Source organism: Mesorhizobium sp. B2-3-6, from assembly GCF_006442305.1.
Taxonomy (GTDB): domain Bacteria; phylum Pseudomonadota; class Alphaproteobacteria; order Rhizobiales; family Rhizobiaceae; genus Mesorhizobium.
Genome location: NZ_VFVW01000005.1, coordinates 57672 through 114704 on the forward strand (window position 1 = coordinate 57672; position 57033 = coordinate 114704).

Below are 57033 nucleotides of genomic sequence, written 5' to 3' on the forward strand. Positions count from 1 at the left end.
GTACTGGGCTCGCTGTCACGCGCCGCGGTGCCGCTGGAGCGCATCCAGGCGTCGATCTTCGTGCCGCGCGAAGCCGGGCCGATGCCCAGCCTGCGCCGTTTCCGTACCGCCGTCACCGTCAACGACCTGAAGGACACCATCGCGCGCTATCTCGGCGTCCAGCGCACCGAGCGGTCGTTCCAGTCCTTCGAAAAGACCACCAACGTCATCCTGCATGGCAATGAGCAGGCCAGCATGGACGTCATCCGCTTTTCCGAGCAGCTTTTGGCCAGCGCCGTCGGCTCTTCGTCGGCGCGGCTGATCCTGTCGCTGCTGTTTCGCCGCCACGACCGCGAATCCAGGGATGCCTTCCGGCTGCTCGACGACGCCACGGAAGCATTGCAACACAATCGCGACCTGTTGCAGATCGCGCTCGACCAGATGGAACAGGGCATCACCGTCTTCGACCGGGATTTCAGGCTGATCTGCTGGAACCGCCAGTACCGGGAGCTGTTCGACCTGCCCGACGACATGGGCCAGGTCGGCGTCTCGCTCGACCAGATCCTGCGCCATCTGGCGGAGCGCGGCGATATCCCGACCGACCAGCGGGTGACGATGCTCAACCGGCTGACCAGCTTCGTCAGCCCCTGGCAGATGGAACTGAAGACCAGCGGCCGGATCCTGGAGCTGCGCTCCAACCCGATGCCGGACGGCGGCATCGTCGCCACCTATGCCGACATTTCCGGCCGCGTCGAGCAGGACCTGGCGCTGAAGCGGGCGAACGAGTCGCTGGAACAGCGGGTGAAGACCCGCACCATCGAACTGACCAGGGTCAACGAGGAGTTGACCCGGGTCAACGAGGAACTGGCGCAGGCGCAGATGCTTGCCGAGGAGGCCAATCTGGGCAAGACGCGCTTCCTCGCCGCGGCCGGCCACGACATCCTTCAACCGCTCAACGCCGCCAGGCTCTACTGCTCGTCGCTGATCGAAAAGGCCGGCAAGGGCCCGGCCGGCAAGGCCGCGGTCAACATCGACTCCTCGCTGGAATCGGTCGAGACCATTCTGGGCGCCGTGCTCGACATTTCCCGCCTCGATGCCGGTGCCATGAAACCGGACGACACGGCCTTCAACCTAGACGCATTGCTGCGCCAGATCGGCAATGATTTCCGGCCGCTTGCCGCGGAAAAGCAACTCAAGCTGACGATCATGCCCTCGTCGCTGACAGTGATGACGGATCGCAACCTGTTGCGCCGCCTGATCCAGAACCTCGTTTCCAATGCCATCAAATACACACGTCACGGCCGCATCCTGGTTGGCGTGCGGCGGCGCGGCGAACTGGCGGAAATCCAGGTGATCGACACTGGCATCGGCATTGCCGGCGACAAGCTGAACACGGTGTTTCGCGAATTCACCCGGCTGGACGAAGGCGCGCGCGAGGCCGAAGGCCTCGGCCTCGGCCTTTCGATCGTCGATCGCATCGCGCGGGTGCTGAGGCTTGAGATCCGTATTTTCTCCAATCCGGGCAAGGGCACGCGCTTTTCCGTCATCCTGCCGGTGGCGGCCGTGCAGGAACCGAAACGCGAGGTCGAAACCAGGGCGCCGGCCCGCGCGGCGGCTTCGCTGGCCGGACTGAGCGTGCTGTGTATCGACAACGACGCCCGCATCCTCGAAGGCATGCGGCTGCTGCTCGAAGGCTGGGGCTGCGCCGTCGAGACCGTGTCCGGCACAACGAACCTGGATATCGCGATCCGCCGCCCGGACATTGTCCTTGCCGACTATCATCTCGATGGCGAAACCGGCCTCGACGCCATCGTCGGGCTGCGAGCGATCCACGGCGACGACCTGCCCGCCGTGCTGGTCACCGCCGACCGTTCCAACGAGGTACGCACGGCGGCGGCCGGGCTCGACGTCCCGGTGATCAACAAGCCGCTCAAACCGGCCGTGCTGCGCTCGATGATGGCCAGGGTCAGGCCGCTGGCGCCGGCGGCGGAGTAACTGTCAGATCTGCTTCATTTCGGCCCCGCCGACGGCGCCCAGGCTTCGAGATAGGCGCAAAACATGTCGGCCATCGCATCGGCATGGCTTCTATCTCTGCCGACGGGCGAGGCGTTTCCGAAAAACTGGTCGCCGGGCCGACATCCGCATAACCATCCGCCAGGTTCGGGCGCTCAGCTCACCGGCTGCAGCGGATCGCTGCCGATCTTGGACAGCAGGATCACCGCCTGGGTGCGGCTGTCGACGCCGAGCTTCTGCAATATCGCCGAGACATGCGCCTTGATCGTCGCCTCTGAGACGCCGAGCTCATAGGCGATCTGCTTGTTGAGAAGGCCTTCCGCCAGCATGCCGAGCACGCGGGTTTGCTGCGGCGTGAGCGCCTGCAAGCGCTTGATCAGGTCCGATATTTCGGGATCGCGCTCGACACCGAGATCGATGCCGGCCGGTGCCGCGATATCGCCCGCAAGGACCGATCGCACGGCGTCGCGGATTTCCTCCATGCTGGCCGATTTGGAGATGAAACCGGACGCGCCGAGGTCGAGCGCGCGCCGGATGGTCGCCGGGTCGTCATGGGCGGAGACCACCACCAGCGGCGCCGCCGGATGGATGCCGCGCAACGAGATCAGGCCGGAAAGGCCGCTCGCGCCCGGCATCGACAGGTCGAGCAGCACCAGATCGACCTCCTCGTTGGCCACGACCAGCGCCTTGGCGCTTTCGAAATCGCCGGCTTCGTGAATAGCGGTGACATTGCCGATGCCGGCAAGCGCTTCGCGCAACGCACCGCGAAACAGCGGGTGATCGTCGGCGATGACGAAAGAATAGCCTGATGGCAAATATCCCTCCCCGGATCCCTTGATGGTCTTCTGTTTTCTCGGGACCTGATGCAACGATTATGAGGCGCTTCGCGCTGTTTTCAAGCAGCAAAGCCGGCGCACCGGATTTCCCCAGACGGCCTGTCTTCAGGTCTTCTGCGAGTTGGGTTTGGCGCCGTCGCCGCTGTCCTTGTCCATATCCTTGACGATGCCCATGAAGCCCTTCAGGAAACGCTCCATGTAGCTCATCGTCTTGTTGAAATCCTCCTCGCTCGGCAATGTCGATTCGAGGCGGGCCGAGAGCGAATTCTCGAGCCTGGTGACGCGCTCGTCCATGGCTTTCATCGAAGTTAGCAGGCGATCGACCTCGTCCTGGAAGGCAGCGCGTTCATCGGCCGCCATCTTGCAGACGAGTTGGCCGGAGCGCTCCTCGCAGATCGACATCGCGCCTGTCTGCGTGTCCATGCGGACATAGCCGTTGGCGGATTTCTCCAGACGATAGCGGTCGGCCTCCTCGGAAAAGGCGGACGCCGCGACCAGCGAAACGAGCGCGGCGGGGATCAAGATGTGCTGCAGACGCATGTTGTCCTCCATGGCCAAAGCCTGAGATATCGCATGTTTGCGCCGGAAATGGGGAAGATCCTTGGCACGGCCTTCCCCGCACGGCTGGTTCGGACTATAGCGCAACCATGTCTCAGATTATCTACAAGATAACCCCGGAAGGGCCTTGGCGCGAGGCCGAAGCGAACGGCCGCTTCACCGGAGCGCCGATCGATGTCGCCGACGGCTTCATCCATTTCTCCACGGCGGCACAGGTCAAAGAGACGGCGGCGAAACATTTTGCCGGCCAGGCGGGGCTTCTGCTGGTCGCCATCGACGGGACCAGCCTGGGCGATGCGCTAAAATACGAGGCCTCCCGCGGCGGCGCGCTGTTTCCGCACCTCTACGGCGTGCTCGACCTGAAAGCCGTGCTGTGGGTTCGGCCGCTGCCGCTCGGCGCCGACGGCACCCACCAGTTCCCGGCGCTGGAGGCCGAATGAGCGTGCTCGACCGGATTGGCCAGAAGCTGCTCTTCACGTTCGACCCGGAAACCGCGCATGGCCTGTCGATCGCGGCGCTGCGCTGCGGCCTGCCGGTCGGCGCACGGACGGCGCGCGACGCACGGCTGAAGGTCAGCCTCTGCGGCCTCGATTTTCCCAATCCGCTCGGCATGGCTGCCGGTTATGACAAGAATGCGGAGGTGCCCGATGCGCTTCTCGGCCTCGGCTTCGGCTTTGCCGAGGTCGGCACGGTGACGCCGCTGCCGCAGCCTGGCAATCCGAAGCCGCGCATCTTCCGGTTGCCGGCGGATGAAGCGGTGATCAACCGGCTCGGCTTCAACAATGAAGGCCATGCGGCCGCCGAGAAACGCCTGGTCGGCCGCGAGGAGCGCTCCGGCATCGTCGGCGTCAACATCGGCGCCAACAAGGACAGCGCCGACCGCGTCAACGACTATGAGCGCGGTGTCATCCGCTTCGCGCCTTACGCCAGCTATCTCACCGTCAATATTTCCTCGCCCAATACGCCCGGCCTGCGCACCATGCAGGCGCGCGAACAGCTTGGCGAGCTCCTGTCGCGCGTCATGGCCGCGCGCGCGGCGGCGGCAAGGCAGCCGCCGGTGTTTCTCAAGATTGCGCCGGACCTGGTCGAAGCCGAGCTGGAAGACATCGCCGCCGAGGTCACCCAGAAGGCCATAGACGGCATCATCGTGTCCAACACCACCATTTCTCGCCCGGCGCTACGCTCCAGCGGCGCGGCAAGCGAGACCGGCGGGCTTTCCGGCCGGCCGCTATTCGAGCGCTCGACCATCGTGCTGGCCCGTATGCGCAGGCTGCTGGGGCCGGACATGGCCATCATCGGCGTGGGTGGGGTCAACTCCGCCGAGACGGCGCTCGAGAAGATCCGCGCAGGCGCGGATCTCGTCCAGCTTTACACCGGCATGATCTATGCCGGGCCGGCGCTGCCGGGACGCATCGTCGCCGGCATGGCGCGTTTCGCCGACACGGAACGGCTCAACTCCATCAGCGATTTGCGCGACCGCCATCTCGACCAATGGGCTTCAAGGCCGCTCAACTGAATGCCGTCCGCAGCCGCAGCCGCAGGATGGCCAGCAGGCTGAGGCCACGCACCAGCAGGAAGACATGCAATGCCGCCCACAGGCCATGATTGCCGAAAGCGGGCGCCAGCGTAATCAGCGCGGCCGCGAAGGCCAGGAAAGACAAAAGCATCATGTTGCGCATGTCGCGCGACCAGGTCGCGCCGATGAAGACGCCGTCCATCTGGAAAGCCAGCACGCCGCTTAGTGCGGTGAAGGCCGCCCAGGGCAGGTAGGTGTCGGCCACCGAGCGGACTTCCTGCGACGTGGTGACGACGGCAACCAGATTGGCACCGGCCAGCAGAAGCACCAGGGTTGCGGCACCCGCCAATCCGAAACCCCAGAACAGGGTCAACCGCACCGCGCGCCGGAACGGGTGCTCAGCCCGCGCACCGACGGCGCGGCCGGCGAGCTGTTCCGCGGCGGTGGCGAAACCGTCGAGGAAATAGCCTGCGACGAGGAAAAAATTCATCAGCACGGCGTTGGCGGCCAGCGTGACCGTGCCGAATTGCGCACCCTGGCGGGTGAACAGCGCAAAGGCGGCAAGCAGCGAGAACGAGCGGATCATGATATCGCGGTTGAGCGACAGCATGCGCAGGAACGCGCTCATGTCGAGCAGGCGTTGGCGTGGCACGGGCGGACTTGCCCTGAACCGCCTGATGACGATGGCGAGGCCAAGTAACATGGCCAGGAATTCGCCGGTGACGGTTGCCCATGCGACGCCGGCGACGCCCCAGCCAAGCTCCAGGCCAAGCAGGATGCAGAGCGCGATGTTGATGCCGTTCAGCACCAGCTGCAGCACCAACCCGAGCCCGCCCTCGCCTCGGCCGAGGACATAGCCGAGAATGGCGTAGTTGATCAGCGAGACAGGTGCCGCGAGCAATCTGATGCCGATATAGACGCCCATCGCCTCGCTGACGCGCGGCCCGGCATCCATGAACCCCCGCCCGCCGGCCGCGATCAGCGGCGAAAGCGCCGCCAGCACGATGCCGGCGACAACAGCGATCAGCACCGCGCGCCAGAACACCGCCTGTTCCTCCAGCGCGTCGTTGCGCCCGAAAGCCTGGGCGACCAGACCGGTGGTGCCGGAGCGCAGGAAATTGAAGGTGGTGAAGACGACGTCAAAGACCAGTGCGCCTGCCGCCAGGCCGCCAAGCAAGGCGGCGTCGCCGAGCTGTCCGACAACAGCCGTATCGACCATGCCGAGCAGCGGCGTCGTCAGGTAGGCGAGCGTCATCGGCACGGCGATGACGAGCACCGTGCGGTTGGTGACGACAAAGGATCCGGGAACGATTGGGGATCCGGCGTCGGCTGGGATTGCACCCTTCTCCAAAGAATTGCTGCCTTGCTGATTGCGGCTTGATCGAACAGCCGGTGTGCCCCATTTTCCGGCCACCGCGCAATCCACCCTTGCCATGGCGGCCAACCGAAATTCCGGTCTGGCGCGAGCCGCCGGATCCGGTCCATGTCCCTCCAGATCGTCCATCATCCCGACTACGACGCCGGCTTCGCCGTCAACCATCGCTTTCCGATGAGCAAATATCCGCTGCTGATGGAGGCCTTGCGCGCACGCGGACTGGCCATGCAGGGGGCGCTCAGCATGCCGGAAGCGGCACCCGCACCATGGCTGAAGCGTGCCCATGCGGCTGACTATGTCGACCAGGTCATCAGCTGTTCGGTGCCGGAAAAGATCGAACGCGAGATCGGCTTTCCGGTCGGCCCGCGCGTCTCGCTGCGCGCCCAACTCGCCACCGGCGGCACCGTGCTGGCGGCCCGGCTGGCCTTGCGCCACGGCATTGCCTGCAACACCGCCGGCGGCAGCCATCATGCGCGGCGCGCGCAAGGCGCGGGCTTCTGCACCTTCAACGACGTCGCCGTCGCTTCGCTGGTGCTGCTTGCCGAAGGCGCGGCGCGGAACATACTCGTGGTCGATCTGGATGTGCATCAGGGCGACGGCACGGCGGATATCCTGGCTGGCGATCAGCGCGTGTTCACCTTCTCCATGCATGGCGAGCGCAACTACCCCGCGCGCAAGATCGCCTCCGACCTCGATGTCGCACTGCCCGACGGCACGGGCGATGCCGCCTATCTCGAAAGGTTGGCCGCCATCTTGCCGGAGCTGTCCGCCCATGCGCGCTGGGACATCGTTTTCTACAATGCCGGCGTCGACGTCCATGCCGAGGACCGGCTCGGCAGGCTGGCGCTTTCAAACGACGGGCTTCGTGCCCGCGACGCCATGGTGATCGGTCACTTCCGCTCGCGCGGCATCGCGCTATGCGGCGTCATCGGCGGCGGCTATTCGACCGACGTAGCCGCGCTCGCGGCGCGCCATGCCATTCTGTTCGAGGCGGCGGCGGACTACGCCTGACCGCTATTTCCTGTAGTTGGCGATTCTGAGCAGGATGAACGCCGGAACCACGATCGCCGCACCCAGCAGAATATAACCCAGGAAGCGGTCGATGGCATGAAAGCCCAGATTCCAGAGATCCAGGAAGAATTTGCGGATGCCGTAGAGCACGTCCATCGGCGACCAGCCGAAGGCGGTCATGACGAGGCCGACGAGGAACGACACCACCAGCAACTTCAGGAGTACCCTGAGCGGGGTGTCGCCGAGAAAGCGCGTCAATGCGGACAAGACCTGTCTCCGGCTCTGATCGCCCGATTCGGCGACAGGATCAGAAATACGCACTTGGCCGCCCCGCTTCAAGCCGGACGGGCCAAGGCGCCGAACCCTGGCCGACAAAGCCTGTGGCGGCCAATCCGGCTGTGCCAGCGGTTCCTTACTAGGAATTTTTTCCTTGACGGGGTGAAGGCAACTATGGTAGATATTTGGCTATGGTGCTGAGTTGCGCCAGGGACCCGCCGCACAGGCGGGTTTATCCGTTCAAGGCTCCGTCAACAGCGCACCGTCGAAGGCTCCGAAGGAACTCGTTAACGCGGATCGTGCCCTGGTACCAAGCCGGCGACCATAGGCGCATGGCAGGCGAGCAGCCGGCGGCGGCTGATCGCGGCCGGCTTATCTGTTTTCTAACCAATTGCCGCTATTGCCATTCCTGGAGCGGGAGCTAGGCTTTGATGGAAGCGGAAAAAATCGGCGCGCGCCGCGCGGTCATGCTTTCGGTTGTCGTGCCGTGCTATAACGAGCGGGACGGCGTGGCTGAGCTTCACCGACGCGTCACCGCCGCTTGCCTGGCGCAAAACCCTTCCTACGAGATCGTGCTCGTCATCGATGGGGCGACCGACGGCACCCGCGAGGCCGTTTTCGAACTGGCGCAAAAGGACGACCATGTCGTCGCCATCGACCTTGCCCGCAACTATGGCCACCAGATCGCGCTGAGCGCGGGGCTGGAGTTCTGCCGGGGCCAGCGCATCCTCATTCTCGATGCCGATCTCCAGGATCCGCCTGAACTGCTCGGCGCGATGATGGCGAAGATGGATGAAGGCTTCGACGTCGTTTACGGTCAAAGGGCCAAGCGTGATGGCGAAGGCTGGTTCAAGCTGGCTTCCGCGTCGATGTTCTACCGGCTGCTGCGCCGGATGGTCGACGTCGAGATCGCGCCGGACACCGGGGATTTCAGGCTGATGAGCCGCCGCGCCCTCGACCATCTGAACGCCATGCCGGAGCGCTACAGGTTCATTCGCGGCATGGTGAGCTGGATCGGGCTGAGACAGGCCGCCTTCTCCTATGAGCGGCAACGGCGTTTCGCCGGCGCCACCCACTATCCGCTGAAGAAAATGGTTCTCCTGGCTGTCGACGCGATGACCAGCTTTTCCATCGCGCCGTTGCGGTTTGCCTCGCTTCTGGGAATGCTTTCCGGCGTGCTGGGGATGGTCGTGCTCGGCTATACGCTGCTCGAGTGGTCGCTGGGAAACGTGCTGCCGGGCTGGACCAGCCTTGCCGCGATCATGCTGATCCTGGGCAGTGTTCAGCTTCTGGTGCTCGGCATATTCGGCGAATATCTCGGCCGGATGTACATGGAGACGAAGCGGCGGCCGCTCTATTTCGTCAACGAGATCGTTTCGCGAAGCGATGTGGCCGTCGAAAACCAGGACCTGCCTGTCCACCGCCTCCAGGAAATGGTGAAGAGAGCCGCGCGTGGCTAAGGCCACGATCGATCGGCCGCGACGGGACCTCTCGACCGGAACGAACGCGAAATGGCCGGGAGCCGCGACATGAACCAAGCCACGGCAATCGCGATGGCTACGCCGTCGCTCGAAGACGCACAGCGCAGCAGGCTGTTGTTCTGTCTTTTCTGCGCCTGCACCATTGCCTACGTGCTGATGAGGCATGCCAACTCCCTCCTTCTGGATCCTGACAGCTGGTGGCAGGTGAAGGTCGGGCTGGATTTCCTGGCGAACCGGACATTTCCGACTGTCGACCCCTATTCCTATACCTTCGCCGGCCAGCCCTGGATCGCCAAGGAATGGCTGGGGCAGGTGCTTCTGGCGCTCGCCTATGGGGCCGGTGGCTGGAATGGCGTCGTCACGCTGATCATCGCCACGATCGGTCTGACAGTCTTCCTGATGGGATGGTTCCTCAGCGCATGGCTGAAGCCGGTGTTAGCGGTGGTGCTGGCTTTCGTCGCGGCTTTCCTTGTCGCCCCGATCTATACGGCGCGCCCCCACGTCTTCACTTTGCCGATCATCGTCATTTGGACGGCAATGCTGTTTCGCGCGGCGCAGGAGGAAAGAGCGCCATCCCCGTGGCTGCTCGCGCTCGTCGTGTTGTGGGCGAACCTGCATGCCACATTCACCTTGAGCTTCGTCATCGCCGGCTTTGCCGGTCTGTATCTCCTGTCGCGCATAGGCCTGTCGAAACCGGTTCTCCTGGCGAAATGGGTCGCGTTCGGCCTGCTCTGCCCAGTGGTCAGCCTGGTCCATCCCTATGGCGTCAAGGCCATCCTGGCGACGCTTACCGTCGCCTATGGCAATGAAGCGGTGCCGCTTATCCTGGAGTGGCGGCCCTTCAACGCCCAGGAAGAGCTCGTCAAGGAAGCCGTGATGCTGCTGGCGCTTTTCGGGCTGTTGGTGTCACGACTGCGGATTGGCTGGGCCAAGGCACTGTTCATCGTCTTCACCTTGCATGCCTATCTCAGTCACCAGCGGTTCATGTATCTGTTCTTCCTTCTGGTTCCGCTAGTGATCATGGCTGAGGTCGCACAGCAATATCCCGCACTTTCAGCCGCGATCTGGCTGGCGCAAAAGCGCGACGGATTGGAAAATTTCTTCGCCAGGCATTACTACGCAATCTCAGGCGCGGTGGCCGTCCTGCTGATCGGCGCGGTCTCGGTCCTCGGCAGCGTCCAACAGATCGCGCCGAGCCCGAAGACGTCCGCCAGCGGAGCACTCGCCTTCGCAAGGGATCAGCACCTGTCCGGCAACGTGCTGAATTCCTACAATTTCGGCGGCACGCTGATCTTCCACGGGATCAAGACCTACATCGACGGCAGGACGGACCAGCTGTTCCTGGACGGGTTCACGAAAACCGACGACGCGACCGGACACAGTGACGGCAAACCACTGCTCGAGGCCCGGCTGAAGAAATACGCCATAGGCTGGGCGCTGCTGGCGGCCGGCGACACCCGCATTCCCTTCTTCGAGGAATTGGGCTGGAAGCGGGCCTACGCGGACGAATACGCCGTGATCTACCTGCCCGGCGCCTGATCCGCGGCGCCAGCCCAAACCGGCTTCGGCCCTCCAGCATTCGCCTTGACACCGATGTTGCGGTGCAGCAAATTGCACCGGAGAGGACGAACAAAGTGGGATCGAGAATCAAGGCTTTCTCGCATCGCGGCAATGCCGCCGCATGGGCCGGTGAACCGGGTGCGCCACGACTGCCGCCGGCCATGGCGCGCGAACCGGCCGCATGAACTACAGACGCGACATCGACGGCCTGCGGGCCATAGCGGTGCTGCCTGTCGTCCTCTTTCATTTCGGCTTGTCCGCCATCCCAGGCGGCTTCACCGGCGTCGACATCTTCTTCGTCATATCGGGCTATCTGATCAGCGGCAGCCTGCTCGACGATCTCGAACGCGGCCAGTTTTCGATCGGCCGCTTCTATTGGCGCCGCGCGCGGCGCATCCTGCCGGCGCTGACCTTCGTCATCGTGCTCGCAGGCACTGCCGCCTGGTTCATCCTTTTGCCATCGGACCTGCACGAATTCAGCCTCAGCGTCATCGCGGCCTCGACCTTCTGGTCGAACATCTATTTCTGGAAGACGACGAACTATTTCTCGATCGACGCCGAGCTGCGGCCGCTGCTGCACACATGGTCGCTCTCGGTCGAAGAGCAATATTACATCTTCGCGCCGATACTGGTGTACCTGATCTATCGCTATGCCTCGAAACGCTGGCTGACGATATTGCTGCCGATCGCGATCGGCAGTTTCGCCTTGGCGGTCATGGCGACCTCGATGGCGCCCACGGCGGGTTTCTACCTGTTGCCGACGCGCATCTGGGAACTGGCGCTGGGGGCCATGCTGATGCTGAGAAAGCCGCCGGCACTTGCCAGCCGGCCGGCAATGGAACTGATCGGCCTCGCCGGCTTTGCCATGGTCGCCTTCGGCTTCGTCACGATTTCGGAGAGCGACCCCTTTCCGGGCTACAATGCCTTGTTCCCCTGCATCGGCACCGCGCTGCTCATCTATGCCGGCCACGAAAGGGCGGGCGAACAGGGGCCGGCAACCATCGCCACGCGGGTGTTGCAGTTTCCGCCGCTGGTCTGGATCGGCCTCATTTCCTATTCGCTCTACCTCGTTCATTGGCCGATCAATTCCTTCGTCCATTACGTTTCGCTGAAAGCCATCGGCGTGCCGACGATCATCGCCATGACCGTGGCAAGCTTCGCCCTGGCGGCGTTCTCGTGGAAATATGTCGAGCAGCCGTTTCGGCGGAAACGGGCCTACACCGCACCGCTGCCTATCTTCGCCTTTTCCGCGACGGCAATCGTCCTGCTCTGCGTCGGCGGCGTGGCCGGGGCGCTCGGCAACGGTTTTCCGGAACGCTTCCCGGACTTTTCAACGGAACGGATCCAGGTTGGCGACTGGCGCAACGGCACCTGCTTCAACGAAGGCTCGAACCGGATCGAGGACTGGAACCTTGCCGCCTGCACCCGAACGAGCGGCTTTGCCACCAATGTGCTGTTGTGGGGCGATTCCTTCGCCGCCCACTATGTCTCGGGACTTGAAGCCAACGCCCAGAAAATCCAGGCTAACGTCATCCAATACACCTATGCCGGCTGCCCCCCGGACCTGACCTATTTTTCCTATGCCCGACCTGCCTGTACCAGCTTCAACGAGCGGGCCATGTCGATCATCCGCGAAGCCAACATTCAGGCCGTGATCCTGAGTGGCCGATGGACCGACTACGAGGTCAGGGGCTTCGGCGGTCTCCAGAAGACGATCGACCGGCTTCGCCAGATGGGCGTCAAGGTCTACGTCATCGGCCAGTCTCCCGAATTCATCGCCGACGTCCAGAAAATCGCCTTCTTCGCAAGACGAGGAGATGCCGCGAACATGTCCTGGCCGATGGCCATGGATCCGGACATCAACAAGCGGGTTCTGCCCTTCGTCAAAGGCGCTGACTTCATAGACCCGCTGACCTATCTGTGCGACGCCGCAGGCTGCTCGTATGCCGATGCCGGCAACAAGCAATTTCTCTATTTCGACTATGGTCACTTCTCTTCGGCGGGCGCAGCACTCGCCATCTCGAGATACTGGCCGAGCTTTGCAGCCGGCACCGAGATCGCGAAAGTGAAATAGCAGGCGTGACCGGCATGCGGCGCGCCGGTCGCTGGGACGGTACCGTGTGGAAAGTGAGCCGCTTTGCGATTGCCCGATGGCCAGCCCTCATGGTAACGAGGCTGCTGCGCGGGTATGATGTAATGGTAGCCTGTCAGCTTCCCAAGCTGAACGCGCGGGTTCGATTCCCGCTACCCGCTCCAGCATATGCCGCAAGGGTTTGCGCCTGATTTGGCGAGTGCCGAAAACCAGCGGTTTTACAGGTAGTTTTACACAGAACGTTCACTTTTTGGCCTGATCGAGTTTTCGGATGCGCTCCTTGATTGCGGCTCCGCGGCTCACATAACGCCTTATGATGCGCGAAACATGGTCCTCTTCCCAGCCCATGATCTCGGCGATCTCGCGCTCGGTCAGGCCGGCGGTGTAAAATTTGGTCGCGGCCGTGCCCCGAAGATCATGGAAGTGCAGGTCATCGCCTTTCGGCCATGCGATCTTCTTGGCGTCGGAGAACGAGCTAGCCAAACCGTTGACAGTCCATGGGCGCTTCTTGCTGCTGGTCAGGATGACAGGTGAGCGCTTCGGTATCCGCCCGAGGGCGTCGCGCAGTTCCCGATAGAGCGGAATGATGCCTTCGCGCTGGTGTCTGCTTTTGCCTGTGGTGATGGTTATGGCATCCTCGTCGACATGGGACCATGACAGGCGGACGAGATCGCCTACCCGAAGACCAGTGCATGCAGCCAGGTCGACGGCATGAGCAATTTCGGCCGAGCACGTCTTCTTCAGATGCCCGACGTCGCTGTCTGTCCAGATGATCTCCGAGCGAGAGCCGCTGTAAAGTTGTTTGACGCCTTCGCAAGGGTTCGAGCCAATCTTGCCGAGTGGATCTACCGCGTATGAGAGCACGCGAGAGAGAACCTGCATGCCGTAGTCGGCAGACCTGGGCGTCTCGGCATATGCCGCGCGCCACCGGCGGATTATTGGTCTGATCTTTCCGGCCGATCGAACTGGGCGATGCGCAGTTCCCCGAAATGGCCGGCAATCCGGTCGAGCCAGGGACCCCAGTTACGTCGCGTCGACTCGGCGAGTTTCTTGTAGTCGGCGCTCGCCTTGTATTGCGTGACCAACGATCGAAAGCGGTTGTTGTCAGGCGACGTGCGGCTGGCAATCGCCTCATTGTAGGACGCGAAGAACTCCGGTGTGCTCGGCATCCCAACAAGGCGCGGACCACCGCGCCAAGCATACCAATAGACATTACCCTTAGCCTTGGGCAATTATCAGTCTAGGGTTGTGCTTCTAGGTTGACGGCGCAACCGCAAACAGTCAACTTGGATCCGAAAACTGTCAACCTACGGCCATCAAACAGGCCATTTCGGTCATCAGGCCGCCATCTGTCAACCAAAACGACAACCAAAACAGCCAAAACCCGCGGCTAAGTTGTCGTAACTTTACATTTGGTTGACACATTTGAGCCGATTCCAGCTTTTTCAGATCAACGTCAACATCTTGATCGGCTAATGGACCGATCAGTAAAGACACATAAAAGGTCCACTAGCGAGCGGGAACAGCTTCGACCGACCAGTGAAGCGTAGCATCTACCGGAACGCGTAGTGACTCGCTGTTTACGAATGATGAGACCCCTTGCACCGCAAGCTCCAAAACATATTCCGCAGACTTGACGGCACAGTTCGTTATCGACTTGGCGCCGGATGCAAAGACATCGGATCGACCATCGTGAAATGATGCAATGTGCATAATCGCGATGTCTTAGGCGTTTTAGAACGAATAGACGGACCAATTAGGGAAGGAGGCGTCCGGGCGCGCCTTCATTATTTCGCCCACAACTCCGGAGTCCCGTTACCTCCTTCGGCCCGATTTTCAGCAATCCGGCGCCAACTCTTGATGGATAGGTCTTGCTCGCCGCTCATTTGCCGAATATCCCTCGGAGAGCAGACTGCGCCTTCGAGGTGAGGCTTGGATTGGTCTGATCGGACGCGCGGCGAATTTCCTCGAGCCATGCCACTTCGTTCTCGGTGACCGGCGTCCCGAAGATCTGCCGGACGGCAAGCTCGGTGGTGTCGCCGCCGAGCTGCTCGATCGCCAGCTGGAATAGCATCACGGGATCGCAGTCGAGGGCAGTCGCCAAAGCCGACACCCTGTCGAGAGGCAGCTTTGCCGTGCCGGCCTTGATCATGGCGAGCATGTTGGGGTTGACGAATCCGGCTTCGGCGGCAATCGCAATCTGGGTCTTCTTCGGCCTCAGCTCGAGGATGCGCTTTTCAAGATACTTTGCGAGCCTGGTGCCTGCGAAGGGCTTGCCGGAGCGGTTACTCATCGTCACTTTCCTCTGAAATCGCATCTTCGATGTGCTGCTAATTTCTTTATAGCGACGGTCTGTCGGGGATTTCGTGGGGGGTGACGGGTATTCAAGCGAGCCAGCTCTCGCAGAGGATAAAGTCATTACGGAGAGCAATTGTATGTGATATAACCTCTTCTATTACGCCTAGACGTCGAGGATATGTCACACAAGCCTACACAACGCGATCAAGCCCGTGCACTGCTGCTGGATGGCAGTCTGGTCCGTCTGCGCGACCTGACCGGGGCGGGAGTGAGTCCGGAGACAATGGCCCGTCTGGTTCGCGAGGGTGAGGTCGTGCGGCTCGCGCGTGGCCTCTACCAACTGGCAGAAGCCATGCCAGATGCGCGTCGCTCAATCGCTGAAGCTTCGGCGCTGGTTCCCAAAGGGGTGGTCTGCCTCACCTCAGCGCTGCAATTCCACGATCTGACGCTGCAGATGCCCTCAGCCATCTGGATGGCCATTGATCGAACGGGTTGGAAACCGAAAGTCGACTATCCGCCCATCCGTTTTGTCCGCTTCAGTGGCCATGCCCTCACGGAAGGCATCAAACGGCACCGCATCGAAGGCATCGACGTTCCAGTGTTCGAGCCCGCAAAAGCCATCGTGGACTGCTTTCGCTACCGCAACAAGATTGGACTCGACATCGCGATCGAGGGGCTCCGAGAAGGGCTCAGGACGCGCCAGGTCACGCCGGATCAACTGTGGAAATTCGCCCAGTCTGGCCGGGTCTGGTCGGTGATGCGCCCCTACGTTGAGGCAATGGTCGCCAATGGCGCGTGAGCTTCGCAACGTTGGCGCCTCGGTCAGAGCCCGCCTGCTCGATCGCGCTCGCGAGGAGCGGGCCGACTTCCAGCTGCTGCTAACACGGTATGCGCTTGAGCGGCTACTCTACAGGCTCAGCATATCCACCGAACGCGAGCGCTTTCTCCTGAAGGGCGCGATGCTGTTTGCGGCCTGGCTCGACAATCCCTTCCGCCCTACGCGCGACCTGGATCTTCTCGGAAGCGGCGATGCAGGTGTCGCCACAATGGTCGAGTGCTTCCGAGCAATCTGCTCGACACCTGTGGAGGATGACGGTGTCGAGTTCGACGTTGCTGGACTTACGGCCGAGCCGATCCGCAATGACGCGGAGTATGCCGGCGTTCGTGTCAGGACTGCCGCGACGATTGCCGGCGCACGTGTGCCCATTCAGGTCGACGTCGGCTTCGGTGACGTGGTGACGCCGGCGCCGGTCGACCTTGAATACCCAACCTTGCTCGACTCGCCACCGCCCCGCCTTCGCGCCTACCCGCCGGAGACGGTCGTTGCGGAAAAATTTGAGGCCCTGGCAAGGCTGGGCGTCGCCAATAGCCGCATGAAGGACTTCTACGACCTGTGGATGATCGCAAGGACCTTCAGCTTTGAAGGGAGCGTTCTTTCCTCCGCGATCAGACGAACGTTCGAGCGACGCCAAACGGCCTGGCCAACCGAGATACCGACAGGACTGAGCGTTGCCTTCGCAGCCGCAAAGAGCGGTCAGTGGCGGGCTTTCCTGACGCGGGAGCGTATGGCGGCGGCGCCCGGCGATTTCACTACCATCATCGATGGACTACGAATATTCTTGGCACCACTTCTGAATGAAGAACCGCACGCCGGTCGGTGGCCGCCAGGCGGACCGTGGACTGAATAGCGTCTCTGCTGCCCAAATTTGGGCATGGGCGACGACACAGGGCGGCGCTCAACGGTTTTACAGCGCCATTGATTTCATTGGATAATTTCTGGTCGAAAATCGGCCTGTTTTACAGCTAAGCCCCTGAAATATAAGCATCACACCCAGCTTCCCAAGCTGAACGCGCGGGTTCGATTCCCGCTACCCGCTCCAGTCTGCGCAGCAAGGGTTTGAGCCCTTACCAAGCCGCTCCAACTACCGGTTTCTCGCGCAATTCCGGGAAAACCGCTCCAGCCGTTTTCCCGGTATCGTTTTAGAGCCAAACACTAACCCAGACGCGCCTGCGCCAGCAGCGGACATGGCGGCGGCCGCGGCGCCAATAGCTGCGGCAGACCCTGCGCCAGGCGCGGCGGCGCCCATGACGACGGTGCCGGCGATGCCACCGGCGATGCGAGATCTGCTCCACCTCGGCTTGATCGTCTCCTTCGAAGACGGCCGCATCAGCCCTGTCGAGGTCGTCCTTGTCGAGCTCGTCAAGGATTCCGTTGCCGTTCGGGACCCCGGCAACTGCTGTGCCGGGCCTGGCCAGGCCTGCAAAAGCAACGGCCCCCGCGACGCCAAGCATTCCAGTAAGAAACAACCGACGTTCCATCAAAATCTCCCGAGTTGTTTATCATCGGCGCATCGTTCCCCGGCTCAAAACGAGCTCCGGCGCGAACGCCGATTGGCCTTTGAACGCACTTACCTGGTTTTTGTTCCGGTCATCCCACTTCGCGCAGGATGAAGTCATGCAGCATCTTTGCCGCCGGCGACAGGGCGCGGTTCTTCACTGTGATCAGGCTGTAGGGCCGGACCTCGATGTCGAATTCGGTCTGGACGACATCGATGGCGCCGGCCAGCCCTTCGGGATTCTGGATGAATTTCGCCACCTGGATCGAGACCGGCGCGATGGCGTCGGAGTGCGCGACCATGACCAGGGTCAGGAGCAGCGAACTGGTGTTGAGGATGCGGTCCGGCAGCGCGATGTTGCGGTTCAGGAAATTGCTCTCCATGGCCTGGCGCAGCGGCGAGCCGCCGGACTGGAAAACCCAGTCATAGGCCGCGGTCTCCTCCAACCGCACCGCCTTGCCCTCGGTCAGCGGATGGCCCCGGCGCACGATCAGGCAGGCTTTCTCGACGCCGATCACACGGGACTCGAACAGCCGCGGGTTGAGATCGTCGGGGATGCGCGCGATGATGAAGTCATGGCGCGACGCGATCAACTCGCGCGCCAGCACGTTGGAGGTCTCGACCTGCATGGTGATCTCGATGCGCGGGTAGATGCGGCGGATTTCGCGGATCGCCGGCACCGCGAGCTCGATCGCGGGCGCCGTCACCGCACCAAGGAACACCGAGCCGCCCTTGCCCGCCTTGAGTTCGGAGATCTCGCGATCGACCTCGCGCATCTCCAAGAGGATGGAGCGCGCGCGCCTGGCGAGCGCCTTGCCATAGGGCGTCAAGGTGACGCCGCGCGGCAGCCTTTCGCAGAGCGTGACGTCCAGCACGGCTTCCATCTCGGCGATCATGCGCGAGGCCGCCGGCTGTGAGATATTCATGACCTGGGCGGCGGAACTGACCCGGCCGTGATCGTCCAGTGCAACGATCATGCGCATATGGCGCAGGCTGAGGCCGCTGCGCAGCAGGGTCTCGCCGTCACCGGGGAGCACCTCGTAACCTTCTGAAATCCCGCCAGGATTGCGCAACGTTGCCATTGATTTCCCTTCGCTCCCAATGCCCTTGAGTTTAGCGTCAACGTATACCAGTTTCGGTATAGCAATCATCAAAGATCGCATTTGACAGTTATGGCAAAGGGACACACCCTTCGCGCGTCCTGGGGCGTGCCAGTCGATGACGAGGAAAATCGTGTCGATTGAAATCAGTCCCAGGGCCGATTGGGAGGATACCGGAGATCGATAGACGACAGCGGCGCTTGCGCTCCTGCTCGCCTGCGCGGCCCGCGAAGCCCCGAGGTGTCGCGTCCATCAACCAGGGAGAGTAATTGTGAAGATCATCAAGACGCTGGCCGCCGTCGCGGCCCTTGGCATCGCTGCCATGACCTATTCGGCGCACGCCGCCGACAAGGGTCTCGTCGGCGTGCTGATGCCCACCAAGACCTCGCAGCGCTGGATCAACGACGGCGATGCCGTCAAGTCCCAGCTCGAGGCTTTGGGCTATACGGTCGACCTGCAATATGCGCAGGACGACATCCCCAACCAGCTCAGCCAGCTGGAAAACGAAATCACCAAGGGTCCGAAGGCGCTGATCATCGCCTCGATCGACGGCACCACCCTGTCGGATGCGCTGCAGAAGGCCGCTGATGCCGGCGTCGTCGTCGTCGCCTATGACCGCCTGATCAAGAAGACGCCCAATGTCGACTACTACACCACGTTCGACAATTTCGGCGTCGGCGTGATCCAGGCGAATTCGCTGGTCAAGGGCCTCAAGGAGCGCTTCCCGAATACCAAGCCGTGGAACGTCGAACTGTTCGGCGGCTCACCCGACGACAACAACGCCTTCTTCTTCTACAACGGCGCGATTTCCGTCCTGCAGCCGCTGATCGACGACGGTTCGATCAAGATCAAGTCCGGCCAGACCGGCATGGACAAGGTCGGCACGCTGCGCTGGCTCGCCGCCACCGCCCAGGCGCGCATGGACAATCTGCTGTCGGCCAACTATTCGGACGGCAGCCGCGTCGATGGCGTTCTGTCGCCCTATGATGGCCTGTCGCGCGGCATCACCGCCTCGCTGCGCGCTGTCGGTTACGGCACGGAGGCCCAGCCGTGGCCGATCGTGACCGGCCAGGACGCCGAGACCGCCTCGGTGAAGCTGATCATCTCGGGCGAGCAGTACTCGACCGTGTTCAAGGACACCCGCGAACTGGCCAAGGCCACCGTCGAGCTCGTCGACAAGGTGCTCTCGGGCGGCAAGCCGGAAGGCCTCGACACCAAGACCTACAACAACGACGTCAAGGTCGTTCCCTCGATCCTGCTGACGCCGCATGAGGTCGACAAGTCGAACTACCAGGCCCTGGTCGTCGACTCCGGCTACATCAAGGCCGACGAACTGAAGTAAATTCGGTTGCATAGCCAGGGGTCCTGCGCAACGCAGGGCCCCTTTTCGTTCACCAGCGACCCCGGTATTGTTGCGGGTCTCGCAGGAGCACTTTACCCATGGCCTCGACGATTTTGGAGATGCAGGACATCACCAAGACGTTTCCCGGCGTCAAGGCGCTGTCGAACGTCAACCTTCGGGTCGAGGAAGGCGAGATCCACGCCGTGGTCGGCGAGAACGGCGCCGGCAAATCGACGCTCATGAAGGTGCTGTCGGGCGTCTATCCCTCCGGCACCTATGACGGCCAGATCATCTTTCAGGGCCAGGAATGCCAGTTCAAAGGCATTCATGACAGCGAACGCAAGGGCATCGTCATCATCCACCAGGAGCTTGCGCTGGTGCCGATGCTGTCGATCGCCGAAAACATCTTCCTCGGCAACGAACACGCCCGATACGGCGTCATCGACTGGAATGCCAACGAGGCGCGCACCAGCGCGCTGCTGAAGAAGGTGGGCCTCAAGGAGGACCCCAAGACGCTGATCACCAATATCGGTGTCGGCAAGCAGCAGCTGGTCGAGATCGCCAAGGCGCTGAGCAAGGAGGTCAAGCTCCTGATCCTCGACGAGCCGACGGCGTCGCTTAGCGAAAAGGACAGCCAGGCGCTGCTCGACCTTCTGCTCGAATTCAAGCGGCAAGGCATGACCTCGATCCTGATCTCGCACAAGCTCAACGAGGTGAACCGGGTCGCCGACAAGGTGACCGTCATCCGCGACGGGCGAACCATCGAGACGCTGTCCAGGAAGGACATCTCGGAAGACCGCATCATCACCTCGATGGTCGGCCGTTCGCTCGACGATCGCTATCCGCCGCGCGAGCCCGATATCGGCGAGGTCGTGTTCGAGGTGAAGAACTGGTCGGTCTATCACCCGCTCCATGCCGAGCGGCAGGTGATCAAGGGCATCGACATCAATGTGCGCAAGGGCGAGGTGGTCGGCATTGCCGGGCTGATGGGCGCCGGGCGAACCGAATTCGCCATGAGCCTGTTCGGCCGCTCCTATGGGCGCCGCATCACCGGCGAGGTGCTGCTCAAGGGCAAGCCGATCGACGTCTCCTCTGTGAGCAGGGCGGTCGAACACGGCATTGCCTATGTGACCGAGGATCGCAAGACCTACGGCCTCAATCTCATCGACCATATCAAGCACAACATTACGCTGGCCAATCTCGGCGGCGTGTCGCGCCACAGCGTGATCGACGATTTGCGCGAGCTTGCCGTCGCCAACGACTATCGCAAGCAGACCAACATCCGCGCCTCCAGCGTCTATCAGATGACCGGCAATCTTTCCGGCGGCAACCAGCAGAAGGTGGTGCTGTCGAAATGGCTGTTCGCCGACCCGGAAGTGCTGATCCTGGACGAGCCGACGCGCGGCATCGATGTCGGCGCCAAATATGAAATCTATACGATCATCGCGCGCCTTGCGGCCGAAGGTAAGGCGATCGTGGTCATCTCGTCGGAAATGCCAGAACTGCTCGGCATCACCGACCGCATCTATGTCATGAACGAAGGCCGCATCGTCGGCGAAATGCCCGCGGCGGACGCAAGCCAAGAAAGAATAATGCGCGCCATCGTTCGGGGAGAAGGAAAAGCAGCATGAGCACGGAAAGCGCCCCCGCCCCGCAAAGCAACGTCGCCGAAGATGTAGGGCAGCGTCCACGCATCGCCGTATCGGCGCTGGCGACGAACCTGCGCGAATACGGCCTGATCCTGGCGCTGATCGCCATCATGGTGTTCTTCCAGTTCACCACCTCGGGAACGCTGTTCAAGCCGGTGAACCTGAGCAATCTGGTGCAGCAGAACTCCTTCATCATCGTGATGGCGCTCGGCATGCTGCTGGTCATCGTATCGGGCCATATCGACCTCAGCGTGGGGTCCGTGGCCGGCTTCATCGGTGCGCTGGCGGCGATGATGATGGTGATCTGGCCTCTCGGCATATTCAGCAACCCGCTGGTGGTTTCCATCGTCTGCCTGATCGTTGGCGGCCTGATCGGCGCGGCGCAAGGCTACTGGATCGCCTACCATCGAATACCGAGCTTCATCGTGACGCTGGCCGGCATGCTGATCTTCCGCGGCATATGCCAGGCGCTGCTCGGCGGCGGATCTTCGGTCGGACCGCTGCCGCCCGAGTTCAAGGCGCTCAGCTCCGGCTTCATTCCAGATGTCATCGGACCGCTGACGCTGATCCCGCCAACGGTGAATGCAGCCGGCAAGACGATTATGGGCAGCGGTCTGACGCTGCACATGACGACGATCGTGCTGGGCCTGATCGCCGTGCTGGCCTATGCCTATTTCGGGCTACGGACGCGACGCAAACGCGAACGCCACGGCTATGAGGCCGAGCCCTTTACCCTGTTCGTCATCAAGACGCTGGTCGGCAGCGCGCTGGCGCTGTTCCTGGTCTACCAGTTCGCCAGCTATCGGGGCCTGCCGGTGGTGCTGCTCGTCATGGGCCTGCTGATCTCGCTGTTCGTCTTCGTCACCAAGCGCATGACGATCGGCCGCCGCATCTATGCGATGGGCGGCAACGCCAAGGCCGCGCAGCTGTCGGGCATCAAGACCGAGCGGCTGACGCTTTACGTGTTCGTCAATATGGGCGTGCTGTCGGCGCTTGGCGGCCTGATCATCGCGGCGCGCCTTGGCCAGGCCGTGCCGGCGGCAGGCCTCGGCAGCGAGCTCGACGTCATCGCCGCGGTGTTCATCGGCGGCGCCTCGGCGATGGGCGGCGTCGGTCAGGTCATCGGCGCGGTGGTCGGCGGCTTCATCATGGGCGTGATGAACAACGGCATGTCGATCATGGGCGTCAATGTCGACTGGCAGCAAGTGGTCAAGGGCCTGGTGCTGCTCGGCGCCGTGATCTTCGACGTCTACAACAAGAACAAGGCCTGAACAGGTTTCAGGCGAGGCAAGCAGGAGGCATACGGTCGCGGCGCTGCCGGCAATTCGCCGGCTTGAAGAAGCCCTTCAGGGACCGGGCTCGCGAGCGCAATCCGGACGACGAGTTCAACCCGTGGCACGGCCAGTCCGAGCCGCGCAGGTCAGGGTTTGCCAGAAGGCAGCCATGCCAAGATATGAGAGAGGACTGATCATGCTGATCTCGCAGATTCTCGACGACGCCGAGACCATCCGTGTCGTTGCACGCACGGGCGGCAAGACCCGGATCATCAACGGCGCGCGCAGCGTCTATTCGCTGGCGATGGAAGCCGCTCGTACCGGCGTGGGCCTTGCCGCGCTGATCGAACGCAAGGGACTTGGCGAGACCGTCGATCTCGACGCCGCCTACAAGAAGGGGCGGCTGCTGTCGCCGATCAATCATCCCGATCCGGCGCATCTGCATCTGACCGGCACGGGGCTCACGCATCTCGGCTCGGCGGCAACGCGCGATTCCATGCACAAGAAGCTCAGCACCGACGGCGAAGAGCAGCTCACCGATTCCATGAAGATGTTCCGCATGGGGCTGGAAGGCGGCAAACCCGCGAAAGGCCAGATCGGGGTGCAGCCGGAATGGTTCTACAAGGGCAATGGCACGATGGCCGTGGCGCCGGGTGCCGCGCTCCTGTCACCTGCCTTCGCCAAGGATGCCGGCGAGGAGCCCGAGGTTGCCGGCATCTATGTCATCGGCGACGACGGCGCGCCGTTCCGGGTCGGCTTCACTCTGTCCAACGAATTTTCCGACCATGTGACCGAACGCGTGAACTACCTCTTCCTCGCCCATTCCAAGCTGCGCAACGCCTCCTTCGGACCTGAGATCCTGGTCGGCGACCTGCCCGCCGACATCAGGGGCTCCTCACGCATCTGGCGCGACAGCAAGTTGATGTGGGAAAAGCCGTTCCTGTCGGGCGAAGCGAACATGTCGCACACCATCGCCAATCTCGAACACCACCATTTCAAATATTCGGCTTTTCGCCAGCCGGGCGACGTGCATGTGCACATGTTCGGCACCGCGACCCTGTCCTTCGCCGACGGCATCAAGACCGAAGCCGGCGACGTGTTCGAGATCGAGGCCGGCGATTTCGGCCTGCCGCTGCGCAACCCGCTCGAAATCGAAAAGCCGGTGAAGGTGGCGGTGAAGGCGCTGTGAGATGAGCGTGATCTCCTCCCTGGTGGGAGGAGATCGGCAGCTTCCATCTCAATAAATATCGAAGTCGAAATACTTGTCCTGGATCTTCTTGTAGGTGCCGTCGGCGACGATGGCGTCAATGGCTGCGTTGAGCTTGTCGCGCAGCGCCGTATCCTCGAGGCGCACGGCAATGCCGGCTTCGGTCTCGGTGCCCTTGACGTCGCCGACCATCTTGCAGCAACCGTCGCTCGCCTTCTTCATCCAGTCCATCAGCACGAACTTGTCGGAAAGGACGGCGTCGAGGCGGCCGTTCTGGAGATCGGTGATTGCCTCTTCCTGGGTCGGATAGAGCTTCGCTTCGGCGCCGGCCTTGCCATAGACGTCCTGGGCGTAATTGGCCTGCGTGGTCGCCGCCTGGGCGCCGACCGTCTTGCCGGTGAGTGCCGCCGGTTCGGTCGAGGCGATGTCGCTGTCCTTCAGGGCGACGAGCGACAGCGGCGTCGTATAATATTTGTGGGTGAACGCAACCTGCTTCTTGCGCTCCTCGGTGATGCTCATCGAAGCGATGATGGCGTCGAACTTCTTGGCCTGCAGAGCCGGTATGATGCCGTCCCAGTCCTGGGTGACGATCTCGCATTCGACCTTCATCTGCGCGCACAAGGCGTTGGCGATGTCGATGTCGAAGCCCTCGACCTTGCCGTCGGGCGTGATGGTGTTGAACGGCGGATAGGCGCCCTCGGTGCCGATCTTGATTTTCTCCGCCGCATGCACCGACAGGACGCCGGCACCAAGCGTCAGCATGGCGGCGGCCGCCGTCGATACGATCCATTTCGAAATCTGCATTTTCATTCCCCTTGAGCGCCGCCACGTCGGCGGCCGGCGAGGTAGCCAAGCATGGCGAGCCGGCGCAGGCAAGTATCTTGCCTGACGGTGATGAGCGTTCAGGGCGCGGCGCGAAAGTGCTTGGACAGCTTGAGGCCCTGCGCCTGGTAGTTCGAGCCGAGCTCGGTGCCGTAAAGCGCCTGCGGCCGCTTCAGCATATGCTCGTAGACCAGCCGGCCGACGATCTGGCCATGATCGAGGATGAACGGCACCTCATGGCTGCGCACTTCGAGCACGGCGCGGCTGCCGGTGCCGCCGGCCGCCGAGTGGCCGAAGCCCGGATCGAAGAAGCCGGCATAGTGGACACGGAACTCGCCCACCAGTGGATCGAAGGGCGTCATTTCGGCCGCGTAGAGCGGCGGCACATGCACCGCTTCCTGGCTGACGAGGATGTAGAACTCGTCCGGATCGAGCACCAGCTCGCCGGCGCCGCTCTTGTGGATCGGCTCCCAGAAGTCGACGATCTCCTGCGCCGCGCGTTTGTCGACATCGACGAGGCCGGTATGGTGTTTGCCGCGATAGCCGACCAGCCCGTCACTGTCGCCGTTGAGATCGATCGACAATGCGATGCCGCCGCCGGAGATGTTCGGCGGTTCGGTGGCGACCAGCATTTCGGCCCGGTGCAATTGATGCAACTCTGCTTCCGAGAGCAGCGCATTGCCGGTGCGGAAGCGTATCTGCGAAAGGCGCGAGCCGGCGCGCACGACGATCGGGAAGGTGCGTGGGCTGACTTCGAGATAGAGCGGACCATGATAGCCGGCGGCGATCTTGTCGAACTCGTGGCCGCGATCGGTCATCACGCGGGTGAAGATATCGAGCCGCCCGGTCGAGCTCTTGGGATTGGCGGACGCCGAAATTTCCGCCGGCAACGCCAGGCTTTCGAGCAGGGGCACGATGTAGACGCAGCCAGTTTCCAAAACGGCGCCGTCGGCCAGGCTGATCTCGTGCAGCTTCAGCCGGTCGAGTTTTTCACTGACCTTGTGGTTGGGACCCGGCAGGAAGGACGCGCGCACCCGCCACGCCTTGTCGCCGAGCCTCAGATCAAGGCTGGCCGGCTGGATCTGGTCGGCGTCGAGCGCACGCGACGACTTCAGCGCGCCGGACTGGAACAGCGCCGCAATGTCCTGATCGGGAAGAATTCCTGTCTGCCGCAAAGTCTGGCTCCGCTCTGCTGGTACAAGTCTCTTAATGAAGCCGGCAATTGACGCAAGCGTGGCGCGGGTCTAAAGGGTCGTTATCCCGTGGTGATTTGGCCGGTCGGCTTGCAGCCACGTTAAACAAGTCGCTAAAGGACCGTCGGGCCGCAAGGCCGCATGGACCGGTTGCGACTTTTTCGCGGCCGGTTTTTTTGTGTTTGGATAGGACGATGACGAGCAAGACGCGCAACTGGAAGCCTCAGACCGCACTCGTGCATGGCGGAACCCTGCGTTCCGGCTTCGGCGAGACTTCCGAGGCGATATACCTGACCCAAGGCTATGTCTATGAGACGGCCCAAGCCGCCGAAGCCCGCTTCAAGGGCGAGGAACCGGGCTTCATCTATTCGCGCTACGCCAATCCGACCGTCGACATGTTCGAGAAGCGCATGTGCGCGCTCGAAGGCGCCGAGGACGCGCGCGCCACCGCGTCCGGCATGGCGGCGGTGACGGCAGCCCTCCTGTGCAGCGTCAAGGCCGGCGATCATATCGTTGCGGCGCGCGCCCTGTTCGGCTCCTGCCGCTGGGTGGTCGAGACGCTGGCGCCGCGCTACGGCATCGAGGCGACGCTGGTCGACGGCACCGACATCGCCAATTGGGAAAAGGCGGTTCGGCCCAACACCAAGCTGTTTTTCCTGGAAAGCCCGACCAACCCGACGCTTGAGGTGGTGGACATCGCCGCCGTCGCTTCGCTTGCCAATTCGATCGGCGCGCGGCTAGTCGTGGACAATGTCTTCGCCACGCCGCTGCAGCAGAAGCCGTTGCAGCTCGGCGCGCATATCGTGGTCTATTCGGCGACCAAGCACATCGATGGCCAGGGCCGATGTCTCGGCGGCGTCATTCTGTCGGACAAGAAGTGGATCGACGAGAACCTGCACGATTATTTCCGCCATACCGGCCCCAGCCTGTCGCCGTTCAATGCCTGGACGCTGCTGAAGGGCCTGGAAACGCTGCCGCTGCGCGTGCGCCAGCAGACGGAGAGCGCCGGCAAGATCGCCGATTTTCTGGCCGAGCAGCCGGAGATCGCCCGCGTGATCTATCCCGGGCGCGCCGACCATCCGCAGGCTGACGTCGTGAAGAAGCAGATGTCGGGCGGCTCCACCCTGATCTGCTTTGACGTCAAGGGCGGCAAGCAGGGTGCCTTCGCCTTGCAGAACGCGCTCGACATCGTCCTGATCTCGAACAATCTCGGTGACGCCAAAAGCCTGATCACCCATCCGGCGACGACGACGCACAAGAACCTCAGCGACGAAGCGCGCGCCGAGCTCGGCATCGGACCCGGCACGCTCAGGCTGTCGGTCGGGTTGGAAGATACCGACGATTTGCTGGACGACATCGCGCAGGCGTTGAAGGCCCGATGAGGACTGGTGGCAGACCGAGGATTACAGGCCTGCCGCTTTGCGCAATGCTTCGTTCATGCGCGTCTGCCAGCCATCACCACCGGCCCTGAAACGGTCGACAACATCGGCGTCGAGGCGCAACTGTACCGCACGTTTGGGTCGCGCAAGCGGCGGTCGGCCAACTTTGCGGCGCGAAGCGGCATCGGTCGGCTGCGCATCCGGATCGGCCTCGGCGGCGGCAGTGATCGCAGCATCTTCCTCGTCGGTCCTCGCGCCAAGCGCCTTTCTGGCGAGCCCCAAGGCATCAGCGCGCGACTGCTTTGGGGGAGTAGCCTCGCGGCGCACGATCGTCTTAGAGGTTTTCGACATAGTCCGTAATCTCCTGTCTCGTTGCCTTGCGTAGCGAAATTACGCGGATCGCATGGCTTCGCTCGACATAGACCATCACATAAACGCCAGCCTCGATCAGACCGATGGCAACAAGACGATCCTCGCCTAAATCCTCGCTGTCATCGAGCCGGATAACTGCATTGGCGAAATCGAAGGACGGAGCGATCGCGAAATCCACGCCATGCTTGGCCCTGTTTGTCTTTGCCTTGTTTTCATCCCACTCGAACAGCATCGCCGTCGGGGCGCTCCATAGGTTATTGTATACACAAAAATAGAGCCTAGTTCAACAATTTTTGTATATACGATAACCTTCCTCGACATCAAGCTGAACCGCCGACATCAAGCGCGGGAGGGCGTCTCTTCGAGCTCGGCCGCCTGGGTGCCGATGGTCATGGCGTTGCCGCGCCAGTCGACGGCCCCGCCCAGCCAACCGCGCATCCAGATCGCGGGCAAAATCAGGTCGCGTGCGATCATCGCGGTGACGATGCGCGGCGACAGATACCAGCCCTTTGCCGAGGCGAGCATGCATTCCGGCAGGTAGGCGAGCGCCAGCACGCAAAGCGCTGTCATGGGCAGGCTGACGCCGGCGCTGGCCGCGGCGATCAATGCCAGCACGAGCGGAGCCGCCACGCCGGTCAGGATCTCGGGTGCGAAGAACAGCGGAAAGGTGACGCGGCGCAGGCGCGCCCAGCGGGCCTGGCGCGACCAGATCTCGCCCGGCATGCGCTGCCCGAGCGGCTGCTCGAAGGGCGAAGCGACGAGATTGACGCGCAGGCCGAGCCTGTTGACCAGTTTGGTCGACGCGGCATCCTCCGCGATCTCGGCGGCGAGCGCACGGATGCCGCCATTGGCGTCGAGCATCTGCTTGTTCCACAACATGCTCTTGCCCTGGGCAAAGCCGAGGCCAAGCGCCTCGCCGGCATATTGCCAGCGCGCCTGCAGCGTGTTGAGGAAAGCGCATTCGACTTCTGCCCAGAAGCCGTCGGGCCGCGAACCGATCGGCGTCGAGCAAACCAGGCCGGTGTCCCGCCGCCATGCCGCCATCAGGTGCTGGACGTAGTCTTTCGGCATCAGCACGTTGGAATCGGCGAGAATGACCCAGTCATGGCGCGCTGCCTCCCAGCCCTTGACGCAGTTGTTCAGTTTCGGGTTGGCGCTGACGCGGTCGTCGCCGGTGAGCAGGCGGGCCGGCACGGCTGGAAAGCGGGCAATCGCGGCGCGGATCGGCTTGACCGCGGGGTCGTCGGCATGGGCGACACAGAAGATCAGTTCGTAGCGCGGCCAGTCGAGCGAGAAAGCGCGCTCAAGCGTCTCATGGGTAAACGGCTCGACGCCGCGCGCCGGGATGACGATCGAGACAGGCAGCGGCTTGCCGGCCGGCGGCGCGATGGCGGCGCGCCGTTTCAGGCGCGAGCAGGCGAGCAGGATGCTGGCGAGATTTGAGGCGATGAGAGCGATCGAAAGCGAGCCGGTTATGAGAGCGAGTTCCATCGATATCCGGTCACTCCAGAAAACCCGGCCCGCTTGGCGGCCGTTTTCGACAGTTCGACAGAGCGCCCGAGTCGCCCGGCATTGCTGGTGCACACCATCATTGTCATGTGTCACTCAAATGACATTGTTTGTCGGCACCTGCCCTTCAGGGACAGCAACTCGGACGCGCACGGTTGATCGAACCGCAAAGAGCGCCGAATGTTCCACACCGGATTTGTTTTGGAGCCGCTCATGTACCGCGCCGTCACGCGCAACATCGAAGTGCAGGTCAGGCCGTTCTATCTCGAGGACCGCTCGGATCCTTCGGAAAACCGCTATGTCTGGGGCTACCAGATAACGATCGACAACCAGTCCGACGAATTCGTGCAGCTGTTGTCGCGCTATTGGCACATAACCGACGGCGCCGGCCGGGTCGAGGAAGTGCGAGGTGCCGGCGTGGTCGGCGATCAGCCCGAACTCAATCCCGGCGACAGCTATCAATACACGTCGGGCTGTCCGCTCTCGACCCCGTCGGGGATCATGGTCGGTCACTACACCATGCGCAACGAGCGGGGCGAGACATTCGACATCGCCATCCCCGCCTTCTCACTCGACCTGCCGGGGACAAGGCGGACGGTGAATTAGACGAGGCGAAATCGGCGACAGCGTCGTTCTCTCCCCGTCACTATACGGCGAGAAATGTCCGGCAGGAATGAGGGGCAGCGCCGCCCCTCATCCGCTCTTGGGCCCCTTATCCCCGTAGAACGGGGAGAAACAAGACCCCTACTGAGTCGTAAATTCCGCCGGGTCGAAGTCATATTGCGTCGAACAGAACTCGCAAGCGACGTGGATGCCGCCGTCCTCGGTGCTGTCCTTGATCTCCTGCGCGGAGAAGCCCTCGAGGATGCCGCGGATCTTGTCGCGGGAGCATGAGCACTGATCGGCGACGGGAACGCCGCCGAAGACGCGCACGCCATGCTCGTGGAACAGACGATAGAGCAGCCGCTCTGCGCCGATGGTCGGATCGATCAGTTCGGTCGGCTCGATGGTGCCGAGCAGCGCCAGCAATTCCTGCCAGGAATTGTCTGTGGGATCGTGGATCTCCTCGCGCGGATCGCCATCCCCGCCGGGCAGGTCAGGAACGCGCATGCGCTCGGAGGCCTGCGGCAGGAACTGCGCCAGGATGCCGCCTGCCCGCCACTGCTCGCGCGCGCCGCCGGGGCCGGGCGTCAAAAGCTTGGCGACGGAAAGCCGGAGATCGGTCGGGATCTGCTCCGACTGGCGGAAATAGGTGCGCGCGGCCTCTTCCAGGGTCTCGCCGTCGAGCTGGACGATGCCTTGGTAGCGCTGCGTGTGAGCACCTTGGTCGATGGTCAGCGCCAGCACACCGTTGCCGAGCAGCGTTTGCTGCGAGGTCTCGCCGGCCGCAATCAGCGCCTCCAGCCGGTCGGCATCGAAGCGCGCATAGGCGCGCAGCGCCGAGGGCGTGGAAAAATCCGCGACCAGCATGTCGACAGGGCCGTCGGTGCGGGTCTGCAGGATGAACTTGCCCTCGAACTTGAGCGAGGTGCCTAGCAGCACCGTCAGCACACAGGCTTCCGCCAGCAACCGGGCGACCGGCTCGGGATAATCATGGCGGCCAAGGATCGCGTCGAGCATCGGTCCAAGCTGCACGGTGCGGCCGCGCACATCGAGCGGGCCGACCTCGAAGGGCACGACGTGATCATCGCCGGCGTAACCGAATTCGCCGAGTTTGGGGTGATGTTCAGCCACTTGATGGGTTTCCAGCATGACAAAGCTCCAGGGCGCGGCCATGCCGCCCTTTGGGGAGCATGCGTCTAAACGCGCTTGATTTGCGTGATGCCGCGCAGATAGGCATCGCGCCTCCGGAGATCAAGTTCCCCGGCACGTCAAGCGCCAAGACACTTCAAGTCCACTTCAGGCCCCAAGACACCAGGCAAGCACGGCCTTCTGGGCGTGGAGCCGGTTCTCGGCCTCGTCGAAGACCACCGAATGTGGACCGTCGATGACCTCGTCGGTCACTTCCTCGCCGCGATGCGCCGGTAGGCAGTGCATGAACAGCGCGTCGGGCTTTGCCTTGGCCATCAGCTTGGCGTTGACCTGGTAGGGCGAAAACACATTGTGGCCGCGGGCACGGTGCTCCTGGCCCATCGACACCCAGCAGTCGGTGACGACGCAGTCGGCCTGGTCGACGGCTTCCTCTGGCGAGCGGGTAAAGGAGAGCTTGCCGCCATGCGCCTTTGACCAGTCGACATGCTTCTGCGCCGGCTCGCTGCCTTCGGGCACCGCGACGTTGAGGTTGAAGCGGAACCGCGCCGAGGCTTCCAGCAGCGAATGCAGCACGTTGTTGCCGTCGCCGGTCCAGGCGATGGTCTTGCCGGCGACCGGACCGCGATGCTCCTCGAAGGTCATGATGTCGGCCATCAGCTGGCAAGGATGGGTATCGTCGGTGAGCCCGTTGATCACCGGGATGGTCGCATTCTCGGTCAGCTCCAGCAGCCGCTCATGCGAGGTGGTGCGGATCATGATGGCGTCGACATAGCGCGACAGAACCTTGGCTGTGTCGGCGATGGTCTCGGAGCGGCCGAGCTGCATCTCGGTGCCGGTCAGCATGATGGTCTCGCCGCCAAGCTGACGCATGCCGACATCGAAGGAGACACGCGTGCGCGTCGACGGCTTGTCGAAGATCATCGCCAGCACCTTGCCTTCGAGCGGTTTCGAGCGCTCGCCCGCCTTGAGGCGCGCCTTGCGCTCCACTGCGTCGGTCAGCATGGAGCGCAGGTCGCCTTCGGAAACGGCGGAGAGGTCGGTGAAATGACGAAGTGACATCAGGAGCTTTCGAATTTACTTCGCGGCTTCAGCGGCGATGGCCTCGGACAGGGCCTTGGCGCCGGCGCGAATGCGCTCCAGCGCTTCATGGATCTCGCTGTCCGTGACGGTGAGCGGCGGCAGCAGGCGAATGACGTTGTCGCCGGCCGGAACCGCGAGCAGATGCTGGTCGCGCAGCGCCATGTTCACCTTGCCGTTGGGCATGGCGCATTTGAGGCCCAGCATCAGCCCCGTGCCCCTGATGTCCTCGATGACCTCGGGGAATTCGTCGGCCACCCCTGCCAGCCCTTGCTTCAACAACAGCGCCTTGCGCTGCACATCCGCCAGGAAGCCCTCCTCCAGCACCACGTCGAGCACGGCATTGCCGACCGCCATGGCCAGCGGGTTGCCGCCGAACGTAGTGCCGTGGACGCCCGCGGTCATGCCGACAGCCGCCTCGTCGGTGGCAAGGCAGGCGCCCATCGGGAAGCCACCGCCAATGCCTTTGGCGATGGCCATAATGTCTGGAGCGACCCCCGACCATTCATGCGCGAACAGCTTGCCGGTGCGGCCGATGCCGCACTGGACCTCATCGTAGATCAACAGCAGGCCGTGCTGGTCGCAGAGCTGCCGCAGCCGCTTCAGCGATTGTGTCGGCACCGGGCGGATACCGCCCTCGCCCTGCACCGGTTCGATCAGGATCGCCGCGGTCTCCGGCGTGATCGCCTTTTCGGCGGCGTCGATATCGTCGAAGCCGACCTGGTCGAAACCCTCGACCTTCGGGCCGAAACCTTCGAGATATTTGTACTGGCCGCCGGCCGCGATGGTCGCCAGCGTGCGGCCATGGAAGGCGCCTTCGAAAGTGATGACGCGGAAGCGCTCGGGATGCCCCTTGACGAAATGGTAGCGCCGCGCCGTCTTTATCGCGCATTCCAGCGCCTCGGCGCCAGAATTGGTGAAGAACACCTTGTCTGCGAAGGTGGCGTCGGCCAGCCGCTCGCCGAGCCGGCTCTGCCCCGGGATCTCGTAGAGATTGGAGACGTGCCAGAGTTTGGCAGCCTGCTCGGTGAGCGCCGCGACCAGATGCGGATGGCCGTGGCCCAGCGAATTGACGGCTATGCCGCCGGCAAAGTCGAGATATCGCTCGCCCTTGTCGGTAACCAGCCAAGTGCCTTCCCCGTGATCGAAGGCCAGGGGTGCGCGAGCAAAGGTCTCGAAAAGCGCCGAACCGCTCATTATATGCGTCTCCGGAACCGGAAAATCAAAAAAGCCGCCAAAGCGGCGGCCTTTGCGGCTTATCGGGTTTTTCAGCCATGAAGTCAACGAAAACGTCGCGTAGTGGCGCGCGGCAAGCCTCCCGACGGGACGCCGGCTCATAAGTGAGCTGGCAAGTTGGGGAAAACCGAAAAAACCGATTCGTGTTGCACTTCGGACTCTTGTCACCGAGTCAGCGCATAAGGTAGTTGTAGTCGGGAAATAACTAGATTTCGTGCGGCGGACCTAATCACCAGATATATGTGGTGTCTGCCCCAGCAGTGGTGCTGGGCCGGGAATGGATTCCGATTGCCGTACGCTTAGCAGGAGCGCGGTCATGAATTGGACTGACGAGCGGGTCGAACTCTTGAGAAAACTGTGGTCGGAGGGTCTGAGCGCAAGCCAGATTGCTGCCCAGCTTGGAGGGGTCAGCCGCAATGCCGTCATCGGCAAGGTGCACCGGCTGAAATTGTCGGGCCGCGGGCGCGCCACGGCAGCGCCGGCACGCCAGAAGAAGACGGCGCAAGGGTCGGGCGCGCAGAAATCGGTGTCGCGCCCCGCGAGTGCGACCCGCCACGTCACGACATCGATCGGAGCAACGGCGCTGCAAGCGCAGTTCGATGCCGAGCCGGTGGCCCGCCACTATATCCGGCCGGTCGAGAATGTGGTGGTGCCGATCTCGCGGCATCTCCAGCTCACCGAACTCACCGAGCGCACCTGCAAATGGCCGAACGGCGATCCGCTGTCGGAGGACTTCAATTTCTGCGGCAACGAAGCCGCCGAAACCGGCCCCTATTGTAAATACCATGCCCGCGTGGCGTTCCAGCCGGCAGCGGAGCGGAGGCGGAATAGATAAGGGGACTAAGGCAGTAGGGCAGTCTGTTTTGAATTTGCGCTCCCGAGCGTGCTCTTAACCTACTGCCCTACTGCCCTACTGCCCTACTGCCCTACTGCCCTACTCTCACAGCCATCCATTCTTGCGAAACCGCCAGTAGAGGAAGCTGCAGATCAGCGCGATCGCCAGCAGCACCATCGGGTAGCCGTATTCCATCTTCAGTTCCGGCATGTCGCTGAAATTCATGCCGTATATTCCCGCGAAGGCTGTCGGCACAGCCAGGATTGCCGCCCATGAGGCGAGCTTTTTGGAGATCGCCGTTTCCTGGCTCTGGCCCACCAGCAGGCTCGCCTCGAAAGCAAAGGCCAGCACTTCGCGCAAGCTGTCGATCTTTTCCTGGACGGTGCGGATATGGTCGGTCACGTCACGAAACAGCGGGTGCATGGCTGAATGGATCTGCGGCAGGTCGGCGCTGGTCAGCCGGCGGCAGACCTCCACCAGCGGCAGTGCGGCATTGCGCAGCCGCAACAGATCGCGACGCAGCATATAAAGGCGTTCGATATCGGGGCCGGTCATCGGCTTCAGCAGGACCCGGTCCTCGATCGCCTCGACCTCATCCTCGATCTGCTCGAGCACCGGCATGTAGTTGTCGACGATGAAATCGAGAATGGCATAGAGGACGAAATCCTCGCCCTTGGCCAGTGAATGCGGGCAGCTTTCCCAGTGCTGGCGCACCACAGCATAGGATGTCGAAGGGCCGTGTCTGACGCTGACGATGTAGCCGCTGCCCACGAACAGATGCGTCTCGCCGAAGGTGACGCGGCCCTCGATCAGCTGCGCGGTGCGGGCGACGATGAACAGCGCATCGCCATATTGCTCGATCTTCGGCCGCTGGTGCGGATGCTCGGCATCATCGATTGCGAGCTCATGCAGATGAAATTGCGCCTGCACGCGCAGCAGAAGCTCGCGGTCGGGTTCAAGCAGCCCGATCCACACGACGTGTCCCGCTTTCCTGGCCCATGTGCCGGCTTCCTCGATCGGGATGTCGGCGATGCGGCGCCCGGCTGTGTAGACGCTGGAGGCGATGACGGCCGATGTCGGCGGCGCGGGCTTGAAGTCCCGGACATATTCCATCGCAGCCTCCCGAAGCACTGCCTTTGCTGGGAACCAGCAGGCTTGCCTCAGGGATAGTCTAGCGCAATACGACCAAGCGTTCGAGAGAAAGTGCGTTCACTTGATCGGCTGCGTTGCGGAAAGGCCGATCTTGTCCGTCTTGTCGCCCTTCGGCCGGTCGGCAGGCATCTGGTCGCCGGTGACGATATAGTAGATCGTCTCGGCAATGTTGGTGGCATGGTCACCGATGCGTTCGATGTTCTTGGCGCAGAACAGCAGATGCGTGCAGGGCGTGATGTTGCGCGGATCTTCCATCATGTAGGTCAGCAATTCGCGAAACAGCGACGTGTACATGGCGTCGATCTGGTCGTCGCGGTCACGTACGAAGCCGATCCTTTCGACCGAGCGCGAGGCGTAGACGTCGAGCACTTCCTTGAGTTGGGTCAACGCCAGGTCGGCCAGGGCTTCGAGGCCGCGGAACAGGCTGGTCGGCTGGCGCCCGTCGGCAACCGCCACCACACGCTTGGCGACATTCTTGCCGAGATCGCCGACCCGCTCGAGATCGGCCGAGATGCGGATCGCGCCGACGATCTCGCGCAAGTCCGTCGCCATCGGCTGGCGCCGGGCGATGATGATGATTGCCCTGTCGTCGATTTCGCGCTGGCCTTCGTCGAGGACGGCGTCGTCGCGGATCACCTTCTGGGCAAGGCCGGGATCGGCATTGACCAGGGCGGAGATCGCCTGTTCGACCATGCGTTCGGCATGTCCGCCCATGGCGGCGATGCGCTTCGACAGATCTTTCAGCTCCTCGTCATAGGCGCTGACTATGTGCACGGACTGCATGACCGGATGCCTTCCCACGGATGATCTGATTTTGAGTCGTTTCCTCGAATCCCCGCTGATACGCTAACCGGATGACAGAAAAAAGAAATGGCAGCTTGGAAACTAGGGCGGCTCAGGCCGCCGGCAAATGGACCGAGAAGGCGGCGCCCTTGCCGACTTCGGACTTGATCGAAAGCCTGGCGTTGTGGCGCGTCAGGATATGCTTGACGATCGACAGGCCAAGGCCTGTGCCCTTCTGGGTTCGACTGCTCTCGACGTCGACGCGATAGAAGCGCTCCGTGATGCGCGGAATGTGCTCCTCGGGAATGCCGGGGCCAAAATCCCTGATCGTCACGTCGATGCCCGCTTCGCCCTCGGCGTCGCCGCGCTCGATCGACACCACCACGCGGCCGCCCGACTGCCCATATTTGCAGGCGTTTTCCAGAAGGTTCTCGAAGACCTGGAACAGTTCGTCGCGGTCGCCCGGCACGTCGAGAGGGCCGTCGGCGAAATCCCGCTCGATGACGACGCCGTTTTCCCGCGCCAGCGGGGCCAGCGAATCGATGACGCTGTCGACGGTCTGGCGCAGGTCGACCTCGGTCCCCGGCCGCAGATAGGGCTTCATCTCCAGCCGCGACAGCGACAAAAGGTCATCGATCAGGCGTGCCATGCGGCCGGTCTGGTTCTGCATGATCTGCAGGAACTGCTCGCGCGCCGCCGGGTCATTGCGGGCCGGTCCGCGCAGCGTTTCGATGAAACCCGATATCGAGGCGAGCGGCGTGCGCAATTCGTGGCTGGCATTGGCGATGAAATCCGCGCGCATGCGGTCGATGCGGCGCGCTTCGCTCTGGTCCTTGAACACCATCACGTAGAGATCGGTGCCGTGACCGACCGAGGAGGCGCTGACCCGGTAAGTCCGCTCGACCGGCAGCCTCTCGGTGTAGTCGATGACATCCGACGCGACCTCGCCCGACAGCACACCGTCCAGAAGAGCCTGCATTTCCGGCGCCCGGAATTTCAGTGACAGCGATACGCCAGGCGCGATGCCGCCAAAGGCGGCGAAGGCGGCGGCGTTGGCATGAACGATGGCCGCGGCATGGTCGAAGATGATCAAGGGGTCGGCGACGGCCGCCGCCAGATATTCGCCGGACAGGCGTTGCAGGCCGATGGCCTCGATCGCCGCGCCGCTTTCGCCGGGCTGGCGCGTGGCTCCAGCCGGTATCATCGCCGCCACCAGCAGCAAAGCCAGCGCCGGCAGCAGCACATAGGCGGAAATGCCCGCAAAGGCATAAACCGCCATGACCGCGACAAGACCGGCGACCAGCAACCATCGGCTGTTCCACAGCCGCGCGGCAAGCGCTTGCGCCATACCCTTCTCGTCTGCGCCCTGGTCCGCCATTCGCGCCTGCGCCCCGCTCCCGGTCCGGCAATTTCGCTGGACCGGCCTGGCGCATGACGCCGAAAAATCAGAATCGATTTTCGGAAAGGATCATGCGCAAAATCCAAAAGTGCAGCGCCCCTTGCGTCTGAAGCGGCGCGCGGCACTGCAATGGCTCAATAGCACGAGTCCGTAAGCTGGAAAGGTTCGTCTCGATGAAAAAAGCCAAGGAAAACACCGCCGCGCCGACCCCGGGGCCGCTGAAGCTCAGGATCAACGGCAAGGAGCGGGAGTTCGACATCGAGAATCCAGCACTGCCGGACTGGATCGAGGAGCGCAAGCTGACCGCGGGCGGCTATCCCTACGACAAGAAGATGAAAAGCGACGAATATGACGAGACGCTCGAGGCATTGCAGATCGAGCTGGTCAAGGCGCAGGCGTGGCTGCAGTCGACAGGCAGGCGGATGATGGCGCTGTTCGAGGGCCGCGACGCGGCCGGCAAGGGCGGCACGATTTTCGTCCTGCGCCAGTACCTCAATCCGCGCACGGCACGCAACGTGGCGCTGACCAAGCCGACGCCGACCGAGCTGGGGCAATGGTACTACCAGCGTTATGCGGACCACTTCCCGACCGCGGGCGAATTCGTCACGTTCGACCGTTCCTGGTACAACCGCGCCGGCGTCGAACCGGTGATGGGCTTCTGCACGCCAGAACAGCACGAGAAGTTTCTCGACGAGACACCGCACTTCGAAAGGATGATCGTCAATGACGGCATCCACTTCTTTAAATTCTGGCTGAACATCGGCCGGGAAACGCAGCTCGAGCGATTTCACGATCGCCGCCACAGTCCGCTGAAGAGCTGGAAGTTTTCGCCGATCGACATTGCCGGCATTACCAAGTGGGACGATTACACCAGGGCGCGCGATACCATGTTCGAGCGCACCCACAAGGAATTCGCTCCCTGGATCATCGTGCGTGCCAACGACAAGCGCCGCGCGCGGCTGGCGGTGATGCGGCGCATCCTCCTGTCGCTGCCTTATGACGGCCGCGACCTCGACATCATAGGCAAGGAAGACAAGAAAATCATCGGCGAAGGGCCGTCATTCCTGGCAAAACAGGACTGACGGTGCCTGCGCCACGCGGCACTGGACCGCGTGGCGCAACGCCTTCGGCGCGACGCTCAGGCCGCCAACCGGGCAATCCGCTGCAGCCGCCGCAACGTGGTGTCGTCCTGCAGCGCCTGCTGGAACAACGAAATCTCCTGATCGATGCGTTCGCAAAGTTCCGCGGGGTTCCCCTTGAGCAGGCCGCGCGTCTGCAGCAGCGCGGCGACCGGCTTCCTGGCGAGCTGCCTTGCCCGGCCGAGGGTTGCCTCCTCGACGCTGCCTTCGGAGACAATCTCGGCGACCAGGCCGAGCGCCCTGGCGTCGTCGGCGCGCAGCGTGTCGCCGAGGCAGAAAAAGCGGAAGGCGCCGGCGTAGCCGAGCTTCTGCGGCGCCAGGATGCTGGTCGCGGCATCCGGCACCAGGCCGAAATCGACGAACGGCACCCGGAACGTGCTTTCGGCGGACGCGATCACCATGTCGCAATGGAACAGGATGGTGCAGCCAACGCCGACCGCATCGCCGTCGACACAGGCCAGTATGGGTTTGGGGAACGTCGCCAGCGTGCGGAACATGTCGGTGACGGCGGCGATCAGCTTCTGGTGCTTGGTAGCGTCGAGAAATTCGGAAAAATCGCCGCCGAGGCAGAAGCAGCCCGCCAGACCGCGCAGCACGACGACACGCACATCGTCATTGTCGGCGGCTTCGTGGAACGTCCTTGCCAGGCTTTCATAGGCCCTTCTGTCGAGCACCGGCCGGCCGTCGGTCGACGATACGGTGACGATCAGCGTGTGGTTGCGCAGTTCGGGTTGCGGGTGCGCGTTCATGGCCGTTTCCGATCTCATGACGCCCGCCTTTGCCCGAACATATCGGGATATCCCCTGGCCAGAACGGGAGCGTGGTGATTGCGGCGCGAACGCACCACATCCAGCGTGTGCTCATTGAAGGTGAGCAGCGTCGCGACGACCTGCTGGTTGCCATAGGTGCGCTGATAGCCCAGCGGCGTGGCCAGGAAATGCAGCTGCAGCGCGCGCAGCACCCACATCGGCTCGAACTCGATGATCACCTTGTCGACGCCGCGCTTCAGCCCCCACTCGACGAAGCCGGCAATGAGCTCGGTACCGACGGTCGAAACGCCTCGGCGGCCGTCGCGAAAGCCGGGTGCCACTGCATAGCGGGTCAGTTCCCAGATGTTCGGACCCGACGGCGGCGTTCCCACGGAAAGATCGGCCAGCACCTCGGTCAAGAGATGTGGCCGCGTGGTCGGCAACATCCTCTGATAGCCCGCGACCTCGTTGCCTCTGATGACGATCTGATGCACCGCTTCGTCATGATCGAACTGGTCGATCTCGAAGCCATCGGGGCGCCGCAGGTCCTCCCACCCCATTTCCTCGACAAAAATCCTGTAGCGCAGCCGATGCACGGCCTCCCACAGATCGGGATGTTCCATCAGTTCTTTTGTTGTAAGGGAAAAAATCATTTTGCCGTCTCCTGTTCAAGAGGAAGATACGGCCGTGCCCTCGCAAGAAAATTACGCGATCACGTAGGCAGGAATTTCTAGGCCGACCCGGCCGACCTAACTAATATAGCCGCGCCTTATCGCTTCAGCGACTGCCTGTACGCGGTTGACGGCGCCGAGTTTGCTTTTGGCGTTAAGGAGGTGTTTCTCCGACGTGTGTTCGGAGATGCCGAGGATTTGCGAAATCTCCCATTCGGACTTGCCGACGGCGGCCCATTGCAGGCATTCGCGTTCGCGCGGTGTCAGCTCTACGCTATCGATGGTCTTGCTGGCCTTCGTGTGAAGCTGCATGGCGCGGCCCACCGCATAGGTCGACACCAGCGACACCAGGCCGAACTCGGCGGCGGACAGTTCCACGGCCTCGCCACCCAGTGACACCATGACGATCTGGCCGTCGAGCGTGATCAGCGGGAAGGCCAGCCCGTCGCGCAGCTTGAACACGACGGCGTCGCCCATCACTTCGCCGCTGCTTCTGTCGATGCTAACGCCCTGGGCCGCTTCCCGCCACTGGAACGGCGCCTGCAACTGTTTCATGTGACTGACGATCGGGTCGTGATCGACATAGTTGCGCGCCACGTACCGCTCCAGCCATTCGACAGGCCAGTCGCAAAGCAGCACATGCTGCTTTTGCTGGCCGGTCGGCGTGCCCGGTTGCGGCACAGTGCCCGCCATCAGAGCGGTCAGGCCAAAATCCGACGTTATGCCCAACAGCCTCTCACAAACCGCAGCCGCCGTTCCGGCATGCTGCAGGTGATCTATGTATTCCAGCGTGCGATCGAACTGACCCATCGCAACATCAAACCCCATGTTGCCTCGTTGAAATCGATGATCCGTGCCTTGTTGGCACTTCGCCACCGACCAGGGATTGCAAAGCGTTGCCTTGTGGTTGTGGTTCTCGACCCTGGTCCCCCACCAGGGCAGCCACCGCTGTTTGCAAACCTGCTAAAGCATATCCTGAAATCGACGCGTTGAAATCAAAAAGCATTGTGCCTGTACTATTTTCGTACCAGAACCGATGCGAACACAGGTGCGGTGGAAGTTTATCATGGCGTTCCAGCGGAGGTCTCTCGTCCTTGCGTCGATGCTGATCGCGTCGCTGGCGTCGGGGGAGGGCGCGCGCGCGGCCGAGCCGCAGGTGCCGGTGCTGTGGGATGCCAAGGAGCGGCTGCCGAAACCGGATCTCTCCGCACTGCCGCGGCTGCGGTTCCTGACCACAACCGATTTCCCGCCCTTCAACTTCCTGGACGGCGCGGGAAAGCTGTCCGGTTTCCACATCGACCTGGCGCGCGCCATCTGCGCCGAGCTCGGCATCGTCGACAAATGTCAGATCCAGGCATTGCCCTGGGCCGAGCTCGAAGGAGCGCTTGAGAAAGGCGAAGGCGAAGCGATCATCGCCGGCATCGCCGCGACGCCGCAGTCACGCCAGACATACGCCTTCTCGCGGTCCTACCTGCAATTTCCGGCGCGCTTCATCATGCCGAAGGGCGAGGCGCTGACCGAGCCGCTGTTCGCCAAGCTGCGCGGCAAGCGTGTCGGCGTGATATCAGGCTCGGCGCATGAGCGCATGCTGCGCGATTATTTCAACACCGTTCAGGTCGTCACCTTCGACAGGCCGGAAGACCTCTACGCCAACCTCAAGGCCGGCAAGATCGATGCCGCCTTCGGCGACGGCATGCGTTTCGCCTTTTGGCTGGGCGGTTCGGATGCGGCCGGCTGCTGCCGCTTTGCCGGCGGACCTTATCTGGCGCCGGAATATCTGGGTTCGGGCATGGCCATCGCCGCCCGATCCGATGACCCGGCGCTGGCCGCCGCTCTCGACTACGCGCTGCAGGAGATTTCGCTGAAAGGCACGTTCGCCGAGTTCTACCTGCGCTATTTCCCGGTCAGTTTCTTCTGATCCGGTCCCGGTCAGTTTCTTCCGGGTTGAGTGTCGCCGCTCAGGTCAGCGTACGCAGGCGCGCCTTGGCCGCACGGGCGATCGCCGCGACGGTCAGCGTGTCGAGATCGAGCTTGAGGCGAATGAGTTGGAGCACCCGCACCTCCTCCATCCGCATTTCGAGATCGACGGCCGCGACCTCGAAGGCGGCCGCATAGGCGGTGTCGCGCAGGCGCTCCGGCAGGGCCTCGGCCACGCTTGCCAGGACACCCTCCAGCCCGCCCTTTTCATGCAGCTTCTTCTGGCAGGCCTGGGCGACGCCAACCAGGCGGTCGTGGTCGAAATCCTCGAACACCGGCCATGAGCGGACGACCTCGCCGATCCGCGCCAGCTCGACATCCGTCATGTCGCGGTCGGAGGCGGAGGTGATGACCATCAGGTAGATCAGCGCTTCATGCGGGGTCGGCATTCAACAACTCCTCGATACGGGCTGCGAAGGTAGGAACGCGTTCCCTGCGCTGCAAGGAAAAAGCGCCGCGCTCGTTGACGCTCCGGTCAGGCGCGCATAGAGACCGGTTGAAAATCCTCACTTGCGGCTTTGCCGGCGTCTAATTTGGAAAACAGTGACATGGCGGGATCAAACATCATCGATCTCAATCCCGAAGTGCTGACGGCGGCGGCCGAAAGCAAGGCGTGGCCGTTCGAGGAAGCCCGCAAGATCATTGAGCGCTACAAGGGCCGCGAACTCCCGCAAACGGTGCTGTTCGAAACCGGATATGGCCCGTCCGGCCTGCCGCATATCGGCACGTTCGGCGAGGTGGCGCGCACGTCGATGGTGCGGCATGCCTTCCGCGTCATCACGCAGGACAAGGTCGCCACCAAGCTGCTGTGCTTTTCCGACGACATGGACGGCATGCGCAAGATACCCGACAGCGTGCCGGATCGCGCGGCGCTGGAGCCGCACCTGCACAAGCCGCTGTCTTCGGTGCCCAACCCTTTCGGCGGCGATTATGCGAGTTTCGCCGACCACAACAACGCGATGCTCTGCCGCTTCCTCGACACGTTCGGCTTCGACTACGAGTTCGCCAGCGCGACGCAGTACTACAAGACCGGCCGCTTCGACGCGATGCTGTTGCGCGCGGCCGAACGCTACGACCAGATCATGGCGGTGATGCTGCCGACGCTGGGAGAGGAGCGGCAGGCGACCTACAGCCCGTTCCTGCCGATCTCGCCGAAGAGCGGCCGCGTGCTCTACGTTCCCATGAAGCATGTCGATGCCAGGGCGGGCACCATCACCTTCGACGATGACGGTACCGAGACCACGCTGCCGGTTACCAGCGGCAAGGTGAAGCTGCAGTGGAAGCCCGATTTCGGCATGCGCTGGGCGGCCCTTGGCGTCGATTTCGAGATGTTCGGCAAGGACCATCAGACCAATGCGGTGGTCTATGACCGCATCTGCAACATCCTGGGGGGGCACGCGCCGGAGCATTTCGTCTACGAGCTGTTCCTGGATGAGAACGGCCAGAAGATCTCCAAATCCAAGGGCAATGGGCTGACCATCGACGAATGGCTGACTTACGCGCCGACGGAGAGCCTGGGCCTCTATATGTACCAGCGGCCGCGGCAGGCCAAGAAGCTCTATTTCGACGTCATCCCGCGGGCCGTGGACGAATATTACGCCTTCCTTGCAGCCTATCGGAGGCAGGACTGGAAGGAACGGCTGGGCAACCCGGTCTGGCACATGCACGACGGCAATCCGCCCGCCATCGATATGCCCGTGCCGTTCTCGCTGCTGCTCAACCTGGTCAGCGCCTCCAATGCGCAGAATAAGGACGTGCTGTGGGGCTTCATCTCGCGCCATGTGCGGGGCGTGACGCCGGCGACCCACCCTGAGCTCGACAGGCTGACGGGTTATGCGATCCGCTATTTCGACGATTTCGTGAAGCCGACGAAGACCTTCCGCGCGCCCGACGACGTCGAGCGGGAGGCGCTGGAAGCGTTGGATCAGGCGCTCGGCGCCCTGCCGGCGGGCTCGGACGGCGAGGCGATCCAGAACGCCGCGCTCAACGTCGCCCGCAAGGTGGAACGCTATCAGGATCATTCCAAGAAGAGCCCCGAAGGTGGTCCGGGCGTTTCGGGCGCCTTCTTCCAGATGATCTACCAGGTGCTGATCGGGCAGGAGCGCGGACCGCGCTTCGGCTCGTTCGCGGCACTCTACGGCATCGCCGAGACGCGCGGGCTCATTCAGAAGGCGTTGGCTGGTCAGCTGGCTTGAGAATGCCGCCGACCTCTTCCAAGATCGAGCCCGGCGCTTGCGGCGCCGGGGCGCGCGCGGCCGGCATCGAAGGCACGCCTGAAAGGCTTGGCGCCGATCCGAAAATGCCTTTCCTTTCGCTGCGCGCTTTTTCCCCGACTTCGACGTAAGGGCCGCCTTTGGCGGCGCGCGCCCAGCCGTTCTCGACCAGCCATCGGCCGACATCCTGCTTGCCGATCCGGCAGTCGGCGGCGATCAGGTCGCGGCCGCCTTCCGGCGGCACGGCGCAGACCACCGCCCGGCCGCGCAGGAAGGCGCGGAACGCCGTGCGCGCGCGGACGCCGCAGGGCCAGGATTTACCGTCCGAGGTGCAGGTCTCGTCCTGCCCGACAATGTCGACGCCGGAAACCGCGACAGAATAGCCCTTCGCCTCGATCAGTCCGGCGGCGGGCGCGACCGGCTGGAACAGCTTCGTCCCTTTCCAGTCGTCCGGCATTTTCGGCTTGGGCGGCATGGCCAGCGCCAGCTTGCTCAACGGCGCGCGCGGCTCCACCCGCTCCAGCTCCTTGCTGGGAAGCTCCGGCGGCGCCACGACTTGGGGATCGATCGCACGCGAGTGCGGGCTAGCGGCGGGGGGCGGCGGAGCGGCAATGGCCGATGTGGCCGGCTCCTCCGGCACGCCGTCGGTGCCTGGCTGAGAGACCGTATCGGCGCTCGGATCGATCTGTTCCACCGCGACGGCAGCTTCGCCGCTCTTCAGCGCGCGGCCGCCGGCGACTACCAGCGCGGCCATTCCAGGGACCATCAGAACCGCAAGGACAAGATGAGGAAGCCGCACCAGCCCGCACCCTATTGGCTTGCCCAGACGATCCGCGCCACCCATTCAACCTCGCGCATGGGAATGTCGCGGTCCGGATGATCGGGATTGAGCGAAACCAGTGCGATCGACCTGGCGGTCTGGCGATCGAGCACCTTGGCCATCACCTCGCCGCCCGTCGTCTTGACGACGACGCGATCGCCCTTGCGGATGAGGGCTGCCGGCTCGACGATGAGCACGTCGCCATTGCGGTAGAGCGGCAGCATTGAATCGCCTTGCACCTGAAGCGCATAGGAACTCTCGGTCGATTGCGCCGGCAGTTCCACCAGATCCCAGCCTTGACCGGCCGGGAAGCCGGCATCGTCGAAAAACCCGCCGGCGCCGGCCTGGGCAAAGCCGAGCAGCGGAACGGCACGCCTGCGGGCGGGCATCGCGCCGTGGCCGGCCCGACCTTCTATCAGCCCGGTGAATTCGTCGAGCGAAGCGCCCGTCGCCTCGATGATCTTGGCCAGCGATTCGGTCGAGGGCCAGCGTGGCCTGCCGTCCGACGACAGTCGCTTCGACTTGTTGAAGGCAGTCGAATCAAGGCCGGCCCGCTTCGCCAAGCCGGAAGCCGAGAGCGAATACCGCTCGGCCAGAGCGTCGATGGCGGCCCAAACACGGTCATGCGAGAGCAATTCCGCTCTCCTTGCAAAAAGGAAAAAATGCCTTTCCTTTCTAGTCTTCGAATGAAGGTTTGTCCACCGGCTGTGGCATCGCATCACATCTTCCTGCTGGCCGCGCCAATTCCGGTTCCCGGGTCAACCGATCCGCTTGGCCTGCTCGCGGAGGTTCCGGTGCGAGGCCATGAACGCCCGCTCGGCTTCGCTGGGCGGACGCGGCTGGGCGGAGCGGCCAAGCGCGGCGACGACCTCGTCAATATCGAGAAAGCGCCGGGCGGCGCGGTCGTAGACGCCGGCTGTCGTCATGATCAATGCGGCGGTCTCGCCATTGTCGAGGACGAAACGGTGCTTGCCGATGACCTGGCTGCCTTCCCAGGTCTCGATCGAAGACACCACTTCGAAACGCCGCCACAGTTTGATCTCACGCACATAGGCCGATTGCAGCCCGCCGATCATCGGCGCCCAGCCATTCGTTCTCGCCAGAGTGATGAGGCCGGCGCGGATGAAGATATCGATGCGGCCAAGGTCCGCCAGCATCATATAGCGGGCATTGTTGAGATGGCGGTTGAAATCGATGTCCGTCGGCAGGCAGCGAAAGGCCAACCGGCTTTCATCACCCATCTGGTAGGAGCCACGGCTGCCCGCCGTGGCCATCATACGCGCAAGGCGCCCCCAGACATACATTACGGCGCGGCGCGTCTTTTCGGACGCGCAAGGGACGCCGCGGCACCTTTGATTCCGACCACGCTCAGGCCGCCTGCTTCACGTCGCCCTTCGCGTAGGGGTCGAAGCGCTGGTAGAAAGTCTCGCCCTTTTCGGCCATGTCGAGCAGCAGCCTGGGCACCTTGAACTCGGCGCCGTATTTCTTCTGCAAGCCCTTTGCGATCTTGACGAACTGCCCGGCGCCGATGCCGTCGATGTAGGACAGCGCGCCGCCCGTATAGGGCGCGAAGCCGAAGGCCAGGATCGAGCCGACATCGGCCTCGCGCGGATCGGTGACGATGCCCTCCTCCATCACCCGAGCCGCTTCCAACGCGATGGTGACCAGCAGGCGCTGCTGCAATTCCGCATAGTCGACCTTCTCCGGCTTGAGCTGCGGATAGAACTCCCTAAGGCCCGGCCACAGCTTCTTCTTGGCCGGCTTGGCCGGATAGTCATAGAAGCCCTTGCCGTTCTTGCGGCCGAAGCGGCCGTGGTCGTCGACCATGGTGTTGATCAGCGCCATCTGCTTCGGGTCGACCGCCTTGTCGCCGAGATCCCTGATGGTCTGCTTCATGATCTTCTGGGCGAGGTCGATGGCCGTCTCGTCGGTCAGCGCCAGCGGGCCGACCGGCATGCCGGCGGCCTTGGCGGCGTTCTCGATCATCGGCGCCGGAACGCCCTCGATCAACATCTTGTAGGCTTCCGACATATAGCGCAGGACGCAGCGGTTGACGTAGAAACCGCGCGTATCGTTGACGACGATCGGCGTTTTCTTGATGGCGCGCACGAAGTCGATCGCGGTGGCCAGCGCCTTGTCACCGGTCTTCTTGCCAAGGATGATTTCGACCAGCATCATCCTGTCGACGGGCGAGAAGAAATGGATGCCGATGAAATTCTTCGGCCGCGCCGAATTCTTGGCCAGGGCGGTGATCGGAATGGTCGAGGTGTTCGACGCCAAGACCGCCGACGACTTCAGCACCGCTTCCGCCTGTTCGGTGGCGCTTTTCTTCACCGCGGAATCCTCGAACACCGCCTCGACCACGAGATCGCAGCCGGCAAGGTCGGCATAGTCCGATGTCGGCGTGATCAGCGACAGGAGCCTGTCCTTGTCCTCAGGCTTGGCACGGCCCTTCTTCACCTGATCCGAGATCAGGCCATCCGAATGGGCCTTGCCCTTCTCGGCGGACTCCATGTCGCGGTCGAGCAGCACCACCGGAATGCCGGCTTTGGCCGTGACATAGGCGATACCGGCGCCCATGAAGCCGGCGCCGAGAATACCGATCTTCTTGAACCTGGTTTCCGGCACGCCGGCCGGGCGGCGCGCGCCCTTGTTGAGTTCTTGCAACGACACGAACAGCGAGCGGATCATCGCCGCCGCTTCCTTGGTCTGCATGATCTCCGTGAAATAGCGCTGTTCGATCCTGAGCGCGGTGTCGAACGGCACCAACAGGCCCTCATAGACGCATTTCAGGATCGCCGCGGCGGCCGGATAATTGCCATAGGTCTCGCGGCGCAGGATGGCGATGGCCGGGGGCCACAGATTGGCGCCCGCCGCCGAATAGACCGGACCGCCGGGCAACTTGAATCCCTTCTCGTCCCACGGCGCTACCGGCTTGAGGCCGTTCCTGATCATGGCCTTCGCAGTCTCGACCAGCTTGGCCGGCTCGGCGATCTCGTGGATCAGGCCCATCGACTTCGCCTTCTGCGGCGACAGGTTCTGGCCGGAGGTCAGCATTTGCAGCGCCTGCTGCTGGTCGGTGAGACGCGGCACCCGCTGGGTGCCGCCGGCGCCCGGGAAAATACCGATCTTCACCTCGGGGAGCGCCATCTTCACCTTGTCGGAATCGGCGGCGACGCGGCCATGGCAGGCCAGCGACATTTCGAAGGCACCGCCCATGCAGGTGCCGTTGATTGCTGAAACCCACGGCTTGCCCGATGTTTCCAGCTTTCGGAACAGGCCGGTCATGATGCCGGCGTTTTCGAACAGCGCCCTGGTGGCCTTTTCGAGATCCTTGCCCTTTTCAGTCGCGAAGGTCGTCAGCATCTTCTGGAGCATGGTGATGTCGGCGCCGCCTGAGAACGTATCCTTGCCGGAGGTGATGACCGCGCCCTTGATGGCGGCGTCGCCCGCCACCTTGTCGACAATGGCGTTCAGCTCGCGCATCACCTTCTCGGTGAGGACGTTCATCGAGCGGTCCGGCATGTTCCAGGTGACCAGCGCAATGCCGTCGGCGTCGATGTCGAGGGTGAAATTGGTGTAGCTCATCGTTTCTCTCCCCGTCAGACGCGTTCGATGATGGTTGCGGTGCCCATGCCGGCGCCGATGCACAGCGTCACCAGCGCGGTGTTGAGATCGCGGCGCTCGAGCTCGTCCAGCACGGTGCCGAAGATCATCGCGCCGGTGGCGCCCAGCGGATGGCCCATGGCGATGGCGCCGCCATTGACGTTGATCCTGTCGTGCTCGATATCGAAGGCCTGCATGTAGCGCAGCACCACGGAGGCGAAGGCCTCGTTGAGCTCGAACAGATCGATGTCCGACAGCTTCATCTTGGCGCGCTTCAACAGCTTCTCGGTGACGTCAACGGGGCCGGTCAACATCAGCACCGGCTCGGAGCCGATGTTGGCGAAGGCGCGGATGCGCGCGCGCGGTTTCAGGCCCATGGCCTTGCCGGCCCTCTTCGAACCGAGCAGCACGGCCGCCGCGCCATCGACGATGCCCGACGAATTGCCGGCATGGTGGACGTGATTGACCTCCTCCACTTCCGGATGCTTCTGCACCGCGACGGCGTCGAAGCCGCCCATTTCGCCGGGCGTGACGAAGGAGGGATTGAGCGAGGCCAGCGACTGCATGTCGGTCGATGGGCGCATATGCTCGTCATGGTCGAGGATGGTGAGGCCATTCTGATCCTTGATCGGAATCACCGAATTCTTGAAGCGGCCATCGGCCCAGGATTTTGCCGCGCGCTTCTGGCTCTCGACGGCGTAGGCGTCGACATCGTCCCGGCTGAAGCCGTATTTTGTGGCGATCAGGTCGGCCGAAATACCTTGCGGCACGAACCAGCCGGGCAGGCCGACCGAAGGGTCCATGAACCAGGCGCCACCCGAGGCGCCCATGCCGACGCGCGACATCGATTCGACACCGCCGGCAATGACGATCTCATCGGCGCCCTGGGCTATCTTGGCGGCGCCGAAATTGATGGCGTCGAGGCCGGAGGCGCAGAAGCGCGAGATCTGCATGCCGGGCGCCGAGGTCGCGTAGCCGGCCTCGAAGGCCGCGGCGCGCGGAATGACCGACCCCGCCTCGCCGACCGGGTCGACACAACCGAAGATGATGTCGTCGACAGTTGCAGTGTCGAGCCCGTTGCGGTCGCGCAGCGCCTCCAGCGTCCTGGCGGCGAGCCGCACTGCCGGCACTTCGTGCAGCGAGCCATCCTTCTTGCCCCTGCCGCGCGGCGTGCGAACGGCGTCATAGACGTAAGCTTCGGCCATTTTCCTGCTCCTTGGGTTTGCCGACCGATGCTCAGAGCGAGCGGCCGATCAGCAATTTCATGATCTCGTTGGTGCCGCCATAGATGCGCTGGACGCGGGCGTCGCGGAACATGCGGGCGATCGGATATTCATTCATGTAGCCATAGCCGCCATGCAGTTGAAGGCATTCGTCGACGACTTTGCCCTGCAGGTCGGAAAGCCAGTACTTGGCCATCGACGCCGTCACCGGATCGAGACCGCCATCGATGTGGCGCGCCACGCAATCATTGTAGAAGACGCGGCCGATCGTGGCCTCGGTCTTCAGTTCGGCCAGCTTGAACTGGGTGTTCTGGAAATCGATGACCGCCTTGCCGAACGCCTTGCGCTCCTTGACGTATTCGATGGTCAGCGCCAGCGCGCGCTCGACCATGGCAATCGCGCCGGTGCCGATCTGCAAACGCTCCTGCGGCAATTGCTGCATCAGCTGGACGAAGCCCTGCCCTTCCTCGTGGCCGAGCAGATTGGAGGTCGGCACACGCACATCGTTGAAGAACAGTTCCGAGGTGTCGTTGGCCTTCAGGCCGATCTTGTCGAGGTTGCGGCCACGCTCGAAGCCGTCGACCTCATCGGTCTCGACGACGACCAGCGAGGTGCCCTTGGCGCCCTTGTCCGGATCGGTCTTGGTGACGACGATGATGAAATTGGCAAGCTGGCCATTGGTGATGAAGGTCTTGGAGCCATTGATCTTGTATTGGTTGCCGTCCCTCTCGGCCCGCGTCTTGACGCCTTGCAGGTCGGAGCCGGCGCCGGGCTCCGTCATGGCGATGGCGCCGATCAGTTCGCCGGTGGCGAGCTTCGGCAGCCATTTCTTCTTTTGCTCCTCCGAGCCGTAGTGGAGGATGTAGGGGGCGACGATGGAATTGTGCAGGCCGATGCCGAAGCCATCGACGCCGACATGGCCGATGGCTTCGATGATGGCGCTCTCATGGGCGAAGGTGCCGCCCGATCCGCCATATTCCTCCGGCATGGAGGCGCAGAGCAGGCCGGCGGCACCGGCCTTCAGCCAGCTCTCGCGGTCGACCATTTCGTTCTTCTCAAACTCGTCGTAACGCGGCGCGATCTCTTCGGACATGAAGCGGTGCGCCATGTCGTAGAGCATGCCGACCTCGTCCGCCGCCCAGGCGGGCTTCGGCAGGCCAAGGATTTCGGCTGGGTTGGTCATGCGATGATCTTCCTCCCAAGGTCTGCCATCGAAATTGAGATCCGCGCACTGTCGCGGCGCCCCCTCCCGGCCCCTCTGGACCGCCCTCCCCTCAAAGGGAGAGGGACCATTTCTAGAACGCTTCCGCCGGCAGTGCCATCAACGTATCGGCGCCACTGGAGATGCGGGCGAGACGCGTCGCGGTTTCCGGCATGATCCGCTCCATGAAGAAGCGCGCCGTCACCAGCTTGTTGTCGTAGAAGGACGACGCGCCGTTGGCGCCCGGCTTGCCTTGGGCGGCCCTGGCCATCTGCGCCCACATATAGCCGAGCGCCACGAGGCCGAAGAGATGCATGTAGTCGGTCGAGGCGGCGCCGGCATTGTCGGGCTTGGCCATGCCGTTCTGCAGCAGCCACATGGTCGCCGTCTGAAGATCGTTGAGGCTCTTCTTCAATGCCTTGGTGAAGGGGGCCATCTTCTCGTCGGCGCGGTTCTCTTCGCAGAATTCGCCGACTTCCTTGAAGAAGGCCTGCACCGCGCGGCCGCCGTTCAGACCCAGCTTGCGGCCGACGAGGTCGAGCGCCTGGATGCCGTTGGCGCCTTCATAGATCATGGCGATGCGGGCATCGCGCACGAACTGGCTCATGCCGTGCTCTTCGATGTAGCCATGGCCGCCGAACACCTGCTGCGCCATCACGGCGTGATCGAAGCCCTTGTCGGTGAGCACGCCCTTCACCACCGGCGTCATCAGCCCTGTGTAGTCGTCGGCCGCCTGGCGGTCCTTGTCGTCGGCGGAGCGATGGGCGATGTCCGACTTGATCGCCGTCCACAGCGCCAGCGCGCGGCCGGCCTCGTTGAAGGCTCTCATGGTCATCAGGCTGCGGCGGATGTCGGGATGGACGATGATAGGATCGGCCTTCTTGTCCGGCGCCTTCGGCCCCGACAGCGAGCGGCCCTGCAAGCGGTCCTTGGCGTAGGCGACGGCGTTCTGGTAGGCAATCTCGGACAGCGAAAGCCCCTGCAGGCCGACGCCGAGCCGCGCCTCGTTCATCATCGTGAACATCGCCTTGAGACCGCCATTGGCCTCGCCCAGCAGCGTGCCTTGCGCCTCGTCATAATTCATGACGCAGGTCGAATTGCCGTGGATGCCCATCTTTTCCTCGATCGAACCGCAGGAGACGGTGTTCCTCTCATCGGGATTGCCAGAAGCATCGAGCTTGAGCTTCGGCACGATGAACAGCGAGATGCCCTTCACCCCTTCGGGCGCCCCCTCGATGCGGGCCAGCACCAGGTGGACGATGTTGTCCGCCATGTCGTGCTCGCCGGCCGAGATGAATATCTTCTGGCCCGAGATCTTGTAAGTGCCGTCGCCATTCGGCACGGCCTTGGTGCGCAGCAGGCCCAGATCGGTACCGCAATGCGGCTCGGTCAGGTTCATGGTGCCGGTCCAGGCGCCCTCGACCATCTTCGGCAGCCATTTGGCTTTCTGCTCGTCGGTGCCATGGGTGATGATCGCCGCGATCGCGCCCTGCGTCAGGCCCGGATACATCATCAGCGACATATTGGCCGACACCATATACTCGGCCACGGCGGTATGCACGGCATAGGGCAGGCCTTGGCCGCCGAACTCGACGGGCGCCGCCAGCCCCATCCAGCCGCCCTCGCGATACTGATCGAAGGCTTCCTTGAAGCCCTTCGGCGTCGTCACCGAGCCATCGTCATGGCGCACACAGCCTTCCATGTCGCCGACACGGTTGAGCGGATGCATGACGTTTTCCGCGAGCTTGGCGCCCTCGGCGAGGATCGCCTCCAGCACGTCGGGCGTTGCATCAGAAAAGCCGGGGAGATTGGAATGGCGCTGGTAGCCCAGCACCTCGTTGAGCACGAACAGCGTATCCTGCACCGGCGCCCTGTAGATCGGCATGCTCTTCTCCACCCTGCGGACCTGATCCGAAACCCCCGAATTCATGTCAGGCGGCATGCGGACCCGTGTTCAGCGGGAGATAACAAAAATTGACGTTTGCGTAAACGTCAATTCAGCCGATGCGACAAAATTTCTCCTGCACCGCAGCAAACCGCACGCGATGCAGTACATGTGTTGGAACCCTCAATGACAAAAGCCGCGTGGCGCTCGCCACACGGCTTTTTTCGATCATGGATGTTGCGCCGCAAGGCGGCGGCCCAAATCAGCCGGCGACGCTCGCCTGCGGCGCCGAGCGCTCGACCAGCATCTGCCGGACGGCAGCCATGGAGGTGCTCAACTCGCTGATGGCGTCATCGATGAGCGTGCGCTGCTTCTGGAGGCGGGCAAGCTGCTTCTCCGACTTGTCCAATGCCAGCCGCAACTGCTTGGTGTTGGAGCCGGTGGGATCATAGAGATCCATCATCTGCTTGACGTCGCGCAACGAGAACCCGACCTTGCGGCCGAGCAGGATCAGTTTCAGCCGAACCCTGTCGCGGCGCGTGTAGAGGCGGGTTGAACCGTCGCGCTGCGGGTTGAGCAGGCCCTTGTCTTCGTAGAAACGCAGCGTGCGCAGCGTCACGCCATATTTCTTGGCCATTTCGCCGATGCGGACGAGGTCCTCGCCCGAGTCGACGGATATAGTGTTGGTATTGGCCGCGGTCTCGCCGGCCGAGATAAGCTTCATGGTCACTGGCTTTCCCCGTCTGTGGCGTCGCGGTCCTGGACCAAGCGATGCCTGACTGAAAGCGGGGGCGTGCTTCCAGCCGTGGTTTCGACAAACAAATCGCAAACAGCACGCTTGATGCGCCTTTTACGTTTACGTCAATTCTATACCGATAGCCCTCTCATGACGCAAGGGCGTTGTGCGGGCGGCGCTTTATGCCGCAGCGGCCGGTTCACCGCGAACTTCGTCGCAACTTCTTAAGCTTGGTTAACGCGTTGTTTACCACGTTGGGCGAATTGTGCGCATGTCGGCTACCCGTGTTTATCCTGTATCGAATTTTTCACGGTTTTTCGGAGCGCGGGTGAACCCCGGGAAGCTTGTCTTCCACCGTGGTGCGGCCGCCTTCGTTCCGGCGAGGATTTGGGGAGCTGGTCGCAAACCGGCCAATCTGAAAGACGGACGCACCGATGAACAGCAAGCGGTCCTACCTCGATACACTCAACGCCGGCAGGCAGCGCAGGCCTCAGACCACGCTCGAGCAGTTGAACCGCTCGCTGGAGACGCTGGAACAGCGGCTAGAGAGGACGCGCGAGGATACGATGGCACGTCCCGATCCCCGCCAATATGGCGCCGAACCGCGCTATCCCGCAGCACAGCCTTCGGCTCAGCCGCGCTGGTACCAGGATCCGCAGCCCGCGCCGCATCCGCAGGCGCCGATGCCGGCGCCGGCCGTCGGCCAGAACTACCAGAACCTTGCCCGCGATATCGACCGCATCCGCGGTCAGGAAGACAGCGTTGCCATGGTCGGCAAGATAGCCGGCGAGCTGCGCGGCATGCGCGAGGAATTGCGCCACCAGATGACTGCCGGGCTGCAGAGCGAATTCGAGGCGCTGCGCAAGGACATCGACCGCGCCCTGCTGGCAAACGCCAAGTCAGGCGCTTCGGGCAAGGGCAGCGCCGAACTTGGCCTCGAATTCGAGCGGCTTTCCGGCGCCATCAAGACGCTGTCGGAAAAAAGCGACGACAGAAGCGTCAACATGCTGCGGCTCGAACTCGAACAGGTCAAAGCCGCGCTCGACACGCTGGCGCGCGAGGAGAGCGTGCAGAAGGTCGACCGCCGCTGGGACGATTTCGATCGTCGCTGGACAGCCTTCGAGGACCGCGTCGACGCCGACCAGCGCAACCGCTCACCGGACCCCGCCATTTCGGGCCTGACCGATCGGCTGGAGCAGATCAGCAACGCCGTCAACAACCTGCCGGAATCGCTATCCCTGCGCTCGCTGGAGGAAAAGGTCCGCACGCTGGCCAGCGCCGTGGATCATTTCGCCAGCCAGCAGGACAATCGCGGCGGCAGCACGCTGGCCATGATCGACGAGCGGCTGGACGAGATCTCCCGCGCCATCGTCGCCTCGACCGTCGCGGCACAGGCCAATACGCTCGACCATGAAGCCTTCGAGCGCATCGAGAAACGGATCGATTCGCTCGCCCGGCAGATCGAGGAAGTGGCGCAGGACCACCCCGGCAACGCCGTCGTCGACCGGCTGAACACGCTGTCGAGCCGGGTCGACGAACTCGCCGGCCGCGCCGCCCTGCCCGAGCAGGCGATGGAACGGCTGGCCAAGCAGATCGCGCTCATCGCCGACAAGATCGACCGGGCGCCGGCCATGCCCGACGCCGACTATATCTTCCACGGGCTTGAGCAACGCTTCGACGTGCTGTCGTCGATGATGGAACGGCGCCAGGGCGACGCCATCGAACAGGGCAACATGCTGTTCCGCGATCTTGAGCGCCGACTGGACGAGGTTGCCGACCGGCTCGACCGGCGCATGCCGCAAGTCGACGGCGCCGGCATCATGGAAGCCATCGATGCCCGCTTCACGGCGCTCGCCAAGCGCATGGAAACACGCATTCCCGACCCCGCCGGCGAAGCCGCGATCCGTGGCCTGGAAAGCCGGCTCGAAGACATTTCGAGCCGCCTGGACTCGTCCGCCGCGCAAGTCGCCGGCATCGATCCGGCGCTGATCCGCAGCCTGGAGGCGCAAGTCGCCAGCCTGTCCGCCCACCTGTCCAGGCCCAGCGCACCGCTGCCGGAGTTCGAGGACATCAGCCCACGCCTCAATGAAATCGAGAAGGCGCTGGCGGGAACGCGCGACTCCATCCTTGGCGCGGCGCGCGAGGCGGCCGAGAACGCGGTGCGCTCGCTGGCCGGCTCGGGCGCCGACACGTCGGCGGTTTCCGGCCTTGCCCAGGACCTGAAGACGCTCGAGACGCTGACACGCCGTTCCGACGAGCGTAACTCGAGAACGTTCGAGGCCATCCACGACACGCTGCTCAAGATCGTCGACAGGCTGGGTTCGCTGGAACCAGGCGAACCGTCCGAGGCGATGAGCGAGCTCCTGGACGCACGCCCGGATGAAGCGATCGGCAAGCGCCGTGGGCGAGCCGGCAAGATGGCCGTGGACGCTCCGTCGATGGATATCGACGAGCCCATGCCGCTGACAGGGGACATGGCCGATCTCGACGGCCGCGCCGCCGCGATCATGCGCAGCCAGCCCGCTTCGCCACGCGGGCCGGGTGCGCGCTCGCCCGCGGAGGCGGCGGCCGCCGCCGCCATGGCCGCGCTTGGTTCCGATCCGATCGCCGGGAAGGGCGAGCCGGCAAGCCGCCGCAAATCGATGTTGGGCGGCCTGGCGCGCGCCTTCAAGGGCAAGAAGGAAGCAGACGTTCCGCCGCTGGCGGGCTCGATGCCGGGTCCGGAAATCCCGAGCGTCGACCTCGACGAGCCGCTCGACCCGAAAATGGCCAATCGGCCACTGGAGCCCGGCTCCGGCGCGCCCGACCTCAACGCCATCATGAAGCGCGTGCGCGACGAGCGCGGGCAACCGGCGAAGCTCAGCGACAGCGATGCCGCAAAATCGGACTTCATCGCGGCTGCCCGCCGCGCGGCGCAGGCCGCCGCCGCCGAGGCCGACGCCTTGAAGCGCCAGTCGACGATGAAGGGACCGGTGAAGGCGCTCAGGATCGGCGACCTGCTCAAGGCGCGGCGCAAGCCGATTCTGATGGCGGCCGCTGCGATCATGCTGGCGCTTGCCGGCCTGCAGCTTGGCAAGGCGTTCCTCGCCGATCCCGCCCAGGTGGCAAGCAATGATGCGCCGGCCGTTGCCTCGCAACCGCTGGAAACCGCATTCGTCGACGCTGCGAGCCCGCCCAGGCCGAAAACCCAGTTGGCGGCAGCGAACAGCGAACCGGCCCGTGAGGTCAGGCAGGCCGAGCCCTCCGCTCCGGCGGTCAAGGACGACATGGTGGCGCAGACCGCGCTCGCCATGCCGTCGGACGGCGATGGGCCGACGAACGCTGGCCCGACGGCGGAGCGGGCTCCGACGGCGATGGCTCCCGTCATGCCTGCCGGCGCGGGTGCGGCAGGCTCCGACGCG

The 57033-nt window shown here is 63.3% G+C and carries 50 protein-coding genes, 1 tRNA gene, 1 pseudogene and 1 riboswitch (2 of these 53 running past the window's edge); of the genes and pseudogenes, 22 read left to right on the forward strand and 30 right to left on the reverse strand.

The genetic code is table 11. The features are described 5' to 3' along the window. On the forward strand, window positions 1-1974 hold the 3' portion of the coding sequence (locus tag FJ953_RS16290) for a PAS domain-containing hybrid sensor histidine kinase/response regulator (protein ID WP_140624792.1). It extends 1533 nt beyond the left edge of the window; the window shows 1974 of its 3507 coding nt (coding positions 1534-3507); its start codon lies off the left edge, out of view; the stop codon is at window positions 1972-1974. Between the two features lie 173 nt (window positions 1975-2147). On the opposite strand, the gene FJ953_RS16295 is transcribed toward FJ953_RS16290, so the two are convergent. Both FJ953_RS16295 and FJ953_RS16300 read right to left on the reverse strand, forming a co-directional pair. Continuing rightward, window positions 2148-2807: a response regulator transcription factor gene (locus tag FJ953_RS16295; RefSeq protein WP_140513279.1), complete on the reverse strand. Its 660-nt coding sequence runs from the start codon at window positions 2805-2807 to the stop codon at window positions 2148-2150. Window positions 2808-2933: 126 nt separating this feature from the next. Continuing rightward, a complete protein-coding gene (locus tag FJ953_RS16300) occupies window positions 2934-3368 on the reverse strand; it encodes a hypothetical protein (protein WP_140624793.1) in 435 nt (144 codons plus the stop codon). Window positions 3369-3475: 107 nt separating this feature from the next. Between FJ953_RS16300 and FJ953_RS16305 the strand changes: the two genes are divergently transcribed. Further along, entirely contained in the window at window positions 3476-3826 is a 351-nt protein-coding gene (locus FJ953_RS16305; protein WP_140496591.1) for a DUF952 domain-containing protein, read from the forward strand. Beyond that, the gene (locus tag FJ953_RS16310) at window positions 3823-4902 is read left to right on the forward strand and encodes a quinone-dependent dihydroorotate dehydrogenase (protein WP_140624794.1); all 1080 of its coding nucleotides are present in this window, start codon (window positions 3823-3825) and stop codon (window positions 4900-4902) included. Before FJ953_RS16305 ends, FJ953_RS16310 begins: the two co-directional genes overlap by 4 nt. On the opposite strand, the gene FJ953_RS16315 is transcribed toward FJ953_RS16310, so the two are convergent. Continuing rightward, window positions 4895-6157 (reverse strand): MATE family efflux transporter, encoded by a 1263-nt coding sequence (locus tag FJ953_RS16315; protein ID WP_246674838.1) that lies wholly within the window; start codon window positions 6155-6157, stop codon window positions 4895-4897. The two genes, FJ953_RS16310 and FJ953_RS16315, sit on opposite strands and share 8 nt — an antisense overlap. Window positions 6158-6385: 228 nt before the next feature. Between FJ953_RS16315 and FJ953_RS16320 the strand changes: the two genes are divergently transcribed. Continuing rightward, window positions 6386-7288, forward strand: coding sequence for a histone deacetylase (locus FJ953_RS16320; protein ID WP_140624796.1), 903 nt, complete (start codon window positions 6386-6388; stop codon window positions 7286-7288). Between the two features lie 3 nt (window positions 7289-7291). Here FJ953_RS16320 and FJ953_RS16325 read toward each other — a convergent pair whose 3' ends face one another. After that, a complete protein-coding gene (locus FJ953_RS16325; protein WP_140496599.1) occupies window positions 7292-7555 on the reverse strand; it encodes a DUF6460 domain-containing protein in 264 nt (87 codons plus the stop codon). Window positions 7556-7995: 440 nt separating this feature from the next. Here FJ953_RS16325 and FJ953_RS16330 point away from each other — a divergent pair, with 440 nt between their 5' ends. From FJ953_RS16330 to FJ953_RS16345, 4 genes are all read left to right on the forward strand, one after another. Next, window positions 7996-9024, forward strand: a complete 1029-nt coding sequence (locus tag FJ953_RS16330; protein WP_140513269.1) for a glycosyltransferase family 2 protein — start codon at window positions 7996-7998, stop codon at window positions 9022-9024. A gap of 69 nt (window positions 9025-9093) precedes the next feature. Then, the gene (locus tag FJ953_RS16335) at window positions 9094-10584 is read left to right on the forward strand and encodes a hypothetical protein (protein ID WP_140624797.1); all 1491 of its coding nucleotides are present in this window, start codon (window positions 9094-9096) and stop codon (window positions 10582-10584) included. Between the two features lie 202 nt (window positions 10585-10786). Next, a complete protein-coding gene (locus tag FJ953_RS16340; protein ID WP_140624798.1) occupies window positions 10787-12679 on the forward strand; it encodes an acyltransferase family protein in 1893 nt (630 codons plus the stop codon). A 108-nt stretch (window positions 12680-12787) separates the two neighbouring features. Further along, window positions 12788-12861: transfer RNA gene (locus tag FJ953_RS16345), tRNA-Gly, on the forward strand. 79 nt (window positions 12862-12940) lie between these two features. Here FJ953_RS16345 and FJ953_RS16350 read toward each other — a convergent pair. Both FJ953_RS16350 and FJ953_RS16355 read right to left on the reverse strand, forming a co-directional pair. After that, window positions 12941-13866: pseudogene (locus tag FJ953_RS16350) on the reverse strand (site-specific integrase). 713 nt (window positions 13867-14579) lie between these two features. Then, complete coding sequence (locus FJ953_RS16355) at window positions 14580-14990, reverse strand: helix-turn-helix transcriptional regulator (protein WP_140624799.1); 411 nt, start codon at window positions 14988-14990, stop codon at window positions 14580-14582. 183 nt (window positions 14991-15173) lie between these two features. Between FJ953_RS16355 and FJ953_RS16360 the strand changes: the two genes are divergently transcribed. The 3 genes from FJ953_RS16360 to FJ953_RS16375 all read left to right on the forward strand — a co-directional run bounded on the left by FJ953_RS16360 (window position 15174) and on the right by FJ953_RS16375 (window position 17446). Further along, window positions 15174-15794, forward strand: coding sequence for a type IV toxin-antitoxin system AbiEi family antitoxin domain-containing protein (locus tag FJ953_RS16360; protein WP_140523979.1), 621 nt, complete (start codon window positions 15174-15176; stop codon window positions 15792-15794). Then, entirely contained in the window at window positions 15784-16683 is a 900-nt protein-coding gene (locus FJ953_RS16365; RefSeq protein ID WP_140624800.1) for a nucleotidyl transferase AbiEii/AbiGii toxin family protein, read from the forward strand. Before FJ953_RS16360 ends, FJ953_RS16365 begins: the two co-directional genes overlap by 11 nt. Window positions 16684-17080: 397 nt before the next feature. Beyond that, window positions 17081-17446, forward strand: coding sequence for a hypothetical protein (locus FJ953_RS16375; RefSeq protein ID WP_140624801.1), 366 nt, complete (start codon window positions 17081-17083; stop codon window positions 17444-17446). On the opposite strand, the gene FJ953_RS16380 is transcribed toward FJ953_RS16375, so the two are convergent. Further along, window positions 17424-18413, reverse strand: a complete 990-nt coding sequence (locus FJ953_RS16380) for a LysR family transcriptional regulator (RefSeq protein ID WP_140496609.1) — start codon at window positions 18411-18413, stop codon at window positions 17424-17426. The two genes, FJ953_RS16375 and FJ953_RS16380, sit on opposite strands and share 23 nt — an antisense overlap. Window positions 18414-18702: 289 nt before the next feature. Here FJ953_RS16380 and chvE point away from each other — a divergent pair, with 289 nt between their 5' ends. The 4 genes from chvE (at window position 18703) to araD1 (ending at window position 23885) form a co-directional block, all read left to right on the forward strand. Further along, a complete protein-coding gene (gene chvE / locus FJ953_RS16385) occupies window positions 18703-19773 on the forward strand; it encodes a multiple monosaccharide ABC transporter substrate-binding protein (protein WP_140496611.1) in 1071 nt (356 codons plus the stop codon). A gap of 98 nt (window positions 19774-19871) precedes the next feature. Then, window positions 19872-21404: a multiple monosaccharide ABC transporter ATP-binding protein gene (gene mmsA / locus FJ953_RS16390; protein WP_140496613.1), complete on the forward strand. Its 1533-nt coding sequence runs from the start codon at window positions 19872-19874 to the stop codon at window positions 21402-21404. Then, window positions 21401-22693, forward strand: a complete 1293-nt coding sequence (gene mmsB / locus FJ953_RS16395; protein ID WP_140496616.1) for a multiple monosaccharide ABC transporter permease — start codon at window positions 21401-21403, stop codon at window positions 22691-22693. The genes mmsA and mmsB overlap by 4 nt, the downstream gene beginning before the upstream one ends. Window positions 22694-22892: 199 nt before the next feature. After that, window positions 22893-23885, forward strand: a complete 993-nt coding sequence (gene araD1 / locus FJ953_RS16400) for an AraD1 family protein (protein ID WP_140550479.1) — start codon at window positions 22893-22895, stop codon at window positions 23883-23885. A 48-nt stretch (window positions 23886-23933) separates the two neighbouring features. Here araD1 and FJ953_RS16405 read toward each other — a convergent pair whose 3' ends face one another. Together FJ953_RS16405 and FJ953_RS16410 are read right to left on the reverse strand one after the other, a co-directional pair. Further along, entirely contained in the window at window positions 23934-24665 is a 732-nt protein-coding gene (locus FJ953_RS16405) for an ABC transporter substrate-binding protein (protein ID WP_348640461.1), read from the reverse strand. Window positions 24666-24805: 140 nt separating this feature from the next. Next, the gene (locus tag FJ953_RS16410; RefSeq protein WP_140496624.1) at window positions 24806-25900 is read right to left on the reverse strand and encodes a 2'-deoxycytidine 5'-triphosphate deaminase; all 1095 of its coding nucleotides are present in this window, start codon (window positions 25898-25900) and stop codon (window positions 24806-24808) included. Window positions 25901-25977: 77 nt separating this feature from the next. After that, window positions 25978-26055: riboswitch (SAM riboswitch) on the forward strand. Window positions 26056-26112: 57 nt separating this feature from the next. On the opposite strand from FJ953_RS16410, the gene FJ953_RS16415 reads away from it, so the two are divergent. After that, window positions 26113-27300, forward strand: coding sequence for an O-succinylhomoserine sulfhydrylase (locus FJ953_RS16415; RefSeq protein WP_140513257.1), 1188 nt, complete (start codon window positions 26113-26115; stop codon window positions 27298-27300). Window positions 27301-27321: 21 nt separating this feature from the next. On the opposite strand, the gene FJ953_RS16420 is transcribed toward FJ953_RS16415, so the two are convergent. From FJ953_RS16420 to FJ953_RS16430, 3 genes are all read right to left on the reverse strand, one after another. Beyond that, window positions 27322-27648, reverse strand: coding sequence for a BrnA antitoxin family protein (locus tag FJ953_RS16420; protein ID WP_140496628.1), 327 nt, complete (start codon window positions 27646-27648; stop codon window positions 27322-27324). Continuing rightward, the gene (locus FJ953_RS16425) at window positions 27632-27901 is read right to left on the reverse strand and encodes a BrnT family toxin (RefSeq protein WP_140624803.1); all 270 of its coding nucleotides are present in this window, start codon (window positions 27899-27901) and stop codon (window positions 27632-27634) included. The genes FJ953_RS16420 and FJ953_RS16425 overlap by 17 nt, the downstream gene beginning before the upstream one ends. Before the next feature lie 107 nt (window positions 27902-28008). Continuing rightward, the gene (locus FJ953_RS16430) at window positions 28009-29160 is read right to left on the reverse strand and encodes a ceramide glucosyltransferase (protein WP_140560867.1); all 1152 of its coding nucleotides are present in this window, start codon (window positions 29158-29160) and stop codon (window positions 28009-28011) included. 231 nt (window positions 29161-29391) lie between these two features. Between FJ953_RS16430 and apaG the strand changes: the two genes are divergently transcribed. Beyond that, window positions 29392-29784, forward strand: coding sequence for a Co2+/Mg2+ efflux protein ApaG (apaG, locus tag FJ953_RS16435; protein ID WP_140496634.1), 393 nt, complete (start codon window positions 29392-29394; stop codon window positions 29782-29784). A gap of 138 nt (window positions 29785-29922) precedes the next feature. On the opposite strand, the gene FJ953_RS16440 is transcribed toward apaG, so the two are convergent. From FJ953_RS16440 to FJ953_RS16450, 3 genes are all read right to left on the reverse strand, one after another. Beyond that, window positions 29923-30954, reverse strand: coding sequence for an Hsp33 family molecular chaperone (locus tag FJ953_RS16440; RefSeq protein WP_140513251.1), 1032 nt, complete (start codon window positions 30952-30954; stop codon window positions 29923-29925). Between the two features lie 123 nt (window positions 30955-31077). After that, window positions 31078-31989: an ornithine carbamoyltransferase gene (gene argF / locus FJ953_RS16445; protein WP_140550033.1), complete on the reverse strand. Its 912-nt coding sequence runs from the start codon at window positions 31987-31989 to the stop codon at window positions 31078-31080. A gap of 15 nt (window positions 31990-32004) precedes the next feature. After that, on the reverse strand, window positions 32005-33204 hold the full coding sequence (locus tag FJ953_RS16450) for an aspartate aminotransferase family protein (RefSeq protein WP_140523959.1): 1200 nt from the start codon (window positions 33202-33204) through the stop codon (window positions 32005-32007). A 355-nt stretch (window positions 33205-33559) separates the two neighbouring features. Between FJ953_RS16450 and FJ953_RS16455 the strand changes: the two genes are divergently transcribed. After that, the gene (locus FJ953_RS16455; protein WP_140496642.1) at window positions 33560-34078 is read left to right on the forward strand and encodes a GcrA family cell cycle regulator; all 519 of its coding nucleotides are present in this window, start codon (window positions 33560-33562) and stop codon (window positions 34076-34078) included. A gap of 105 nt (window positions 34079-34183) precedes the next feature. Here FJ953_RS16455 and FJ953_RS16460 read toward each other — a convergent pair whose 3' ends face one another. The 3 genes from FJ953_RS16460 to FJ953_RS16470 form a co-directional block, all read right to left on the reverse strand. Further along, a complete protein-coding gene (locus FJ953_RS16460; RefSeq protein ID WP_140624804.1) occupies window positions 34184-35191 on the reverse strand; it encodes a magnesium and cobalt transport protein CorA in 1008 nt (335 codons plus the stop codon). A 96-nt stretch (window positions 35192-35287) separates the two neighbouring features. Further along, on the reverse strand, window positions 35288-36013 hold the full coding sequence (gene phoU, locus FJ953_RS16465) for a phosphate signaling complex protein PhoU (protein WP_140496645.1): 726 nt from the start codon (window positions 36011-36013) through the stop codon (window positions 35288-35290). A gap of 112 nt (window positions 36014-36125) precedes the next feature. Then, window positions 36126-37391, reverse strand: coding sequence for an ATP-binding protein (locus tag FJ953_RS16470; protein ID WP_140523956.1), 1266 nt, complete (start codon window positions 37389-37391; stop codon window positions 36126-36128). A 194-nt stretch (window positions 37392-37585) separates the two neighbouring features. Here FJ953_RS16470 and ppk2 point away from each other — a divergent pair, with 194 nt between their 5' ends. Further along, window positions 37586-38494, forward strand: a complete 909-nt coding sequence (gene ppk2, locus FJ953_RS16475; RefSeq protein ID WP_140496649.1) for a polyphosphate kinase 2 — start codon at window positions 37586-37588, stop codon at window positions 38492-38494. A 56-nt stretch (window positions 38495-38550) separates the two neighbouring features. On the opposite strand, the gene FJ953_RS16480 is transcribed toward ppk2, so the two are convergent. From FJ953_RS16480 to FJ953_RS16490, 3 genes are all read right to left on the reverse strand, one after another. Next, window positions 38551-39300, reverse strand: coding sequence for an enoyl-CoA hydratase-related protein (locus FJ953_RS16480; protein WP_140496652.1), 750 nt, complete (start codon window positions 39298-39300; stop codon window positions 38551-38553). A 14-nt stretch (window positions 39301-39314) separates the two neighbouring features. Beyond that, the gene (locus FJ953_RS16485) at window positions 39315-39953 is read right to left on the reverse strand and encodes an acyl-homoserine-lactone synthase (protein WP_140496654.1); all 639 of its coding nucleotides are present in this window, start codon (window positions 39951-39953) and stop codon (window positions 39315-39317) included. A 96-nt stretch (window positions 39954-40049) separates the two neighbouring features. After that, entirely contained in the window at window positions 40050-40781 is a 732-nt protein-coding gene (locus FJ953_RS16490) for a LuxR family transcriptional regulator (protein ID WP_140564989.1), read from the reverse strand. A gap of 256 nt (window positions 40782-41037) precedes the next feature. Here FJ953_RS16490 and FJ953_RS16495 point away from each other — a divergent pair, with 256 nt between their 5' ends. Next, window positions 41038-41889, forward strand: coding sequence for a transporter substrate-binding domain-containing protein (locus tag FJ953_RS16495; protein ID WP_140624805.1), 852 nt, complete (start codon window positions 41038-41040; stop codon window positions 41887-41889). 40 nt (window positions 41890-41929) lie between these two features. Here the strand turns inward: FJ953_RS16495 and FJ953_RS16500 are convergent, their stop codons facing one another. Next, window positions 41930-42337, reverse strand: a complete 408-nt coding sequence (locus FJ953_RS16500; protein WP_140496659.1) for a tellurite resistance TerB family protein — start codon at window positions 42335-42337, stop codon at window positions 41930-41932. Between the two features lie 159 nt (window positions 42338-42496). Between FJ953_RS16500 and FJ953_RS16505 the strand changes: the two genes are divergently transcribed. Continuing rightward, window positions 42497-44143: a lysine--tRNA ligase gene (locus FJ953_RS16505; RefSeq protein ID WP_140624806.1), complete on the forward strand. Its 1647-nt coding sequence runs from the start codon at window positions 42497-42499 to the stop codon at window positions 44141-44143. Here the strand turns inward: FJ953_RS16505 and FJ953_RS16510 are convergent. The 8 genes from FJ953_RS16510 to FJ953_RS16545 all read right to left on the reverse strand — a co-directional run bounded on the left by FJ953_RS16510 (window position 44109) and on the right by FJ953_RS16545 (window position 53620). Next, entirely contained in the window at window positions 44109-44960 is an 852-nt protein-coding gene (locus FJ953_RS16510) for a thermonuclease family protein (RefSeq protein ID WP_348640298.1), read from the reverse strand. The genes FJ953_RS16505 and FJ953_RS16510 overlap by 35 nt on opposite strands. 11 nt (window positions 44961-44971) lie before the next feature. Next, window positions 44972-45616 carry a helix-turn-helix transcriptional regulator gene (locus FJ953_RS16515; protein WP_140624807.1) on the reverse strand — a complete coding sequence of 215 codons (645 nt, stop codon included), beginning with the start codon at window positions 45614-45616 and terminating at the stop codon, window positions 44972-44974. 123 nt (window positions 45617-45739) lie between these two features. Next, complete coding sequence (locus FJ953_RS16520; RefSeq protein ID WP_140624808.1) at window positions 45740-46285, reverse strand: thioesterase family protein; 546 nt, start codon at window positions 46283-46285, stop codon at window positions 45740-45742. 64 nt (window positions 46286-46349) lie between these two features. Then, complete coding sequence (locus tag FJ953_RS16525; RefSeq protein WP_140624809.1) at window positions 46350-48569, reverse strand: 3-hydroxyacyl-CoA dehydrogenase NAD-binding domain-containing protein; 2220 nt, start codon at window positions 48567-48569, stop codon at window positions 46350-46352. Window positions 48570-48583: 14 nt separating this feature from the next. Beyond that, a complete protein-coding gene (locus FJ953_RS16530; protein WP_140496671.1) occupies window positions 48584-49792 on the reverse strand; it encodes an acetyl-CoA C-acetyltransferase in 1209 nt (402 codons plus the stop codon). Between the two features lie 31 nt (window positions 49793-49823). Further along, window positions 49824-50993 carry an acyl-CoA dehydrogenase family protein gene (locus FJ953_RS16535; protein ID WP_140624810.1) on the reverse strand — a complete coding sequence of 390 codons (1170 nt, stop codon included), beginning with the start codon at window positions 50991-50993 and terminating at the stop codon, window positions 49824-49826. A gap of 112 nt (window positions 50994-51105) precedes the next feature. Continuing rightward, complete coding sequence (locus tag FJ953_RS16540) at window positions 51106-52896, reverse strand: acyl-CoA dehydrogenase (protein WP_140624811.1); 1791 nt, start codon at window positions 52894-52896, stop codon at window positions 51106-51108. A gap of 262 nt (window positions 52897-53158) precedes the next feature. Beyond that, the gene (locus FJ953_RS16545; protein ID WP_140497287.1) at window positions 53159-53620 is read right to left on the reverse strand and encodes a MerR family DNA-binding transcriptional regulator; all 462 of its coding nucleotides are present in this window, start codon (window positions 53618-53620) and stop codon (window positions 53159-53161) included. Between the two features lie 446 nt (window positions 53621-54066). Here FJ953_RS16545 and FJ953_RS16550 point away from each other — a divergent pair, with 446 nt between their 5' ends. Further along, window positions 54067-57033 carry the 5' portion of a peptidoglycan-binding protein gene (locus FJ953_RS16550; protein WP_140624812.1) on the forward strand. Its footprint extends 1038 nt past the window's final position, so only the first 2967 of its 4005 coding nucleotides appear in the window; the start codon lies at window positions 54067-54069; its stop codon lies beyond the right edge, outside the window.

Bases quoted from the DNA above. Each gene is read 5' to 3' on its own strand.
- FJ953_RS16355 (WP_140624799.1), bottom strand. From the start codon at position 14,990: ATGAGTAACCGCTCCGGCAAGCCCTTCGCAGGCACCAGGCTCGCAAAG.
- mmsB (WP_140496616.1), top strand. From the start codon at position 21,401: ATGAGCACGGAAAGCGCCCCCGCCCCGCAAAGCAACGTCGCCGAAGAT.
- FJ953_RS16485 (WP_140496654.1), bottom strand. From the start codon at position 39,953: ATGATTTTTTCCCTTACAACAAAAGAACTGATGGAACATCCCGATCTG.
- FJ953_RS16425 (WP_140624803.1), bottom strand. From the start codon at position 27,901: ATGCTGTTCGAGTGGGATGAAAACAAGGCAAAGACAAACAGGGCCAAG.
- FJ953_RS16500 (WP_140496659.1), bottom strand. From the start codon at position 42,337: ATGCCGACCCCGCATGAAGCGCTGATCTACCTGATGGTCATCACCTCC.
- apaG (WP_140496634.1), top strand. From the start codon at position 29,392: ATGTACCGCGCCGTCACGCGCAACATCGAAGTGCAGGTCAGGCCGTTC.
- FJ953_RS16305 (WP_140496591.1), top strand. From the start codon at position 3,476: ATGTCTCAGATTATCTACAAGATAACCCCGGAAGGGCCTTGGCGCGAG.
- FJ953_RS16335 (WP_140624797.1), top strand. From the start codon at position 9,094: ATGAACCAAGCCACGGCAATCGCGATGGCTACGCCGTCGCTCGAAGAC.
- FJ953_RS16320 (WP_140624796.1), top strand. From the start codon at position 6,386: ATGTCCCTCCAGATCGTCCATCATCCCGACTACGACGCCGGCTTCGCC.
- FJ953_RS16530 (WP_140496671.1), bottom strand. From the start codon at position 49,792: ATGGCCGAAGCTTACGTCTATGACGCCGTTCGCACGCCGCGCGGCAGG.
- FJ953_RS16380 (WP_140496609.1), bottom strand. From the start codon at position 18,413: ATGGCAACGTTGCGCAATCCTGGCGGGATTTCAGAAGGTTACGAGGTG.
- FJ953_RS16420 (WP_140496628.1), bottom strand. From the start codon at position 27,648: ATGTCGAAAACCTCTAAGACGATCGTGCGCCGCGAGGCTACTCCCCCA.
- FJ953_RS16450 (WP_140523959.1), bottom strand. From the start codon at position 33,204: ATGAGCGGTTCGGCGCTTTTCGAGACCTTTGCTCGCGCACCCCTGGCC.
- FJ953_RS16365 (WP_140624800.1), top strand. From the start codon at position 15,784: ATGGCGCGTGAGCTTCGCAACGTTGGCGCCTCGGTCAGAGCCCGCCTG.
- FJ953_RS16415 (WP_140513257.1), top strand. From the start codon at position 26,113: ATGACGAGCAAGACGCGCAACTGGAAGCCTCAGACCGCACTCGTGCAT.
- FJ953_RS16360 (WP_140523979.1), top strand. From the start codon at position 15,174: ATGTCACACAAGCCTACACAACGCGATCAAGCCCGTGCACTGCTGCTG.
- mmsA (WP_140496613.1), top strand. From the start codon at position 19,872: ATGGCCTCGACGATTTTGGAGATGCAGGACATCACCAAGACGTTTCCC.
- FJ953_RS16300 (WP_140624793.1), bottom strand. From the start codon at position 3,368: ATGCGTCTGCAGCACATCTTGATCCCCGCCGCGCTCGTTTCGCTGGTC.
- FJ953_RS16330 (WP_140513269.1), top strand. From the start codon at position 7,996: ATGGAAGCGGAAAAAATCGGCGCGCGCCGCGCGGTCATGCTTTCGGTT.
- araD1 (WP_140550479.1), top strand. From the start codon at position 22,893: ATGCTGATCTCGCAGATTCTCGACGACGCCGAGACCATCCGTGTCGTT.
- ppk2 (WP_140496649.1), top strand. From the start codon at position 37,586: ATGAAAAAAGCCAAGGAAAACACCGCCGCGCCGACCCCGGGGCCGCTG.
- phoU (WP_140496645.1), bottom strand. From the start codon at position 36,013: ATGCAGTCCGTGCACATAGTCAGCGCCTATGACGAGGAGCTGAAAGAT.
- FJ953_RS16490 (WP_140564989.1), bottom strand. From the start codon at position 40,781: ATGGGTCAGTTCGATCGCACGCTGGAATACATAGATCACCTGCAGCAT.
- FJ953_RS16495 (WP_140624805.1), top strand. From the start codon at position 41,038: ATGGCGTTCCAGCGGAGGTCTCTCGTCCTTGCGTCGATGCTGATCGCG.
- FJ953_RS16405 (WP_348640461.1), bottom strand. From the start codon at position 24,665: ATGCTGACGCTTGGTGCCGGCGTCCTGTCGGTGCATGCGGCGGAGAAA.
- FJ953_RS16315 (WP_246674838.1), bottom strand. From the start codon at position 6,157: ATGACGCTCGCCTACCTGACGACGCCGCTGCTCGGCATGGTCGATACG.
- FJ953_RS16480 (WP_140496652.1), bottom strand. From the start codon at position 39,300: ATGAACGCGCACCCGCAACCCGAACTGCGCAACCACACGCTGATCGTC.
- FJ953_RS16440 (WP_140513251.1), bottom strand. From the start codon at position 30,954: ATGGCCGCGCCCTGGAGCTTTGTCATGCTGGAAACCCATCAAGTGGCT.
- argF (WP_140550033.1), bottom strand. From the start codon at position 31,989: ATGTCACTTCGTCATTTCACCGACCTCTCCGCCGTTTCCGAAGGCGAC.
- FJ953_RS16520 (WP_140624808.1), bottom strand. From the start codon at position 46,285: ATGTATGTCTGGGGGCGCCTTGCGCGTATGATGGCCACGGCGGGCAGC.
- FJ953_RS16540 (WP_140624811.1), bottom strand. From the start codon at position 52,896: ATGCCGATCTACAGGGCGCCGGTGCAGGATACGCTGTTCGTGCTCAAC.
- FJ953_RS16340 (WP_140624798.1), top strand. From the start codon at position 10,787: ATGAACTACAGACGCGACATCGACGGCCTGCGGGCCATAGCGGTGCTG.
- FJ953_RS16310 (WP_140624794.1), top strand. From the start codon at position 3,823: ATGAGCGTGCTCGACCGGATTGGCCAGAAGCTGCTCTTCACGTTCGAC.
- FJ953_RS16545 (WP_140497287.1), bottom strand. From the start codon at position 53,620: ATGAAGCTTATCTCGGCCGGCGAGACCGCGGCCAATACCAACACTATA.
- FJ953_RS16470 (WP_140523956.1), bottom strand. From the start codon at position 37,391: ATGGCGGACCAGGGCGCAGACGAGAAGGGTATGGCGCAAGCGCTTGCC.
- FJ953_RS16525 (WP_140624809.1), bottom strand. From the start codon at position 48,569: ATGAGCTACACCAATTTCACCCTCGACATCGACGCCGACGGCATTGCG.
- FJ953_RS16455 (WP_140496642.1), top strand. From the start codon at position 33,560: ATGAATTGGACTGACGAGCGGGTCGAACTCTTGAGAAAACTGTGGTCG.
- FJ953_RS16505 (WP_140624806.1), top strand. From the start codon at position 42,497: ATGGCGGGATCAAACATCATCGATCTCAATCCCGAAGTGCTGACGGCG.
- FJ953_RS16375 (WP_140624801.1), top strand. From the start codon at position 17,081: ATGACGACGGTGCCGGCGATGCCACCGGCGATGCGAGATCTGCTCCAC.
- FJ953_RS16430 (WP_140560867.1), bottom strand. From the start codon at position 29,160: ATGGAACTCGCTCTCATAACCGGCTCGCTTTCGATCGCTCTCATCGCC.
- FJ953_RS16460 (WP_140624804.1), bottom strand. From the start codon at position 35,191: ATGGAATATGTCCGGGACTTCAAGCCCGCGCCGCCGACATCGGCCGTC.
- FJ953_RS16535 (WP_140624810.1), bottom strand. From the start codon at position 50,993: ATGACCAACCCAGCCGAAATCCTTGGCCTGCCGAAGCCCGCCTGGGCG.